The organism is Agromyces sp. CCNWLW203 (genome assembly GCF_036576125.1).
In the GTDB taxonomy this organism is placed as follows: Bacteria; Actinomycetota; Actinomycetes; order Actinomycetales; family Microbacteriaceae; genus Agromyces.
The window spans coordinates 716170-773840 of record NZ_JAZHYX010000001.1; the positions used below are offsets into that span (position 1 = coordinate 716170).

50 protein-coding genes (2 of these 50 only partly in view) are annotated in these 57671 nt (G+C 70.9%); 25 read left to right on the forward strand and 25 right to left on the reverse strand.

Annotated elements, in window-relative coordinates; translation table 11 throughout:
• Together VPH61_RS03305 and idi are read left to right on the forward strand one after the other, a co-directional pair.
• Nucleotides 1-706, forward strand: partial view of an alkaline phosphatase family protein gene (locus VPH61_RS03305; RefSeq protein ID WP_332062085.1) — the 3' portion only. The gene continues 719 nt to the left of window position 1, outside the view; the window shows 706 of its 1425 coding nt (coding positions 720-1425); the start codon falls outside the window, past its left edge; its stop codon occupies nt 704-706.
• Entirely contained in the window at nt 703-1275 is a 573-nt protein-coding gene (gene idi / locus VPH61_RS03310) for an isopentenyl-diphosphate Delta-isomerase (RefSeq protein ID WP_332062086.1), read from the forward strand. Before VPH61_RS03305 ends, idi begins: the two co-directional genes overlap by 4 nt.
• Nucleotides 1276-1289: 14 nt before the next feature.
• Here idi and VPH61_RS03315 read toward each other — a convergent pair whose 3' ends face one another.
• The 5 genes from VPH61_RS03315 to VPH61_RS03335 all read right to left on the reverse strand — a co-directional run bounded on the left by VPH61_RS03315 (nt 1290) and on the right by VPH61_RS03335 (nt 5091).
• Nucleotides 1290-2201, reverse strand: a complete 912-nt coding sequence (locus VPH61_RS03315; protein WP_332062087.1) for a DNA-methyltransferase — start codon at nt 2199-2201, stop codon at nt 1290-1292.
• A gap of 107 nt (nt 2202-2308) precedes the next feature.
• Complete coding sequence (locus VPH61_RS03320; RefSeq protein ID WP_332062088.1) at nt 2309-2644, reverse strand: hypothetical protein; 336 nt, start codon at nt 2642-2644, stop codon at nt 2309-2311.
• 56 nt (nt 2645-2700) lie between these two features.
• The gene (locus VPH61_RS03325) at nt 2701-3750 is read right to left on the reverse strand and encodes a lipoate--protein ligase family protein (protein ID WP_332062089.1); all 1050 of its coding nucleotides are present in this window, start codon (nt 3748-3750) and stop codon (nt 2701-2703) included.
• Between the two features lie 10 nt (nt 3751-3760).
• Nucleotides 3761-4414, reverse strand: a complete 654-nt coding sequence (locus tag VPH61_RS03330) for a hypothetical protein (protein WP_332062090.1) — start codon at nt 4412-4414, stop codon at nt 3761-3763.
• Nucleotides 4411-5091: a TetR/AcrR family transcriptional regulator gene (locus VPH61_RS03335; RefSeq protein WP_332062091.1), complete on the reverse strand. Its 681-nt coding sequence runs from the start codon at nt 5089-5091 to the stop codon at nt 4411-4413. Before VPH61_RS03335 ends, VPH61_RS03330 begins: the two co-directional genes overlap by 4 nt.
• Nucleotides 5092-5188: 97 nt before the next feature.
• Here VPH61_RS03335 and VPH61_RS03340 point away from each other — a divergent pair, with 97 nt between their 5' ends.
• On the forward strand, nt 5189-5833 hold the full coding sequence (locus VPH61_RS03340) for a histidine phosphatase family protein (protein ID WP_332062092.1): 645 nt from the start codon (nt 5189-5191) through the stop codon (nt 5831-5833).
• A 16-nt stretch (nt 5834-5849) separates the two neighbouring features.
• Here VPH61_RS03340 and VPH61_RS03345 read toward each other — a convergent pair whose 3' ends face one another.
• Together VPH61_RS03345 and VPH61_RS03350 are read right to left on the reverse strand one after the other, a co-directional pair.
• Nucleotides 5850-7106 carry a glycoside hydrolase family 6 protein gene (locus tag VPH61_RS03345; protein WP_332062093.1) on the reverse strand — a complete coding sequence of 419 codons (1257 nt, stop codon included), beginning with the start codon at nt 7104-7106 and terminating at the stop codon, nt 5850-5852.
• 218 nt (nt 7107-7324) lie between these two features.
• The gene (locus VPH61_RS03350) at nt 7325-8173 is read right to left on the reverse strand and encodes an alpha/beta fold hydrolase (RefSeq protein WP_332062094.1); all 849 of its coding nucleotides are present in this window, start codon (nt 8171-8173) and stop codon (nt 7325-7327) included.
• A 195-nt stretch (nt 8174-8368) separates the two neighbouring features.
• On the opposite strand from VPH61_RS03350, the gene VPH61_RS03355 reads away from it, so the two are divergent.
• From VPH61_RS03355 to VPH61_RS03365, 3 genes are all read left to right on the forward strand, one after another.
• On the forward strand, nt 8369-12478 hold the full coding sequence (locus VPH61_RS03355; RefSeq protein ID WP_332062095.1) for an NPCBM/NEW2 domain-containing protein: 4110 nt from the start codon (nt 8369-8371) through the stop codon (nt 12476-12478).
• 129 nt (nt 12479-12607) lie between these two features.
• Nucleotides 12608-13114 (forward strand): MarR family winged helix-turn-helix transcriptional regulator, encoded by a 507-nt coding sequence (locus VPH61_RS03360; protein ID WP_332062096.1) that lies wholly within the window; start codon nt 12608-12610, stop codon nt 13112-13114.
• A 5-nt stretch (nt 13115-13119) separates the two neighbouring features.
• Nucleotides 13120-14634, forward strand: a complete 1515-nt coding sequence (locus VPH61_RS03365; RefSeq protein ID WP_332062097.1) for an MFS transporter — start codon at nt 13120-13122, stop codon at nt 14632-14634.
• A gap of 11 nt (nt 14635-14645) precedes the next feature.
• Here VPH61_RS03365 and VPH61_RS03370 read toward each other — a convergent pair whose 3' ends face one another.
• Nucleotides 14646-15695, reverse strand: coding sequence for a LacI family DNA-binding transcriptional regulator (locus VPH61_RS03370; RefSeq protein WP_332062098.1), 1050 nt, complete (start codon nt 15693-15695; stop codon nt 14646-14648).
• Nucleotides 15696-15829: 134 nt separating this feature from the next.
• Between VPH61_RS03370 and VPH61_RS03375 the strand changes: the two genes are divergently transcribed.
• Genes VPH61_RS03375 through VPH61_RS03395 form a run of 5 tightly spaced genes read left to right on the forward strand, consistent with a single transcriptional unit; the run spans nt 15830 to nt 21691 of the window.
• Nucleotides 15830-17173, forward strand: a complete 1344-nt coding sequence (locus tag VPH61_RS03375) for a Gfo/Idh/MocA family protein (protein WP_332062099.1) — start codon at nt 15830-15832, stop codon at nt 17171-17173.
• A complete protein-coding gene (locus tag VPH61_RS03380) occupies nt 17170-18198 on the forward strand; it encodes an NAD-dependent epimerase/dehydratase family protein (RefSeq protein WP_332062100.1) in 1029 nt (342 codons plus the stop codon). The genes VPH61_RS03375 and VPH61_RS03380 overlap by 4 nt, the downstream gene beginning before the upstream one ends.
• Nucleotides 18199-18207: 9 nt before the next feature.
• Nucleotides 18208-19107 carry a 5-dehydro-4-deoxyglucarate dehydratase gene (locus tag VPH61_RS03385; RefSeq protein ID WP_332062101.1) on the forward strand — a complete coding sequence of 300 codons (900 nt, stop codon included), beginning with the start codon at nt 18208-18210 and terminating at the stop codon, nt 19105-19107.
• Entirely contained in the window at nt 19104-20174 is a 1071-nt protein-coding gene (locus tag VPH61_RS03390; RefSeq protein WP_332062102.1) for a mandelate racemase/muconate lactonizing enzyme family protein, read from the forward strand. The genes VPH61_RS03385 and VPH61_RS03390 overlap by 4 nt, the downstream gene beginning before the upstream one ends.
• The gene (locus VPH61_RS03395) at nt 20171-21691 is read left to right on the forward strand and encodes an aldehyde dehydrogenase (NADP(+)) (RefSeq protein WP_332062103.1); all 1521 of its coding nucleotides are present in this window, start codon (nt 20171-20173) and stop codon (nt 21689-21691) included. Before VPH61_RS03390 ends, VPH61_RS03395 begins: the two co-directional genes overlap by 4 nt.
• A gap of 13 nt (nt 21692-21704) precedes the next feature.
• Here VPH61_RS03395 and VPH61_RS03400 read toward each other — a convergent pair whose 3' ends face one another.
• The 7 genes from VPH61_RS03400 to VPH61_RS03430 all read right to left on the reverse strand — a co-directional run bounded on the left by VPH61_RS03400 (nt 21705) and on the right by VPH61_RS03430 (nt 30900).
• Nucleotides 21705-22814, reverse strand: coding sequence for a M24 family metallopeptidase (locus VPH61_RS03400; RefSeq protein ID WP_332062104.1), 1110 nt, complete (start codon nt 22812-22814; stop codon nt 21705-21707).
• Nucleotides 22811-24823 (reverse strand): DUF6807 family protein, encoded by a 2013-nt coding sequence (locus tag VPH61_RS03405; protein ID WP_332062105.1) that lies wholly within the window; start codon nt 24821-24823, stop codon nt 22811-22813. Before VPH61_RS03405 ends, VPH61_RS03400 begins: the two co-directional genes overlap by 4 nt.
• Nucleotides 24824-24904: 81 nt before the next feature.
• The gene (locus tag VPH61_RS03410; RefSeq protein ID WP_332062106.1) at nt 24905-26227 is read right to left on the reverse strand and encodes an ABC transporter substrate-binding protein; all 1323 of its coding nucleotides are present in this window, start codon (nt 26225-26227) and stop codon (nt 24905-24907) included.
• A gap of 68 nt (nt 26228-26295) precedes the next feature.
• Nucleotides 26296-27219 carry a carbohydrate ABC transporter permease gene (locus tag VPH61_RS03415; RefSeq protein ID WP_332062107.1) on the reverse strand — a complete coding sequence of 308 codons (924 nt, stop codon included), beginning with the start codon at nt 27217-27219 and terminating at the stop codon, nt 26296-26298.
• The gene (locus VPH61_RS03420; protein WP_332062108.1) at nt 27212-28159 is read right to left on the reverse strand and encodes a carbohydrate ABC transporter permease; all 948 of its coding nucleotides are present in this window, start codon (nt 28157-28159) and stop codon (nt 27212-27214) included. The genes VPH61_RS03415 and VPH61_RS03420 overlap by 8 nt, the downstream gene beginning before the upstream one ends.
• A 260-nt stretch (nt 28160-28419) precedes the next feature.
• Nucleotides 28420-29778, reverse strand: a complete 1359-nt coding sequence (gdhA, locus tag VPH61_RS03425; RefSeq protein ID WP_332062109.1) for an NADP-specific glutamate dehydrogenase — start codon at nt 29776-29778, stop codon at nt 28420-28422.
• Nucleotides 29779-29892: 114 nt separating this feature from the next.
• Nucleotides 29893-30900 carry a LacI family DNA-binding transcriptional regulator gene (locus tag VPH61_RS03430; protein ID WP_332062110.1) on the reverse strand — a complete coding sequence of 336 codons (1008 nt, stop codon included), beginning with the start codon at nt 30898-30900 and terminating at the stop codon, nt 29893-29895.
• A gap of 150 nt (nt 30901-31050) precedes the next feature.
• Here VPH61_RS03430 and rhaI point away from each other — a divergent pair, with 150 nt between their 5' ends.
• From rhaI to VPH61_RS03455, 5 genes are read left to right on the forward strand one after another with little or no spacing between them, the layout of a single operon-like run.
• Complete coding sequence (gene rhaI, locus VPH61_RS03435; RefSeq protein WP_332062111.1) at nt 31051-32217, forward strand: L-rhamnose isomerase; 1167 nt, start codon at nt 31051-31053, stop codon at nt 32215-32217.
• 42 nt (nt 32218-32259) lie between these two features.
• Entirely contained in the window at nt 32260-34296 is a 2037-nt protein-coding gene (locus VPH61_RS03440; RefSeq protein WP_332062112.1) for a bifunctional aldolase/short-chain dehydrogenase, read from the forward strand.
• Complete coding sequence (locus VPH61_RS03445; RefSeq protein WP_332062113.1) at nt 34293-35747, forward strand: rhamnulokinase; 1455 nt, start codon at nt 34293-34295, stop codon at nt 35745-35747. The genes VPH61_RS03440 and VPH61_RS03445 overlap by 4 nt, the downstream gene beginning before the upstream one ends.
• 7 nt (nt 35748-35754) lie before the next feature.
• Entirely contained in the window at nt 35755-36681 is a 927-nt protein-coding gene (locus VPH61_RS03450; protein ID WP_332062114.1) for a 2-hydroxyacid dehydrogenase, read from the forward strand.
• A gap of 40 nt (nt 36682-36721) precedes the next feature.
• Nucleotides 36722-37705, forward strand: coding sequence for a serine hydrolase domain-containing protein (locus VPH61_RS03455; RefSeq protein ID WP_332062115.1), 984 nt, complete (start codon nt 36722-36724; stop codon nt 37703-37705).
• Nucleotides 37706-37738: 33 nt separating this feature from the next.
• Here the strand turns inward: VPH61_RS03455 and VPH61_RS03460 are convergent, their stop codons facing one another.
• Nucleotides 37739-39331 (reverse strand): serine hydrolase, encoded by a 1593-nt coding sequence (locus VPH61_RS03460; protein ID WP_332062116.1) that lies wholly within the window; start codon nt 39329-39331, stop codon nt 37739-37741.
• A gap of 189 nt (nt 39332-39520) precedes the next feature.
• Between VPH61_RS03460 and VPH61_RS03465 the strand changes: the two genes are divergently transcribed.
• From VPH61_RS03465 to VPH61_RS03480, 4 genes are all read left to right on the forward strand, one after another.
• On the forward strand, nt 39521-40723 hold the full coding sequence (locus tag VPH61_RS03465) for an NYN domain-containing protein (protein ID WP_332062117.1): 1203 nt from the start codon (nt 39521-39523) through the stop codon (nt 40721-40723).
• A gap of 117 nt (nt 40724-40840) precedes the next feature.
• Nucleotides 40841-41875 carry an NAD(P)-dependent alcohol dehydrogenase gene (locus VPH61_RS03470; protein WP_332062526.1) on the forward strand — a complete coding sequence of 345 codons (1035 nt, stop codon included), beginning with the start codon at nt 40841-40843 and terminating at the stop codon, nt 41873-41875.
• Between the two features lie 92 nt (nt 41876-41967).
• The gene (locus VPH61_RS03475) at nt 41968-42705 is read left to right on the forward strand and encodes a FadR/GntR family transcriptional regulator (RefSeq protein WP_332062118.1); all 738 of its coding nucleotides are present in this window, start codon (nt 41968-41970) and stop codon (nt 42703-42705) included.
• A gap of 23 nt (nt 42706-42728) precedes the next feature.
• A complete protein-coding gene (locus VPH61_RS03480) occupies nt 42729-44111 on the forward strand; it encodes an alpha-hydroxy acid oxidase (RefSeq protein WP_332062119.1) in 1383 nt (460 codons plus the stop codon).
• Here VPH61_RS03480 and VPH61_RS03485 read toward each other — a convergent pair.
• The 5 genes from VPH61_RS03485 to VPH61_RS03505 form a co-directional block, all read right to left on the reverse strand.
• Entirely contained in the window at nt 44101-44628 is a 528-nt protein-coding gene (locus tag VPH61_RS03485) for a hypothetical protein (protein WP_332062120.1), read from the reverse strand. The two genes, VPH61_RS03480 and VPH61_RS03485, sit on opposite strands and share 11 nt — an antisense overlap.
• A 2-nt stretch (nt 44629-44630) precedes the next feature.
• A complete protein-coding gene (locus VPH61_RS03490; protein ID WP_332062121.1) occupies nt 44631-44978 on the reverse strand; it encodes a hypothetical protein in 348 nt (115 codons plus the stop codon).
• The gene (locus tag VPH61_RS03495; RefSeq protein ID WP_332062122.1) at nt 44959-45339 is read right to left on the reverse strand and encodes a hypothetical protein; all 381 of its coding nucleotides are present in this window, start codon (nt 45337-45339) and stop codon (nt 44959-44961) included. The genes VPH61_RS03490 and VPH61_RS03495 overlap by 20 nt, the downstream gene beginning before the upstream one ends.
• A gap of 155 nt (nt 45340-45494) precedes the next feature.
• Entirely contained in the window at nt 45495-46418 is a 924-nt protein-coding gene (locus tag VPH61_RS03500; protein WP_332062123.1) for a transglutaminase-like domain-containing protein, read from the reverse strand.
• Nucleotides 46419-46515: 97 nt separating this feature from the next.
• Entirely contained in the window at nt 46516-47106 is a 591-nt protein-coding gene (locus VPH61_RS03505; protein ID WP_332062124.1) for a dihydrofolate reductase family protein, read from the reverse strand.
• A 72-nt stretch (nt 47107-47178) separates the two neighbouring features.
• Here VPH61_RS03505 and VPH61_RS03510 point away from each other — a divergent pair, with 72 nt between their 5' ends.
• Complete coding sequence (locus VPH61_RS03510) at nt 47179-47751, forward strand: TetR/AcrR family transcriptional regulator (RefSeq protein ID WP_332062125.1); 573 nt, start codon at nt 47179-47181, stop codon at nt 47749-47751.
• A 37-nt stretch (nt 47752-47788) separates the two neighbouring features.
• The gene (locus tag VPH61_RS03515) at nt 47789-49519 is read left to right on the forward strand and encodes a SulP family inorganic anion transporter (protein ID WP_332062126.1); all 1731 of its coding nucleotides are present in this window, start codon (nt 47789-47791) and stop codon (nt 49517-49519) included.
• Nucleotides 49520-49600: 81 nt separating this feature from the next.
• Here VPH61_RS03515 and VPH61_RS03520 read toward each other — a convergent pair whose 3' ends face one another.
• The 3 genes from VPH61_RS03520 to VPH61_RS03530 are packed head-to-tail and all read right to left on the reverse strand — an operon-like array spanning nt 49601 to nt 54011.
• Nucleotides 49601-51916, reverse strand: coding sequence for a glycoside hydrolase family 3 C-terminal domain-containing protein (locus VPH61_RS03520; protein ID WP_332062127.1), 2316 nt, complete (start codon nt 51914-51916; stop codon nt 49601-49603).
• On the reverse strand, nt 51913-52695 hold the full coding sequence (locus VPH61_RS03525) for a phosphatase PAP2 family protein (RefSeq protein ID WP_332062128.1): 783 nt from the start codon (nt 52693-52695) through the stop codon (nt 51913-51915). The genes VPH61_RS03520 and VPH61_RS03525 overlap by 4 nt, the downstream gene beginning before the upstream one ends.
• Entirely contained in the window at nt 52695-54011 is a 1317-nt protein-coding gene (locus VPH61_RS03530) for an MFS transporter (RefSeq protein WP_332062129.1), read from the reverse strand. Before VPH61_RS03530 ends, VPH61_RS03525 begins: the two co-directional genes overlap by 1 nt.
• Nucleotides 54012-54099: 88 nt before the next feature.
• Here VPH61_RS03530 and VPH61_RS03535 point away from each other — a divergent pair, with 88 nt between their 5' ends.
• The 3 genes from VPH61_RS03535 (at nt 54100) to VPH61_RS03545 (ending at nt 57642) form a co-directional block, all read left to right on the forward strand.
• The gene (locus VPH61_RS03535; RefSeq protein WP_332062130.1) at nt 54100-54678 is read left to right on the forward strand and encodes a TetR/AcrR family transcriptional regulator; all 579 of its coding nucleotides are present in this window, start codon (nt 54100-54102) and stop codon (nt 54676-54678) included.
• Between the two features lie 141 nt (nt 54679-54819).
• Nucleotides 54820-56301 (forward strand): carboxylesterase/lipase family protein, encoded by a 1482-nt coding sequence (locus VPH61_RS03540; RefSeq protein ID WP_332062131.1) that lies wholly within the window; start codon nt 54820-54822, stop codon nt 56299-56301.
• Between the two features lie 84 nt (nt 56302-56385).
• Nucleotides 56386-57642 carry an ROK family protein gene (locus VPH61_RS03545; protein ID WP_332062132.1) on the forward strand — a complete coding sequence of 419 codons (1257 nt, stop codon included), beginning with the start codon at nt 56386-56388 and terminating at the stop codon, nt 57640-57642.
• On the opposite strand, the gene VPH61_RS03550 is transcribed toward VPH61_RS03545, so the two are convergent.
• A protein-coding gene (locus VPH61_RS03550) for a polyprenol monophosphomannose synthase (protein ID WP_332062133.1) crosses the window boundary here: on the reverse strand, nt 57594-57671 show its final stretch. It continues 702 nt past the right edge of the window; only the last 78 of its 780 coding nucleotides appear in the window; its start codon lies off the right edge, out of view; it ends in the stop codon at nt 57594-57596. The genes VPH61_RS03545 and VPH61_RS03550 overlap by 49 nt on opposite strands.

A 57671-nucleotide genomic window follows, 5' to 3' on the forward strand; every position in this document is an offset into this window, starting at 1 on the left:
CATCGCCGAGGCGAATCATCCGGTCGATATCAACCGCGCCCTCCGACGCGAGGGACTGCTCGAGGTCTACGTGCAAGACGGCCGCGAACAGCTCGACCCGTGGACGTCGCGCGCCTTCGCCGTCGCCGACCACCAGGTGGCGCACGTCTACGTCGCCGACGACGCCGACCTGCGCCGCGTGCGCGAGTTGCTCGAGGCGCTGCCCGGCGTCGACGAGGTGCTCGACCGCGAAGCGCAGGCACGCCACGGCCTCGACCACGAGCGCTCGGGCGAGCTCGTCGTGGTCGCCGAGCCCGGCGCGTGGTTCACGTACTACTACTGGCTCGACGACGATCGGGCGCCAGAGTTCGCGCGCGGCGTCGACATCCACCGCAAGCCCGGCTACGACCCCGCCGAGCTCTTCTTCGACCCGGCCGACCGGCTCGCGAAGGCGAAGGCCGGCCTCGGGCTCGTGCGCAAGAAGCTCGGCCTGCGGTACGCGATGAACGTCGTGCCGCTCGACCCTTCGTGGGTGCGCGGCACGCACGGGCGCTTCCCCGAGAGCGCCGCCGACACCCCACTGCTGCTCTGCTCCGACGCGAGCCTGCCGTTCTGGGGTGCACGGTCCGCCGACGACCTCGTGCCGGCCGCGCGCGTGCGCGACCTCGTGCTGCAGGCGTCGGGTGTGCCCGCGCCGGGCGTGCCGGCGTCGGCGGTGGCGCCATGAGCGTCGGCGGGGCCGCGGGGGTCGGCGTCGCGGGCGTCGCCGAGCAGGTCGTGCTGCTCGACCCCGACGGCACGCCGATCGGCACGATGGACAAGGCCGAGGTGCACACCGCCGACACCCCGCTGCACCTCGCCTTCTCGTGCTACGGCTTCGATGCGAGCGGGCGGATGCTGCTGACCCGCCGTTCGCTCGGCAAGCGCACGTGGCCCGGGGTCTGGACCAACACGGCCTGCGGCCACCCGGCTCCAGGCGAGCCGATCGAGCAGGCCGTGCGGCGCCGGCTCGCGACCGAACTCGGCATCGAGCCCACGTCGCTGCGGCTCGCCCTGCCGGGCTTTCGCTACCGGGCGATCGCGGCCGACGGCATCGTCGAGAACGAGGTCTGCCCCGTCTACGTGGCCGAACTGGCCGGCGACCCAGTGCCCGATCCCGACGAGGTGATGGACTGGCAGTGGGTGGACCCGGCCGCGTTCGCCCGCATGACGGTCGAGACGCCGTTCCTCGTCAGCCCGTGGAGCGTGCTGCAGGCACGCGAACTCGTCGCGGCGGGCATCCTGCCCGGGCACTGAACGATCGTGGCCATTCAGGCGGGCGAAGTGACGCCCGACTCGAACACGACGCCCGCGACATCCGTGAACCGGCCCCTCATGACGGCGATCGCCTCGGGGTTCTCGTCGACGAGCACGAAGCGCCGGCCGAGCGTCGCCGCGACCGCGCCGGTCGTGCCGGAGCCGGCGAAGAAGTCGAGCACCCAGTCGCCCTCGCGGGTCGACGCCTGCACGATGCGGCGGAGGATGCCCTCGGGTTTCTGCGTCGGGTAGCCCGTCTTCTCACGCCCGGTCGGCGAGACGATCGTGTGCCACCACACGTCGGTCGGCAGCTTGCCGAGCTCGGCCTTCTCGGGCGTCACGAGCCCGGGCGCCATGTACGGCTCACGGTCGACCGCGGTCGAGTCGAACCAGTACGCCGACGGGTTCTTCACGTAGACGAGGATCGTGTCGTGCTTCGTCGGCCACTTGCGCTTCGCCTTCGCGCCGTAGTCGTAGGCCCAGATGAGCTCGTTGAGGAACGACTCGCGGCCGAAGAGGGCGTCGAGCAGCACCTTCGCGTAGTGCGCCTCGCGGTAGTCGAGGTGCAGGTAGAGCGTGCCGTCGTCGGCGAGCAGCCTCCACGCCTCGATGAGCCGCGGCTCGAGAAAGCCCCAGTAGTCGTCGAAGCGGTCGTCATAGCGCAGCAGGTCGCCGCGGATGCGTTCATAGCGCTTGCCGGCGAAGCCCGTGATGGTTCCGACAGCGCCCACGGAACCTGGTTCGGGCGTCGCGTCATCCGTCGATGACTCCGTGATGCGCACGTGGCGGGTGGCCTGCCGCGACTGCGCCCGCCCGGTGTTGAACGGCGGGTCGAGGTAGATGAGCGTGAAGCGGCCATCGGGGAAGGTCGGCAGCACGGCGAGGTTGTCCGCATGGATGATGCGGTCGGGTTCGTCGGAGCTCACCCCCTCAGTCTGTCAGCTGAGAGCTTCGCGGGTTGAGGAGCGCCCGCTGCGCGCAGGGCAGGGTTCGAGACGGCGCTCGCGCGCCTCCTCGACCGGCGAGCGGAAACTCAGTCGCGGTCGACGTCGAGGCGGATCGTGCCGCGGAAGCGATCGGCGCCCGCGGGCTCGGGCCGCGAGGCATCCGTGCCGTCGTCGTCGAACGCGATGCCCTTGTCGCCGTCACCCGGAATCGGCGCCGGAACCGGCAGCCGGCTCTGCCGGTCGAGCTCGACCTGCGCCTCGTGCTTGCGCGGGGCGAAGACCTCGTCGCCGATCATCATGACGCCGCCGCCACCGCCGCCGCGCTTCGTCTTGTCGGAGAGGTCGATCCAGCCGCGCCGCACGGCGATCACCACGAAGGCGACGACGAGCGCGGCGATGCCGAGCCAGATCCACGGTTCCACCCGGCGATTCTAACGGTGATCGCTGAGTCTTCCTCGCGCGCGGTTCACAGCGCGCGTCAGGGCACGCGGTAGAGCCAGTCGCGCGTCGAGAACTTGGACTCCACGAGCGCCTCGGCCTCGGCGAGCTCGTCGGCCGACACCGTGCCGGGCGTGGCACCAGTGAGCGTCGCGAACGTCTGCTTCAGGCTCTCGATGATCGCCGCCCGCGACAGGCCGGTCTGCGAGCGCAGGGGGTCGACGCGCTTGGCCGCCGACGCGATGCCCTTGTCGCTGATCTTCTCGCGGCCGATGCGCAGCACCTCGAGCATCTTCTCGTTGTCGAGGTCGTACGCCATCGTGACGTGGTGCAGCACGCCGCCAGAGCCGAGCCGCTTCTGCGCCGCACCGCCGATCTTGCCGAGCGGGCTCGCGATGTCGTTGAGCGGCTGGTACGTGGCCTCGATGCCGATCGCGCGCAACCCCTGCAGCACCCAGTCGTCGAGGTACGCGTAGGAGTCGGCGAAGCTCATGCCCTGCACGAGCTCGCCCGGCACGTAGAGCGAGTAGGTCACGACGTTGCCGCGCTCCATCATCATCGCGCCGCCCCCCGAGATGCGGCGCACGACCTCGAAGCCGTGCTTCTCCGCACCTTCGGGGTCGACCTCGTTCTTCACCGACTGGAAGCTGCCGATGACGACCGCCGACTCGTCCCACTCCCAGAAGCGCAGGGTGGGCTTGCGATGGCCCTCCCCGACTCGGGTCGCGAGCACCTCGTCGAGCGCGAGATGCGTGCGCGGCGGCACGGCCGCGTCGTGCACGATCTCCCACTCGTAGTCGGCCCAACTCGTGGCGTCCGTCATCGCCCGGCGCACGGCCACCGCGATCGCCTCGGGCGAGAAGCCGAGCATCACCGCGTCGGCGCGGAGGCCGGCCGTGATCGCCGCGGCGATCTGCTTGGCATCGGATGCCGCGGAGAGGCCGGTGAGCGCGGCGTCGATGTCGCCCAGCGCCTCGTCGGGTTCGAGGAAGAAGTCGCCCGCGACGCGCGGGTTCACGATCACCCCGTCGCGCACCTCGAAATCGACGACCACGAGCTTGCCACCGGGCACCTTGTATTCACCGTGCATGCGGTACAGCCTACGGATGCCGCGCGACGAACGGCGTCCGGAATCCGACATCGTCGCGAAGCGCCCACGACGCGGTGCGCCACCAGCCGAACGCGACGGCGACTGTCGTGGCGGGCGCCGCGATGAGCGCGAAGATCGACCCCTGCGAGCCAGGGAATTGCATGGTCGCGATTGCGATCACGCTCGTTGCGAGGCCCACGACGAGCCCGAGCACGGCGAAGGCGACGAGATGCCACCGCATCGCGCGCACTCGGCGCAGCGAACGGCCGAGCAGCCATGCAGCTGGACCGCCGACGAGCACGAGCGCCCCGATCGACCACGGCATCGCGTAGCCGAACGAGAAGAGGAGCATGACAGGCACGTAGCCGACCGCCGACTCGAACGACGAGAACCGATCGGGCTGGGCGAGAGAGGCGAAGGCAATTGCCACGCCCGTCGACGCATAACCCAACGAGAAGAGGGCTTGGAAGCCGAGCCACGCGAGACCCGCGCCGCGGGCGAACTCGGTGAAGCTGAACGCCATCGGCAGTTCGGGCGTGCGCAGGAGCATGCCGTAACGCGAGGCGAGGCGGAGATCGCGCGGATCCGGGCCGTCGGCACCGTCGGGTGCACCGGTCGGCCCGGACGCACCGACGGCAGCGACCGGCTCGGATTCCTCACTCATGCCCGCACCTCGCCGATCAGTTCGACGAGCTCGCGCAATGGCTTGCGCAGCAGTGGCAGCCTGGCGAGCGGCAGAGCGATGCCGAGCAGCTTGAGCCCGCGGTCGAGGAGTCGCAGCGTGCGCTCGCGCCCGGGCGACGAGTCGTAGACCCAGAAGAGGGCCAACAGCAGGTAGCCGAGCCAGAACACCTCGGGCAGCGAGCGGGCGAGGTCGTCGGGCACAGAGTGGCGTGCCCCGCCCACTGCGTCACGGAAGAGCCCGACGGCGAGTTCGCGAGCCTCGGTCGAGTCGTCGCCGAGGGGGTTGATGGGCGAACGCGGCGACACCGCGGCCGACAGGAAGCCCGGGGCGAAGGCGTGGAACGGCTCGAGCGTCGCGAGGCCCGACCGGTAGACGATGCCCAGCCGTTCGATGAGCTCGTCGGATGTCTCGAGCAGCGGCGTCGCGACCGAACGGTGTTCGCGCTGCACCTCGACGTAGAGCTCTTGCACGAGGTGGTTCTTCGTCGGGAAGTAGTAGTACGCGTTTCCGAGCGAGATGTCGGCCTCCTGCGCGATGAGCCGCACGGTCGTCTCGTCGTAGCCGCGTTCGCGGAACGAGGCGAGGGCCGTGTCGCGGATGAGCGCCCGCGTGCGTTCGGACTTCGTGCGCGAGGCATCCGCCTCATTTTCGAACATGTTCAAAACTTAGCGCATCGCGCGCATTCCGCCACCCGATTCGAGATGTTCGCCCCATCTCCCCTCAACCCCGCGGCGTCGTGCGTACGCTGGCGACATGACGACGTTCTACCTGGCACGCCACGGCGAGACGACGTGGCACGCCGACCACCGATATGCGGGCAACTCGGATGTGCCGCTCACGCGCCACGGGCTCGGACAGGCCGCCGCACTCGGCGCCTGGGCGGTCGACGCACGGCTCGACGCGATCGTCGCCTCGCCGCTCAGCCGCGCGCGACGATCGGCAGCGCCATCCGTCGAGACGACGGGCCTCGCCCTGCGCATCGACGACCGCCTCGTCGAGATCGACTTCGGCCGGGGCGAGGGGCTCACCCCCGACGAGCTCGCCGAGCGCTTCCCCGACGAATGGGCCGCGTTCTGCCGCGCGCCCGCGTCGAACCCGCTGCCGGGAGGCGAGCGCGGCCATGACGGCATCGCCCGGGCGCTGCCGGTCTTCGACGAGCTCGTCGAGGAGTTCCCCGAGGGCCGCGTGCTGGTCGTCGGGCACGCGACGCTCATCAGGCTGCTGTTCTGCGAGCTCGCGGGCATGGACCCCGACGGGTATCGCGACCTGCTGCCCGTGCTCGGCAACTGCAACATCACGACGATCGTCTACCCCTGGGCGACGGAGTCGGAGCTCACGAGCCACCCGCGCATCCGGCTGCTCGGCTTCGACGTACCGCCGGGGCGCGCCGCGATCTGAGGCGCGCCCCGCGGAGTCAGTCGAACGACGGCACCGCGAACTGCACGAGTTCTCGTGCCTGCTCGGGGAACCACTGCCCCGCCGCCGGGTCCTCGATGCCGCGGATCGGATCGAGCGGGCCTGCGGTGCCGCGGAAGCACTTGCCGTCGGACTCGCCGGGCACCTTGATCCAGAGGTACGCGTCGACGAGGGCCTCGCCCGTCTCGGTCGTCGGGCGGGCGCCGGCGCCGCGCTCGGGCGGGTTGCACCACACCTCGGCATCGCCGGGCCAGCCGGCCGGCGCCGTCCACGGACCCTGGCCGTTGCGGCTCGTGTCGATCACGAAGTGCGACTGCGTGGCCGGGTCACGGGTGAGACCCGCGCCTGCGAGGTCGGCGTCGTACTTCTCGTCGGTCAGGTGCCACGTCGAGAAGTCGGCGGGGTTCGCGGGGTAGTACTGGCTCGCGCACCAGCCGGCATCCCACCAGTCGACCTCGGTCTCGAGCAGGATGCAGTCCGAGATCCAGCTGCCGTATTTCACGAGCCGCTCGGTCTCGACGTAGTTCGAGGCGTTCAGGAAGTAGCCGTCGGCGCGCTCGACGCCCGCCTTCAGGAGTCGGTCGGTGATGTCGCCGACGCCCAGCCAGCCGCTGTGCGTGCCGTCGAGGTAGACGGCGGTGCTCGGCAGGGCGGCGAGCGCGTCGACGGCGTGATTCAGCATCGCGAAGCGTTCGGATGCCGCGGTGGCCGCGTCGGCCTCGGCGGGCTGGCACCACTCGCTCACCCCCTGATTGGAGGTGTACCACGGGATGATGCCGAGCCCGTCGGGCTCGAGGATCACGACCGCACGCTTGTTGCCGATGCCCTTCGCGACGCCGTCGATCCAGGCCTCGTATTCGGCGAGACTCGTGGCGCCGCCCGCGGAGTACTGCGCGCAGTCGCGGAACGGCACGTTGTAGGCGACGAGCACGGGCACCTCGCCCGCCGCGTGCGCCGCGGTGACGATGCGGGAGACGTCTCGCTTGGCCTCGTTCGGCGTGCCGCCGTTGATCCAGTCGGCGCTCGCATAGGAGCCGAGCAGGAGCGCATCGGCGCGGGCCTGCCCGTCGAGCGACGCGGCCGCCTCGATGGTCGTGCTGTCGGCGTTGGTCCAGAGCGGAACGCCCGGTGCGAGCACCTGCTCGATCGCGTGGCCGGGCGGCGGCGCAGGGACGTGGCCCGGGTCGGCGATCGCGGCGGTGGCCGCACCGGCGCCGGTCAGCGCGGCGACCACGAGCGCGGTGCCCACGGCCATGCTGCGGCCGCGAGGTGAAGAGGGAAGCGACATCGGTTCCTCCAGATCTGCGTCGACCGGGTGACCGGATCGACGTGTCGACGAGTGGCGAGGCGCCGGATCCAGATCGGGAAACCTGGGCGTGAGAGCGCTCTCATCGGCAAGGATGCATGGCGGCCGGCCGTGTGTCAACCTTTCGCGGACGCGCGTTCAGCGCAGTTCAGTCGGTCGCGAACCGCTCAGTCGGTCGCGAACCGCTCGTCGAGCCACCCGATGAGATCGGCGCGCACCTCGGCGCGGTTCGTCTCGTTGAACACCTCGTGCCTGGCGCCCTCGTAGACGATGAGCTGCGCATCGACCAGGTGGGCACGTCGCACGTAGTCGCGCAGGAGCGCGATGGCGCTGCGCTCGCCGGCGACCGGATCGTCCGAACCGACCATGACGAGCAGTGGCAGCTCGCTCGGGATCTGCTTCGACGGCCGGGTGATGAGCGAGAACGACTGCGGCCAGCCGAACAACTGCTGCATCGTGCGATCGGTCGTGTACGGATCGGCCATGAAGTCGAGGGCGACCCGCGGGTCACGACTCAGCCACTCGACCGGCGTGCCGCCCGGCCGCGCGAATCGCTTGTTGAGATTGCCGATATTGGTGAAGCCCAGTTGCAGCCAGGCGCTGCCGGTGAGCACGACGGCGTCGTACCGGTGCGGATGCCGGTTCACGACGTGCTGGGTCATGAACGACCCCCACGAGTGCCCGACGATCACAAGCGGCACGCCGTCGCCCTCGGTCTCACGGATGACCTCGCCGAATCGTTCGACGCCGGCGATGGCCGCACGCATGCCGCCCGGTCCGGGACGGCCCATTCGCGTGAGGTCGCCGCCGTGCTGCTCGAAGCCGGTCTGACCGTGGCCCCGATGGTCGTCGGCCCAGACCGAGTAACCGGCCGCGTTCAAGGCCTCGACGAGCTCGGTGTACCGGCCGATGTGCTCGCCGATGCCGTGCGCGAACTGGATCACCGCGGTCGCATCGGGCACCCGCCACGACTCGTAGTGGATGCGGACCCCGTAGGCATCGCTGAACGTGGGCATGTCGTCATTGTGGCAGGCGCAGGGCCGCCGCGGGCCGCTCACCGCCGAGGCATCCGCTGCCCGCGCCGCAGAGCCATCGAGCAAATCACCGATTCGTGTCCCCAAACCCTTGACCCCGGTGACGTCGAAGTGATCTGATATGAGCGTTTGGCCCTTCTTCACGTCAATTGCAATCAATGGTGAAAGCGAGCACTGATGACCCCCGAACGCACGAGCCGCGCACGACGGGGCCATCACGCCTCGTCGATCGTCGCGGCAGCAGCCATCGCCGTGCTGGCGACGACGGGAGTCTCGCCCGCCTTCGCCGCACCTGAGCCCCCGGCAGCGCCGGCGGCGACCGCAGCCGGCGCCACCGCGGCGACCACCCCGATCACCCCGAAGCCCGTGACCCCCGAGGTGGCGGTCGACGCCGCGGGCACCCCGCTCGGCGCGATCAGCGCCGTGCAGCAGGACGGCGCGAGCGTCACGCTCACCGCCGCGGGCGGGGCGATGCGGGTCTCCTTCCTCGACGCAACGACCTTCCGCCTCGAGGCCGACCCGAGCGGCACCTTCACCGACCCCGCGAACACCCCCCAGAACGACCCGGCGCGCACGGCGAACATCGTCGTCGGCACCGAGAGCTTCGACGGTGCCGACGTCACCGTCACCGACGGCGACACGATCACCATCGCCACGAGCGCCGTCTCACTCGTCATCGACCGCGCCACCGGTGCATCGACCGCGACCCGCGCCGACGGCTCCGTCCTCTGGGCGGAGTCGGCGCCGATCACCTTCGGCGCCTCGAGCGCCACGCAGCACCTCGCCCCGATCGAGGGCGAGCAGTTCATCGGCGGTGGCATGCAGAACGGCCGCTCGGTGCACACCGGGGCCACCGTCAACATCGCGAAGAACTTCGACTGGGACGACGACGGTTACCCGAACGCGGTCCCGTACTACATGTCGTCCAACGGCTACGGCGTGCTCCGCAACACCTTCGCCCGCGGCAGCTACGACTTCGCGGCGCACACGACGACGCACGAGGAGAAGCGCTTCGACGCCTATTACTTCGTCGGCGACTACAAGCAGTCGCTCGACTCGTACACCCAGCTCACGGGCCGCCCGATGATGCCACCGGTCTACGGCCTCGAGTACGGCGACGCCGACTGCTACAACCGCGGCAACTCGACCTACACGGCGTTCAAGGACCCCACCAAGCTGCAGACCCCGCAGGCGCTGAACTTCGCCAAGGACTTCGTCACGAACGACATGCCGGGCGGCTGGATGCTCGTCAACGACGGCTACGGCTGCGAGTACACCGAGCTGCCCGCGACCGTCGACGCCATCGAGGCCGAGACGGGCCTGAAGGTCGGCCTCTGGACCCAGCGCTCGCTCACCAACCAGGAGTTCGAGGTCGGCGAGGCCGGCGTGCGCCTGCGCAAGCTCGACGTCGCCTGGGTCGGCCAGGGCTACCGCCAGGCACTCACCGGCTGCGAGGCGGCGCACGGCGGCATCGAGCAGTACTCCGACGCCCGCGGCACCTCCCTCATGGTCGAGGGCTGGGCCGGATCCCAGCGCTGCGGCATGCAGTGGACCGGCGACCACTCGGGCAACCTCGACGCCGTGCGCTGGCAGGTCTCGGCGCTCACCGGCGCCGGCAACTCGGGCCTCGCCTTCACGACGGGTGACGTCGACGGCATCTTCGGCGGCTCGGCGGAGAGCTACGTGCGCGACCTGCAGTGGAAGGCCTTCGCGCCCGCGCTCTACTCCATGAGCGGCTGGGCCCAGACCGACAAGCGGCCCTGGCTCTACGGCGACGAGGCCACCGACATCAACCGCGACTACCTGCAGCTCCGCCAGCGCCTGATGCCCTACATCTACACGCTCGCCGAGGAGTCGCACCGCACGGGCGTCTCGATGATGCGCTCGATCGCCCTCGAGTACCCGAACGACCCCGGCGCCTACAGCGTCGAGGCGAACAACGAGTTCCTGCTCGGCGAGGACTACCTCGTGGCACCCGTGTTCACCGACTCCGACGTGCGCAACGGTATCTACCTGCCGGCCGGCGACCGCTGGGTCGACTACTGGACCGGCACGGTGCACGAGGGCGGCAAGGTCGTCAACGGCTACTCGGCCCCGCTCGACACGCTGCCGATCTTCGTGCGTGCCGGTGCCGTGGTGCCGCAGGGCATCACCGCCCGCAACGCCTCGCTCGTGCCCGAGGACTCGGCAATCACCGTGACGGCGTACCCGCAGGGCGACTCCTCGTTCACGCTCTACGAGGACGACAAGGTCACCCGCTCGCACGCCACCGGCGAGGCGAGCCGCCAGCTCATCGAGGTGACCGCTCCGGCGGCCGCCGAGGAGGGCGACGTGACCCTCACCCTCGGCGAGCGCGAGGGTGCGTACGACGGCAAGGCCGCGAGCCGCGCCTACCGTCTCGAGGTGCACACCGGCTCCGAGCCGGGCGGCGTCGAGCTCGACGGAACGGCACTCGAGCAGGTCGACGACGTCGCCGCGCTCGAGGGCCGCACCGGCTGGGCCTACGACGGCGACCGCACCGGCGGCGTCGTGGTGGTCGCGACCGGCGAGCTGGCATCGGATGCCTCGGCGCAGGTCGTGCTCTCCGGCACGAGCGCCGTGGGCGGCCGCGATCAGGATGCCGCCGCGGCATCCGTCGATGTCGCTCTCGACGACCGCGTGTTCCAGGGTGAGCAGACGACGGCGACCGCGACGTTCACCAACACCGGCTCCGCCGCGAAGACCGGGGTGTCGCTCACGCCCGTGCTTCCTGAGGGCTGGAACCTCGTGTCGGCCACCGGCGACACGGCCGACCGCGTCGAACCCGGGGCGTCGATCACCGCCGAGTTCGTGCTCGAGGTGACCGCCGAATCGGGCGCCGACCTGCAGACGGTCGGCGTGACGGCGGCCTACACCTCGGCGTCGAACCAGCAGGTCGAGGTGTCGGGCGCCAACCAGCTCTACGTCGCCTACGGCTCGTTGCAGGGCGCGTTCAACGCGGTGTCGATCACCGACCTCGAGACGGCGACCGCCGGCAACTTCGACGGCGGCGGGGCGTCCTTCTCGAAGGCGGCGCTCGAGACCGCCGGGGTGACACCCGGCGGCACCGTCACCGTGGGCACCGGCGACTCGGCGATCGAGTACACGTGGCCGACCCCGGTCGGCACGCCGAACTCGGTGACGCCGGCGGGGCAGACCATCGCCCTCTCCGGCCAGGGCACGCACCTCGCGGTGCTCGCCTCGGCGGCGACGGGCGGCGGTGTGAACCCCGAGCTGACGATCACCTACACCGACGGCACGACCGCGAAGCAGAACATCTACTTCCCGAACTGGCTGCTGCAGGCCTCGGGCCTGCAGGGCTCGACGGTCGCGATCACGTCGCTCGGGCGCAACAGCGCCACGAACCCCGACGTGTACGAGTACCCCACGGGCAAGTACCAGGTGTACTCGAACCTCATCCGCCTGAACCCGGGCAAGGAGGTCGCCTCGATCGTGCTGCCGAACGAGAGCCGCATGAAGATCTTCGACTGGCAGGTCGTCGACCAGCCCCTGCCGGCGGTGCCGGCGGGCTCGGCCTGGGCCTCCGACCTCGAGTGGCTGAGCGCCACGAACGGGTGGGGCGTCATCGGCAAGGACGTCGCGAACAAGGACTCGGCGTCATCGCCCGACCTGCCCCTGAAGATCAACTACACCGACCCCGCGACGGGCACCTCGCCCGTGTACGAGAAGGGGCTCGGCGTGCACGCCCAGTCGAAGATCACCTACTTCGTCGGCGGTGCGTGCTCGGCCTTCACCTCCGAGGTGGGGCTCGAGGCGGGCTTCGGCGGCAACGTGATCTTCAAGGTCGACACCGACGGCGTCAACCGCTACCAGTCGCGCACGTTCACGCCGGGCTTCGCGCCCGAGTCGGTGAACATCGACCTGACCGGTGCGCAGTACGTCGACCTGATCGTCGAGGCACCGGGCAGCATCAACGGTGCGCACGGCATCTGGGGCGACGCACGGTTCACGTGCGACGCAGCGGGCCCCGAGGTGACGGCGACGGCCACCACCCGGTGCATCGGGTCGAAGGCGTACCTGAACGTCAAGGCGACGAACGAGGAGGACGGCCCCGTCGCGGTGACGATGCAGTCGGCCTACGGCGAGAAGTCGTTCGCCTCGGTCGCCGCCGGCAAGAACGCGGTGCACGCGTTCACGACGCGCACGACGGAGTTGCCGGCGGGTGAGGTCACCGTGACGGCGACCCGCGCCTCCGACGGTGCTGTCACCACCGTCGAGGCTCCCTACGACGCGCGCAGCTGCGGCTAGCGGGTCGAGCGACCACGACGACCGGATGCCCCGGGCCGCCCACCAGCGGCCCGGGGCATCCGTCGTGTGGGGCCCGCGGCATCCGTAGCTTGGAATCATTAGCAAGGCTAATTTGTTACACTAAGCAATATGACGGATGTCGCGCGCCCCGCCCCACTCGAACGAGCGACCCGAACGACCCCTGAAACACCCGGCCGCGCGACATCCGCCCGGCGTCGCAGCCTCGCCGAGCAGAGCACCGACCTGCGCGTCGCGATCATGCGACTCTCCCGCCGGCTCAGGCAGGAGCGCACCGAGACCGAGCTCAGCGGCTCGCAGTTCTCGACCCTCGGCTGGATCTCCACCGAGGGCCCGCTCACGATCGGCCGACTCGCCGAGCTCGAACGGGTGACCGCGCCGTCGATGAACCGCACGGTGAACGGCCTCGTCGACGCCGGCTACGCCACCCGCACAGCATCCCCCGACGACGGCCGAAAGGTCATCGTCTCCGCGACCGAAGCCGGCGAGAGTGTCGTGCTCGAGACCCGACGCCGCCGTGACGCCTGGCTCGCCAAGCGATTCGCCGCCCTCACCCCCGCCGACCGCGAGACGCTCGCCGAGGCCACGACCATCCTCAGGAGGCTCACCGACCAGTGAGTGCAATGTTTCGATCCCTCGCCCACCGCAACTACCGAATCTGGTTCATCGGCGCCCTCGTCTCCAACGTCGGTGCCTGGATGCAGGCCACCGCCCAGAACTGGGTGGTGCTCACCGAACTCACCGACAACGACGCCTTCGCCGTCGGCATCACCATGGCCCTGCAGTTCGCGCCGCAGCTGCTGCTCGTGCCGATCACCGGACTCATCGCCGACCGGTTCGATCGCCGCAAGATCCTCATGGTCACGCAGACCCTGCTCATGCTGCTCGGTCTCGCGCTCGGCATCCTGCTCGTCTTCGGCCACGCCGAACTCTGGCACCTCTACCTCTTCGCGCTCGCCCTCGGACTCGTCAACGCGATCGACAACCCCGCGCGGCAGACCTTCGTCTCCGACCTCGTCTCGAACTCCGACATGTCGAACGCGGTCGCCCTGAACTCGGCGTCGTTCAACACCGCTCGCATGATCGGACCGGCCGTCGCGGGCTTCCTGATCGTGCTGGTCGGCTCCGGCTGGGTGTTCATCATCAACGCCTTCACGTTCCTCGCGGTGCTCGGCGCGCTCGCGATGCTTCGCGGCAGGCAATTGAAGCGGATGCCGCGGGCCCCCCACGCCCGCGGGCAGTTCGTCGCCGGCTTCCGCTACGTGGCGGGGCGCCCCGACCTCGTCGTCGTCTTCGTCATGGTCTTCCTCATCGGCGCGTTCGGTATGAACTTCCCGATCTTCTCCTCGACGATGGCGGTCGAGTTCGGTCGCGGTGCCGGGGAGTACGGGCTGCTCTCGTCGATCCTCGCGATCGGCTCGCTGACAGGCGCGCTCCTCGCCGCGCGCCGCGACCGCGCGCGCATCCGCGTGGTCATCGTCGCCTGCGCGTTCCTCGGCTTCGCGACGCTCACCGCCGCGCTCATGCCCACCTACTGGGCCTTCGCGGCCTCGACGATCCTCATCGGCCTCGGCGCGGTGACGATCCTCACGACGGCGAACGGCTACGTGCAGACCACCACGGAGCCCGAGCTGCGCGGCCGGGTCATGGCGCTGTACATGGCGATCCTCGCCGGCGGCACGCCCATCGGCGCCCCGATCGTCGGCGCCGTCGCCGACGGCATGGGCCCGCGCTGGGCGCTCGGGCTCGCGGCCGTCGCCGCGATGCTCGCCGCGCTCATCGGCCTCGGCTGGCTCATCGTGTCACGGGGAATGCGGCTGGCGCGGCATCCTCGGTACGCCTGGCGACCGACCGTTCGATTCGCGGACGCCCCGACCGCGGCGATCGCCGCCGTGACCACGCAGGCCGTGCCGACGCTGCGGGTCGACCAGCTCGAGCGCGAGATCGAGCGGGAGTTCGGCCGGGATCGCGAGGGTGCGGCCGGGCGAGGTGGCGCGACCGAGCGCGACGCCGAGCGCGAGCGGAGGTCCGAGCGCGAGCTCGTGCCGACCGTGCCGAACGACCGCCTCGTGCCCGCCGACTTCTCGGAAGAGGTGGCACTCACCTCGCCGATCCGGCTGCCGAAGCCACGCTCCTGACTCCTCGACGACTATTCGGCGGGAGCCGGACCGGTGCTGCCGCGGAGCCGCAACTCGGGCACCAGCACCTCGTCGACGCCGGGCGGGGTGCCGCCGAGCACCGCGGCCATGCGCTGCCACGCGAGCGCGCCGAGCGCCTCGACGGGCACCTCGGCGGTCGTGAGCGCCGGGGTCGTGTACGCCGCGAACGGGATGTCGTCGAAGCCCGTGATCGAGATGTCGCGCGGCACGTCGACCCCGCGCTCGGTGAGCGCCCGCAGCAGCCCGACCGCGACGAGGTCGTTGAACGCGAGCACCGCGCTGACGTCGGCCGCGAGCACCTCGTCGGCGGCCTGCTCGCCGTCGGCGAGGCCGACGCCCGCTTCGATCGTGACGAGTGAGATCTCTGGGTGGGCGAGTGCGAAGCGGGCAAGTCCGTCGCGACGGACCGCGTCGGAGGCGCTCGCCCTCGTTCCGGCGAGGTAGGCGATGCGGCGATGCCCGAGCCCTGCGAGATGGGCGGCGAGCCGCTCGATGCCGTCGGCGTAGTCGATGGCCACACTCGGCACCCCCGAGCCCGGCAGCGTGCGGTTGACCAGCACGACGGGCTCGAGCGTCGGCGTCAGCTCGGCGAGCGTCTCGGTCGGCGTGCGGGGCGCGCAGAGGATGACCGCGTCGCACCGCATGCGCGTCTCGCGGGCGATGGACGCCTCGTCGTCGACGTCTTCGGCACTGTCGGCCACGAGCACCCGGTAACCGTCGTGGGCGGCCGCGCGCGTGATGCCGTGCAGCATGCCCTGGAAGGACGGGTTGGCGAGGTCGGGCACCACGACGGCGACGGTCTGCGTTCGTCCGAGCACGAGGCTGCGCGCGAGCGGGCTCGCGCGGTATCCGAGCTCTGCCGCGGCGTCGCGCACGCGCTCGGCGAGCACGGGGTCGACGCCCGTGCGGCCGTTGACGACCCGGGAGACCGTCGATGCCGAGACCCCGGCGAGCCTCGCAACCTCGAGGATGCCGCCCCGGCGTTCACCACGCGGTGAGCGCACTGCAGGGGCAGCGCCCCCGTCTGTCGACCCGGTCACGCACCGCCCCCTTCAGCGAGATTCGGATGCCGCGGTCGCTCTTCGACCCGCATCCGATGCCGAAACTCATCCTAGCGTGAGAAAACGTTTCCCAATAGAGTGAGAAAACGCTTTCTAACCCAAGGGATGTCGATTTGAAACTCCGCTACGCCGCGGTCGGCACGGGCCACCGCGTCGAGATGTACACCGACGCGATGCTCGGTCCGCACGCCGATTCGGCCGAACTGGTGGCGCTGCTCGATCCCAATCCGGCCCGCCTTGCCCACTACGCAGCGGCCGTCGCGGCATCCGGTGCCGACTCACCCGCGACCGCATCGCCCGACGCGCTCGAATCCGTCATAGCACGGCACCGCCTCGACCGGGTGATCATCGCGAGCCCCGACCACTCGCACGCCGAGCTGGTCGTGCGCGCCCTCGATGCCGGCGCCGACGTCGTCGTCGAGAAGCCGCTCACCATCGATGCGGCCGGGGTGCGCTCCATCGCCGAGGCCGTCGAACGCACCGGACGCAACGTGACCGTCACGTTCAACTACCGGTACTCCCCCCGCAACTCCGCGCTCAAGCGACTGATCGCCTCGGGCGCGATCGGCCGGGTCACCTCGATCGCGTTCGAATGGGTGCTCGACACCGCGCACGGCGCCGACTACTTCCGCCGCTGGCACCGCGAGAAGGTCAACTCGGGCGGTCTCGCCGTGCACAAGGCGAGCCACCACTTCGACCTCGTCGGCTGGTGGCTCGACGACGACCCTGTGCGCGTGTTCGCCTCGGGGGGCCTGCGCTTCTACGGCGACGAGAACGCCCGTGCCCGAGGCCTCGGGCCGAGGCCGTCGCGCGGCACCAACGACGGCCCCCGAGATCCGTTCTCGCTCGACCTGCGCGACGATCCACGCCACCGCGCCCTCTACCTCGACGCCGAGCAGCACGACGGGTATCTGCGCGACCGAGACGTGTTCGACCCCGGCATCACGATCGAGGACAACCTCGCCGTCATCGCCGACTTCGCGGGCGGGGCGACGCTCAGCTACTCGCTCAACGCCCACTCGCCATGGGAGGGCTACCGGGTCGCCGTCAACGGCACCGAGGGCCGTGCTGAACTCGAGGTCGTCGAGCGTGCCGCCGTGCTGGTCGACGCCGGCGGCCGGCTCGTACTCGACCCGAGCGCCGTTGCCGACGAGTTCGGCGACGGCGTGGGCAGCGCCAGGCGCCGAGGCGAACGGCTCGTGCTGCAGCGCCACTGGGAGCCGGCGCGCGACGTGCCGATCGAGGCCGGCAACGGCGCCCACGGCGGCGGCGACGCACTCATGCTCGCCGACGTGTTCCGCGGCTCCGCTGACGACCCGCTCGGTCGCCCCGCCGATTGGCGCGATGGCGTACGTGCCGTCTCGATCGGCATCGCCGTCAACGACTCGCTGGAGAGCGGTGCACCGGTCGCGGTCGCCTCCCTCGGGCTCGACGTTCCGACGGAGGCCGCCCGATGAGCACGGTGCTCGTCACCGGCGGCGCCGGCCGCCTCGGCCGCAGCGTGGTCGAGGCGCTCGGCGCATCCGGCCGTCGCGTGATCTCGGTCGATCGGATGCCGCCCGCCTCTGATCTCCTCGGCGCCACGACCCTCGGCGTCGCGACCGACGGGGCCGCAACCGACCGGGCCGGGGTCGTGCACCTCGCCGCCGATGTGTCGGATCCGGCCGAGACGTCGCGCATCGTCGAGCGGTTCCGCCCCGACGAGGTCGTGCACCTCGCCGCGATCGCGGTGCCGTTCAGCGCACCCGAGCAGACGATCCTCACGACGAACACGGCGCTCGCCCACTCCGTGATCGGGGCGGCGGTGGCGGGCGGGGTCGCGCGGGTGCTGGTGGCCTCGAGCCCCACCGTCGCCGGCTACGGCATCTCCGCCGAGTGGCGGCCCGAGCGGCTGCCGCTCGACGAGGAGAGCCCGATCGCCCCGTGGAACGCCTATGCGCTCTCGAAGAGCTTCGCCGAGGCGACGATGCAGATGTTCGCCCGTGCCGCCCCCGAGGTGCACTTCGCCGCCTTCCGTCCGTGCTACGTCATCGCACCCGAGGAATGGCTCGGGGCGCCGACCCAGCAGGGCCACACCGTGCACGAACGGCTCGCCGATCCGGCGCTCGCCGCGCCGAGCCTCTTCAACTACGTCGACGCTCGCGACGCCGGCGCCTTCGTCGTGCGAGCGCTCGACGCGGCCGGCGACGTGCCGAGCGGCGAGAGCTACCTCGTCGGTGCCGACGACGCGCTCGCGACCGCGCCGCTCAGCGACCTGCTGCCGCGATACCTGCCCGCGACCGCCGACGCCGCGCGCGCGCTCACCGGCACGAGTCCGGCCTTCTCAAACGCGAAGGCTCGCCGGCTCCTCGGCTGGCGCCCTGAACGCCACTGGCGCGACCGACTCGCGACGGCGGAGGCCTTCGCCCCGCCCGGCCGCGCCGTCGTCGAGGTCGCCGCCGCGGCCGCGGCATCCGTTGCCCCCCGACCGATCCGACCCTGAGGCGATCCCATGCACTTCTCCGGAATCCTGTTCTTCCCCGTCACTCCCTTCTCGGCGACCGGCGCGCTCGATGCCGGCCTCACGTCCGACCACGTCGCGAGCGGCGTCGAGGCCGGCGCGGGCGGCGTGTTCCCGGCCTGCGGCACCGGCGAGTACCACGCCCTCGCGCTCGACGAGATCGCGGCGATCGTCGCTGCAACGGTGGGCACGGTCGCGGGGCGGGTTCCGGTGATCGCCGGTGCCGGCGGGCCGCTCGGGCATGCGATCGCCGCAGCGCGGGCCGCCCGCGACGCCGGTGCCGACGGGCTGCTCGTACTTCCGCCCTACCTCGTGGGCGGAACCCAGTCCGGACTCGTCGCCTATGTCGAAGCGATCTGCCAGGCGTCCGGGCTGCCGGTCGTGATCTACCATCGCGGCACCGCCCAGTACACCGCTGAGACGGTGGCACGCCTCGCCCGCGACCCGCAGGTCATCGGCTTCAAGGACGGGGTCGGCGACGTGGGGCTGACCCAGCAGATCGTCCGCCGCGTGCAGCAGGCCGACCGCGACGACTTCCTCTTCTTCAACGGACTGCTCACCGCCGAACTCAGCCAGGGCGCCTACCGCGGCATCGGCGTTCCGATGTACTCCTCGGCTGCGTTCGCCATGGCTCCCGAGATCGCGAACGCGTACTACCGCGCCTACGACGCCGGCGACGAGGCGACGAGGCTCCGCCTCATCGACGGGTTCTACACGCCGCTCGTCGCGCTGCGCGACGAGACCCCCGGCTTCGGCGTCTCGCTCGTCAAGGCGGGACTGCGCCTGGCCGGCGTGCCGGTCGGCGGCGTGCGCGCTCCCCTCGTCGACCCGACCGCCGAACAGCAGCAGCGACTCGCCGACATCCTCGAAGCCGGACGGTCACTGCTGTGACGACGATCCGCTCGCTCGACGCCAGGTTGCTGAACGTGCCGCTCACTCGGCCGTGGGGCGAGCGCGTCACCTCGATGTCGGTCGTGGCGACCCGGGTCGAGCTCGACGACGGCGTCATCGGCCACGGCTTCACGTGGACCCCGACGATCGGGGGCACAGCCGTGCTCGCGCTGCTCGAGCACGAGATCCGCGACGCCGCCGTCGGCCGTGACGCTGACCCGCGCAGCTGCTGGCCCGAACTGTGGCGGCACCTGCACGAGGCGGGCGGCGGCGGAATCACCACGATCGCGCTCGCCGGCCTCGACCTCGCGCTGTGGGATGCCGCGGCCGAACGCGAGGGGCGGTCGATCACCGAGTACCTCGGCCGCACCCACGACGAGGTCGCCGTCTACGGCAGCGGGGTCAACCTGCACTACTCCACCGACGAGCTGCTCGCCCAGGTCGAACGCTGGATCGCCGCCGGCCACGACGCGGTGAAGATCAAGGTCGGCAGGCCCTCCCTCGTCGAAGACGTCGACCGCGTGCGCGAGGTGCGGCGGCTGCTCGGCGACGACCGGGCCCTGATGCTCGACGCGAACCAGCGCTGGGATCTCGAGCAGGCGACCGAGGCGATGCACGCCTTCGAACCCTTCGCCCCCGCGTGGATCGAGGAGCCCCTGCTCGCCGACGACCTCGCCGCCCACGCCGAACTCGCCCGCCGCATCGACACGCCGATCGCGGTCGGCGAGAACCTGCACACCCGCTACCGCTTCGACGAGGCCTCGAGGTCGGGCGTGCGCGTCGTACAGCCCAACATCGTGCGCGTCGGCGGCATCACGCCGTTCCTCGACATCGCCGCCGACGCCGCCGATCGCGGACTCGCACTGCATCCCCATCTGCTGCCCGAGCTCTCGGGGCAGCTCGCGCTCGCGCTGCCCGGCGGGCACCTGGTCGAAGACGTCGAGGACGCCGGGTTCGGCGCGCTCGGCGCGCTCGACGGACCATCCCCGGTCGAGATCACCCGGGGCCGACTGCGCTCGAGCGGCCGCACCGGCCTCGGGCTCCGATTCCGCGAAGGACCCCGATGACCAAGACCGCAGCACCGACCCGGCAGCCGTCGAACGCGCCCGTACCCGACGCGCCCGCGCCCGCCGCACTCGCGCTCGTCGAGACTCCACTCGATCAGGTCGACGCCCTCGGGCAACGTGCCGCACAGGCATCCGTGGCGCTCGAAGCCGTCTCCGACGCCGAGCGGGCCGACTGGCTCGACGCGATCGCCGACGCGATCGACGCGGCACGCGACGAACTCGTCGAGCTCGCCGAGCTCGAGACCCGGCTCGGCACCGCCCGCCTCACCGGCGAAGTCGCCCGCACCAGCGCACAGCTCCGGCTGTTCGCCCTGGTCGTGCGCGACGGCGCCTGGCGCGAGGTCGCGATCGACCGGGCCGACCCCGCCGCGAGGCCGCCCCGCCCCGAACTCCGCCGAATGCTGACCGCTGTCGGGCCGGTCGCCGTGTACTCCGCGTCGAACTTCCCCTTCGCGTTCTCGGTCGCCGGCGGCGACACGGCCTCGGCCCTCGCCGCCGGATGCCCCGTGATCGTGAAGGGCCACTCGGGGCATCCACGGCTCTCGGCCGCGACCGCCGCCGTGGTCGCGTGCGCCCTCGCACGGGCTGGAGCACCCGACGGCACCTTCGCGCACATCTCGGGGCGCGCCGCCGGCCAGGCGCTCGTCGTGCACCCGGCCATCAGGGCAGCCGGCTTCACGGGATCCCTCTCGGGCGGGCGGGCCCTGTTCGATCTCGCCAACGGCCGGCCCGATCCCATCCCGTTCCACGGCGAGCTCGGCAGCGTCAACCCGGTGGTGATCACGCGGGCCGCCGCAACATCGCGCGGGGCCGAACTCGCGGCGGGCCTCGCCGCCTCGTTCACCCTCGGCTCGGGCCAGTTCTGCACGAAGCCCGGCATCGTCTTCGTGCCGGAGGGCACGGGCTTCGAGGCCGGGCTCACCGCCGCCATCGGCCCATTGTCGGCAGGCCCGTTGCTCACGGAACGCATCGGCGCCGCGTTCCCGGCGGGCCTGGCGAGACTGACGGCGGATCCGTCGGTCTCCGTCATCGCCTACGGCACGGCGAGCGACGACGCTCCCACCCCCGTCGTGCTCGGCACGAGCGCACGGGCCGTCGCCGAACGCCCCGACATCCTCCTCGAGGAGTGCTTCGGCCCCGTGACGCTGCTCGCCCGCTATCGCGGCCCCGCCGAGCTCGACGCGGCCGTGCGCGCGATCGGCGGCAGCCTCACGGCGACCCTCCACGCCGAGCCCGGCGACGACGCCTCCTCGATCGTGCAACTGCTCGCCTCCATCGCCGGGCGGGTGCTGTTCGCAGGCTGGCCGACGGGGGTGGCGGTGACCTGGTCGCAGCACCACGGCGGGCCGTGGCCGGCCTCGACGTCCACGCACACCTCCGTGGGGGCGACGTCGATCCGCCGGTTCCTGCGCCCGATCGCGTATCAGGACGCCCCGGCCGAGCTGCTTCCAGCGCCGCTGCGCGACGAGGCCCTGCCGGGCAGCGCCCGCCGGGTCGACGGGATACTCCTCACCTGATTCAGCCCCGAGCTCAGCGCTCGAGCACGAGCGGGCGCGCGATGCCCGCGACGATCGCACTCGGCCACTCGGCGTCGACCGTGATCGGTTCGACTGTCTGGCCGAGGTCACCGGTCACGAGCACGGTGTCTTCAACCTTGACTCCGGGTGCCGACGGGTTCAGCGTGAACGCCTGGCCCGCCTCGACCGTTCCGGCGACGCCCGGGCCGAGTCTCGGGTCGCGACCCGCGTAGCCCGCGGGCCCGCCCTGATGGTGGCTTCCCCATTCGTCGCGGTCGAACCCGTGGGCGGCATACGCACGCCGCAATTCGTCGAAGACCTCGCTGTACGGCCGACCGGGCACGAGGGCTGCGAACGCCGCCGCCTCGACATCGAGGATGCGCCGCTCGGCGTCGCGTTCAGCGCGCGGGGCCTCGTCGAAGCGCACCCAGCGCGTGAGGTTCGCGATGAGGCCGCGACGCCGGGCGCAGACGACGACCATGGCCCGGCGTCCGAGCGGCCCGGTGCCGGGCAGCGGATGCCGGTGGGCGACGCGTCCGGCTCCGGCCACGAGCGTGACGAGCGGCTCGGCGCCGAGCTCGACGATGCCGGCCGCCACCCGGGCGGCGATCAGCGCCTCGGAGTCCTCGGGCCGTGCCGCGCGAAGGACGTCACCGACGACCTTCGCTGCGTCGGCTCCGAGCGCCCGATATCGATCGTGCTCGGCCGGGAGCAGGCGACGCCGGAGCGCGGCGAGCTCGTGTTCGACCGCTGATTCCCGCAACTGCCCGGAATCGGTCGGCCGCCGCTGCGCCACCTCGTGCCACGGCACCGCGACGACCTCGATCCCCGGCGGCAGTTCCTCCTCGACGAGGCGCGCCCGCTCGTTGGCCGTCGTGTGCACGGTGATGCCGTCGTGGTCGACCACGGCATGGGCGATCGGCGGGGCCGCGAGCGACACGTGCACCCGCGCTCCGGCGAGCAACCAGGCGAGCGAAGGCTGCCCGTCGAGCACGATCGACCGCGCGCCGCGCGCGTCGAGCAGCTCGCGGAGCCGCCCGTGCTTCTCCCGCAGCTCATCGGCTCTGGCCGCGAGGTGCCGCGCTGCGGCGTCACTCGCCGCAGCCGTCTCGACCGCGCTCACCCCAGCGCCCCGCCGGTCGGTCGGGACAGCAGCGCCCCGATCACCTCATCGCCGGGGTCGCCGTCGGCGACGAGCCCCCGCCATCTCCGAACGAACGGCTCCGGCCCGACGACCGCATCGCGGTCCCAGGCGAGCGACGACCCGATGCCGGGATAGCCGTCGACCCGCACGAACCACGGATCGGCTGCGGTGACGGGGTCGGCTCCGGCGAGCGCGACGGTCGCGGTGCCGCCGTCGAACGGCGCGGTCCACGCCAGCCACGGGGCGGTGCGGCCGTGGCACTCGTCCTCGCCCGAGGCATCCGCTGTTCGTACGCGAACCGAATCGGTGCGCGGGAGTCGCCACGACAGGCCGCCGTACCCGGCGCCCGTTCGGCCGTTGCTGCCGGGGCTGCCGAGCTCGACCGGTTCACCGGTCGCGAGCAGTTCGACCTCGAGATCGAAGACGCGGATGCCGCCCGCCGCCGTCTTCAGCACCGGTGCGAGCCGGAGTTCGGTGCGCTGCTCGAGCAATGCGCCTCCATCGGGGGCCCGCCACGCGCTCCGCGCCGAGTAGCCCTCGTCGCGGGCCTCGAAGGCGACCGTCTCGATGCGGCCGTGATCGGCCAGCCAGCGATACCCCTGGCCGGCCACCCAGGTGCGCCCACCCCAGAAGTTCGCACCGCCGGCATGCTGCACCGCGAACGAGAGCCCGAGGTGCCAGTCGTGGTCGACGGGATGCGCGTCGCTCACGACGATGCCCCCCGGCGTGCGGATCGGATGCAGGAACGGCCGCGGCGAGGAGGTGGCGGTGACGGCGGTGCCGTCGTCACGACGGGCGAAGGCGGCCGTCTCGCCTCGCGCATCCACGCCGATCTCGACACCGGATGCCTCGTGCGGCTGCCGCGCCCACGGCACGGCCAGTTCGCTGAAGAGCGCGGCCTGCTCGGCGGCGCGGCGCACCCACCAGGCGACGTCGTCGACCACGGGATGCGCGGCATCGCCCTCACCGCGCCAGGCGACGGCCGTCACTCGCACCGGCTCGGGATCGGGCGCGAGCCGCACACCCTCGAGCACCCGCATGAACGCCCCGGCGCCGGCCAGCGGCGAGCGCAGCCCGGAGCCGGTCGCGCGATGCGCGAGCAGGTCGTCGAGCAGGTCGAGCCGGTCGAAGCGGCGCACCTCGCCGACCTGCGCGGCGTCGGGACCCGCGACGGTGCGCAGTTCGTCGCGCGTGTACGAGAACTCGACGTCGCGCCCAGTCGTGCGTACGGCGATGACCGGCGGCTCCTGCTCGGCCGCGCAGAGGGTGAGCCCGATGCCGAGGCGGATGCCGGAGGCGAGCGTCACCCGCAGCGAACTCGTGTCGTCGGCCTCGATGTCGTTCGCGCGGTACAGCTCGAGCTCGACGCTCGCCACGTCTTCGGCTGTGTGGGCTCCGGCGATGCGCAGCGCGGTCGCGACCGCGTGGGCGAGCGGGTTGGTCACCACCCCGTCGACCACCGGCCTGCCGTCGAGCGTGCGCCGGCCGGCCCACGCCGAGCGTCGCCAGTACGCCCGAGTGCGCAGCCACGCTCCGGAGGCGGCGACCGAGCTCACCTCGCCCTCGGCGGCGATGGCGTCGAGCGCCGCGGAACCGAGGCTCTGGAAGCCCACCTGCACCGCACGTCCGCTGCGCCGCTCGGCCTCGAGCAGCCGTTCGAAGTCGGCCATCGAGGCGACCGGCGGCTTCTCGAGGTAGACGTCGGCCCCGGCGCCGAGGGCCGTCTCGGCGAGCGCCGCATGGCTGCCGGTCGGCGTCGCGACGATCACGAGGTCGGGGCGCACCCCGGCGGCGAGCGCGGCCTCGAGGGACTCGAAGGCCGGGGCTTCGGCACCGAAGCCCTCCGCGGGCGCGCCGGCCGGATCGGCGACGGCGACGAGCTCGGTCTCACCGGTGCGAGCGGCGAGGCGCTCGAGATGCACGGCGCCGAAACCGCGCGTGCCGACGAGCAGGGTCGCGACTCGCGTCGAGCGTGCGTGGCGGGGCATCCGTGGCTCCTGGGGGTTCGGGTCGAGGGCGGGCGGCGACGGGCCGGGGAGCCGCAGCCCCCCGGCCCGTCGCGCTGCGCGTCAGGCGGCGTCGATCGCAGCCTGGAGGTCGGCGATGAAGCCTTCCGCCGCCTGCTCGGGCGTCAATTGCGCGAACAGCACCTGCTCGGTGTACTGCTTCAGCAGCGCCTCGATCGCGGAGCCGCCGGGCGGGGTCATCCGCGGCGCGTCTCCGACCACGTCGGCCAACTCGTCGAGGTAGGCCACGACCGCGGCATCGGTCTCGGAGAGCTTCGGCTCGATGTAGGCGCGGATTTTTTCGTTCGCCGGAACGCCACGCTCGGTGAGCAGGATGTCGGCGGCGTCTTCGCTGTTGGCGAGGTAGTCGAGGAACAACGCAGCCTCTGCAGGGTGCTCGGTTCGCGCCGAGATCGACCAGAACATCGAGGGCTTGTAGTACGCGGACTCGCCGGCCTCGCCGTCGACCGTCGGCACCCGCATGATCTCGATGGGCGAGCCGCTCGCGTCGGTGAGCGCCGTGAGCTGGTTGCCCCACCATGGGCCGAAGGCCGCCGTGTTCGTGGCGGTGAACGACTCGGCGAGGCCGCCGCTCTGCTTCTCGACGATGTTGCCCGCGGGCGGCGTGGTGCCGGCGTCGACCATGGTCAGCAGCTGCTCGTACCAGCCGGCGAGCGTGTCGGGGTCGATGCCGACGTCGCCGTCGGCGTCGTAGAGGGCGTCGTCGTGCTGGCGGGCCCAGTTGTTCAGGCCACCGTCTTCGAAGCCCCAGGGCGCGACCCCCCAGATCGAACCGGCGCCGGCGGCCGAGACGGCTCCGCCGACCTCGGCGAGATCGTCCCACGTCCAGCTCTCGTCGTCGACCTCGTCGACACCCGCCTGCTCGAGGAGGGTGGGGTTGGCCATGATCGAGTAGCTCGTCAGCCCGACGGGGATGCCGTACATCGCCCCGTCGAGGGTGCCAGTGGCGAGCGCCGACTCGGGGAAGTCCGCGGTGTCGATCTGCTCGTCGAGCGGGGCGAGGTCGAGCAGCGCGCCGCGCGCTCCGTAGGTCGCGATGTACTTCTCGTCCATCTGGATGATGTCGGGGGTGTCGTTCGCCGCGGTCTCGGTGGCGAGCTTGTCCCAGTAGCCGCCCCAGTCGGTGAACTGCGGCTCGATCGTGATGTTCGGGTACTCCTTCTCGAATGCGGCGATCACCTCCTCGGTCGCGGCGGTGCGGGCGTCGTTGCCCCACCAGGTGAATCGGAGCGTCACGGGTTCGTCGGAGAGCTCAGGGCCCGCCTCGGCTGCGGGAGCGCCCGCGCAACCGGTGAAGGCGAGCGCGGCGACGGTGCCGATCGCGAGCATGCCGAATGTGCTGCGAAGGCGCGGAGTGCCTCTCATTGGTGTGTCCTTTCGATGGTGGCGGTTGTGCAGTGCGAGGTGCGGAATCTTGGTGCGGCTGGTGCGGGTCACTTCCCCCCGGTCGTGGCGATGCCCTTGATGAGGAACCGCTGACCGAAGAGGAAGACGAGGAAGATCGGGAGCAGGGAGACGACGCTCATGGCGAACATCGGCCCCCACGAGGTCGCTGACTGCGCATCCATGAAGGCGCGCAGGGCGAGCGGCACGGTGTACATCTCGGGCTTGGTCAGGTAGATGAGCTGGCTGAAGAAGTCGTTCCAGGTCCAGATGAAGGTGAAGATCGCGGTCGTCGCGAGCGCCGGCACCATGAGCGGCAGGATGATCTGCCCGAAGATGCGCGGATGTCCGCAGCCGTCGAGTCGCGCGGCTTCGTCGAGTTCGGTCGGGATGCCGCGGATGAACTGCACCATGAGGAAGATGAAGAACGCGTCGGTCGCGAGGATCTTCGGGAGGATCAGCGGCAGGAAGGTGTTCACCCAGCCGAGCTGGCTGAACAGGATGTACTGCGGAACGATGATCACGTGGATCGGCAGCATGATCGTCGTCAGCATGACGACGAACCACATGCGCTTGCCGCTGAACCGCAGGCGGGCGAACGCGTAGGCCGCCATCGAGCACGAGACGAGGTTGCCGACGATGCAGCCGAGCACCACGAGCCCCGAGTTCAGGAGGAAGACGCCGAACGGTTCGGACAGCGTGTTCCAGCCGACGGTGTAATTCGAGGTCTCGAGCCCCTCGAGCACGAGGCCGGGATTGCGGAAGATCTCGTCGCTCGGTCGAAGCGAGCTCACCACGAGCCAGATCACGGGGTAGAGCATGATCAGCCCGGTGAGGCAGAGCAGCACGTGCTTGATCGCGCTGCGAACCGGTGAGCGGCCGCCGGCGCGGCTCCTGCGCAGTCGGGCGATCTCGTCGGGCGTGCGTCGCAACCCGGAGACGGCCGGTACGGCGGTGGTCAGCGTTTCAGTCATCGTAGAACACCCAATACTTCGAAGCCCAGAAATTGATCGCGGTGAACGCGCCGATGATGATGAGCAGCACCCACGCGAGCGCCGAGGCGTAGCCCATGTCGAAGTTCGCGAAACCGCGGTTGTAGAGGTAGAGCGTGTAGAAGAGCGTCGAGTCGGCCGGCCCGCCGGTGCCGCTCGAGATGATGAACGCCTGCGTGAACGACTGGAAGGCGTGGATCAGCTGCAGCACGAAGTTGAAGAAGATGATCGGCGTGAGCAGCGGCAGGGTGATGCGGGCGAATCGCTGCCGGCGGGTGGCCCCGTCGACCTCGGCCGCCTCGTAGTACATCGTCGGGATCTGGCGGAGCCCCGCGAGGAAGATCACCATCGGCGCACCGAAGGTCCAGACGTTCAGGGTGATGAGCGTCGACAGTGCGGTCTCGGGGTTCGCGATCCAGCTCTGGCCCTCGACGCCGAACCAGCCGAGCATGACGTTCACGAGCCCTTCGGACCCGAACACCTGCTTCCACAGCACGGCGATCGCCACGCTCGAGCCGAGGAGCGACGGGAGGTAGAAGACCGAGCGGTAGAACGACAACCCTCGAAGGCCGCGGTCCAGCAGCACCGCGAGCCCGAGGGCGGCCGCGAGTTGCAGCGGCACCGAGACGAGCACGTAGACGAACGTCACGCCGAGCGCGTTGTGGAGTCGCTCGTCTTCGAACATGCGGGCGAAGTTGTCGACGCCGGTGAAGGTCGGCGGCTGCAGCAGGTTGTACTTCGTGAACGAGAGGAAGAGCGAGGCCACCATCGGCCCGATGGTGATGAGGCCGAGGCCGATGAACCAGGGCAGGAGAAAGAGGTAGGCGGCCTTGTTGTCGCGCCGCGCCGCGGCCTTGTCGACCGCCGACTGCTCGGAACGACGGATTCTGCCGATCTGCCGCAGCTCGCCGAGCGCGCTCACCGCGACCCGCCTCGGGCCGCGCAACGGCGCCACGACCCACGGGCGAAGGCCCGGTCGCGCCGAAGCTGTTTGGTGCTGTCCACGTTGACGCTCCTGTTCATCACCGGTGATGTGCGGCGGAGGAGCCGCAGCTGAGAAAACGTTTCCTCAGCGCCGTGGAACCCTTTCTAGCACGCCTCGCAACCGCCTGGCAAACCTTTTCTCAGGGTCGGGAAAAGGATTTCCGAGCACGCGCCGCTGCGCGCCCCGAGCACGACCGCTCAGATGACGCCGAGTGCCAGCATCGCGTCGGCGACCCGCGTGAATCCCGCGATGTTCGCACCGACCACGTAGTCGCCCGGCGCGCCGTACTCGTCGGCCGTCGCCGCGGTGCGCTCGTGGATGCCCGCCATGATCTCGGAGAGCCGCTCCTCGGTGTGCTCGAAGCCCCACGAGTCGCGCGACGCGTTCTGCTGCATCTCGAGGGCCGAGGTCGCGACGCCGCCGGCGTTCGCCGCCTTGCCTGGGCCGAAGAGCACGCCGGCCTCGCGCAGCACGCGGAGCGCGCCCGGCGTCGTCGGCATGTTCGCGCCTTCGGCGACGGCGACGACACCCGAGGCCACGAGCTTCGCGGCCTGCGCCTCGGCGAGCTCGTTCTGCGTCGCGCACGGCAGGGCGACGTCGATGCGCTCGGCGCTCTCGATGTCCCACACGGATGCCCCGGGCAGGAACTTCGCACGCCCCCCGCGCTCATCCGCGTAGACCGAGATGCGCTCGCGTCGTCGCTCCTTGAGGTCGCGCAGCAGTTCGAGGTCGACGCCGTCGGGGTCGTGGATCGCACCCGAGGAGTCGGAGGCGCCGACGACGATGCCGCCGAGCGCCTGCACCTTCTCGATCGCGTAGACGGCGACGTTGCCCGAGCCCGAGACGAGCACCCGGGCGCCGTCGAAGGAGCGGCCGCGGGTCGCGAGCATGTGCTCGGTGAAGTAGACGGCGCCGTACCCGGTCGCCTCGGTGCGCACGAGCGAGCCGCCCCAGGTCACGCCCTTGCCCGTGAGCACGCCCGACTCGTAGCGATTGGTGATGCGCTTGTACTGACCGAACAGGTAGCCGATCTCACGCCCACCGACGCCGATGTCACCGGCAGGGACATCCGTGTACTCGCCGATGTGCCGGTACGCCTCGGTCATGAACGACTGGCAGAACCGCATGATCTCGCCGTCGGAGCGGCCCTTGGGGTCGAAGTCGCTGCCGCCTTTGCCGCCGCCGATGGGCATGCCCGTGAGCGCGTTCTTGAAGATCTGCTCGAAGCCGAGGAACTTCACGGTGCCGAGCAGCACCGACGGGTGGAACCGCAGCCCGCCCTTGTACGGGCCGAGGGCCGAGTTGAACTGCACGCGGAATCCGCGGTTGATGCGCACCTGGCCGGCGTCGTCGACCCACGGCACGCGGAAGATGATCTGGCGTTCGGGCTCGCAGATGCGCTCGAGGATCGACGCCTGCACATACTGCGGGTTCTTGTCGAGCACGCGTCCGAGGGAGTCGAAGACCTCGCGCACGGCCTGGTGGAACTCGACCTCGCCGGGGTTGCGTCGCAACGTGTCGGCGTAGATGTCTTCGATGGTGCTGCGGTTCGGCAACGCGCGCCCTTCTCTCGAACGGATGCCACGTGGTGCATGTCGCGCGCGGCCTTTCCACACTACCCAGTGTCGAGGAAGCCTCCGGCCGTGTGACGCTGGCCGCTGCGCCGGGGCCTAGGCCCCGACGCCCGTCGATTCGCGCACCACGAGCTCTGGCTGGAACACCACGCGCTCCTGCACGGCCTCGCCGCCGGCCTCCTTCAGCATGAGGTCGACGGCCGTGTACCCGATGAGTGCGGCCGGCTGCCGGATCGACGAGAGCGGCACGACCGCCGCCGAGGCGAAGTCGATGTCGTCGTAGCCGATGAGGGCGATCTCGCCGGGCACGTCGATGCCCCCCTGCATCATGAGGGCCTGCAGCACGCCCATGGCGAGCAGGTCGTTCGCGGCGAAGATCGCGTCGGGCCGAGCGGATGCCGCGCGCTCGCGGATCCCCTCTGCCGCGGCCCTGCCCGCGAGCACGCTGAGGGACTCGGTCGGCACGATCTCGAGGGTCACGCCCGCCGACTCGGCGACGGCCCGGCGGGCGCCCTCGCAGCGGTCGGCGACCTGGCGGATGCTCGCGGGCCCCCCGACGAAGGCGATGCGCCGGCGACCGGTCTCGATGAGGTGACGCACGGCGAGGTAGCCGCCGACCACGTCGTCGACGGCGACGGAGGAGAAGCTCCGATCGGGCACCTCGCGGTCGACGAGCACCACGGTCGTGCCGCGGTCGCGCAGGCGCTGGAGGCGCGGGAGGTCGTCGGCGAGCGGTGAGATGAGCACGCCGGCGACCCGCTGCTCCTCGAAGAGGTCGAGGTAGGCGCGTTCGCGATCGGTGTTCTCGTCGCTGTTGCCGAGCAGGATCGTCATGCCCTCCTCGGCCGCGCGGTCTTCAGCGCCGCGGGCGACATCGGTGAAGAAGGGGTTGCGCACGTCGAGCACGACGAGCCCGATGGATCGGCTGCGCCCTGCTCGCAGCTGCCTGGCGGCGTCGTTGCGGACGAAGCCGAGTTCTTCGATGGCCGCCGTGACGCGGGCGACCGTTGCGGGCGCCACCTTGTCGGGGCGGTTCAGCACGTTCGAGACGGTTCCGACCGACACGGATGCCGCGGCCGCGACATCCCGCACACTGACCGTCATCGCCCTGCCCTTCGCCGCTCGTCGGTCGGCTCTGCAGTGAAACGTACCATCGCTGGATTCTGCGACTTGACATCGTTCCACCGTGATCGTAAGTTGCTCACGTTCACTGAATTAAAACGATTCAATCATGCACCCACGGAAAGAGCCATCGTGAGCATCCTCTCAACCGACGTCCTCGGCCAGCTCGAGCGGCAGTCCATCGAACTGCCGAGCTGGGCGTTCGGCAACTCGGGCACCCGCTTCAAGGTGTTCGCCACGCCGGGCACCCCCCGCGACCCCTTCGAGAAGATCGCGGATGCCGCGCAGGTGCAGAAGTTCACGGCGCTCGCCCCGAAGGTCGCGCTGCACATCCCGTGGGACAAGGTCGACGACTACTCGGCCCTCCGCGCGCACGCCGAAGGCCTCGGCGTCGAGCTCGGCACGGTGAACTCCAACACCTTCCAGGACGACGACTACAAGTTCGGCGCCCTCACCCACGAAGACGCCGGTGTGCGGCGCAAGGCGATCGACCACCACCTCGAGTGCATCGACATCATGCATGCGACCGGCTCGCGCGACCTGAAGATCTGGCTCGCCGAGGGTTCGAACTACCCGGGGCAGGCCGACCTGCGCGGCCGCCAGGACCGCCTGCAGGACTCGCTCCAGGAGATCTACGCCCGCCTCGGCGACGAGCACCGCCTCGTGCTCGAGTACAAGTTCTTCGAGCCGGCGTTCTACCACACCGACGTTCCCGACTGGGGCACGAGCTACGCGCAGGTGGCCGCGCTCGGCGACCAGGCCATGGTCTGCCTCGACACGGGCCACCACGCGCCGGGCACGAACATCGAGTTCATCGTCATGCAGCTGCTGCGGCTCGGCAAGCTCGGGTCCTTCGACTTCAACTCGCGCTTCTACGCCGACGACGACCTCATCGTGGGCGCCGCCGACCCGTACCAGCTGTTCCGGATCCTCTTCGAGGTCATTCGCGGCGGTGGCCTCAACAACCCCGACGTGGCGTTCATGCTCGACCAGTGCCACAACGTCGAAGACAAGGTGCCCGGCCAGATCCGCTCCGTGCTGAACGTGCAGGAGATGACGGCCCGCGCACTCATCGTCGACCGCGAGGCGCTTCGCGCGGCCCAGCTCTCGGGCGACGTGCTCGAGGCCAACCGCATCTTCATGGACGCCTTCTACACCGACGTGCGCCCAGCCCTCGCCGAGTGGCGCGAGTCGCGCGGCCGTCCCGCCGACCCCATGGCCGCCTTCGCGGCATCCGGCTACCTGCAGCAGATCGCGGCCGACCGCGTCGGCGGCGTGCAGGCCAGCTGGGGCGCCTGAGCCTCCCCCGATCACCCTCCGCATCACCGAAGGAATCCCCTCATGACGAACCAGGCAGCAGCAGACCTCATCGCGCGGTCGAACCGCCTCGGCGCCGATCCGAAGAACACGAACTACGCGGGCGGCAACACCTCTGCGAAGGGCACCGAGACCGACCCGGTCACCGGAGAGCCCGTCGAGCTGATGTGGGTCAAGGGCTCGGGCGGCGACCTCGGCGCGCTCACCGAGCAGGGCCTCGCGGTGCTGCGCCTCGACCGCCTGCGCGCTCTGGTCGACGTGTACCCCGGCGTCGACCGTGAAGACGAGATGGTCGCCGCCTTCGACTACACGCTGCACGGCAAGGGCGGCGCGGCGCCGTCGATCGACACGGCCATGCACGGCCTCGTCGATGCGGCGCACGTCGACCACCTGCACCCCGACTCCGGCATCGCGATCGCGACGGCGGCGGACGGCGAGGAGCTGACGGGCAAGATCTTCGGCGAGAAGGTCGTGTGGGTGCCGTGGCGCCGCCCCGGCTTCCAGCTCGGGCTCGACATCGCCGCCATCAAGGCGGCGAATCCCGCCGCGATCGGCTGCATCCTCGGCGGGCACGGCATCACCGCGTGGGGCGACACCTCGGAGGGGACCGAGGCGAACTCGCTCTGGATGATCGACACCGCTGCGGCCTACATCGCCGAGCACGGTGCGGCCGAGCCGTTCGGCCCGGAGCTCGAGGGGTACGCGCCGCTCGAGGCATCCGAACGACGCGCGAAGGCGTCCGCGCTCGCGGCGACGATCCGCGGCCTCGCGAGCCACGACAAGCCCATGGTCGGCCACTTCACGGATGCCCCCGAGGTGCTCGACTTCCTCGCCCGCGCCGAGCACCCGCGACTCGCCGCGCTCGGCACGAGCTGCCCAGACCACTTCCTGCGCACCAAGGTCAAGCCGATGGTGCTCGACCTGCCGGCCGACGCCGACGTCGAGACATCCGTCGCCCGCCTGCAGGAACTGCACGAGGCGTACCGTGCCGACTACCAGGCGTACTACGACGCGCACGCCACCTCCGAGAGCCCCGCGATCCGCGGCGCCGACCCGCTCATCGTGCTCATCCCGGGCGTCGGCATGTTCAGCTACGGCGCGAACAAGCAGACCGCTCGCGTGGCCGGCGAGTTCTACATCAACGCGATCAACGTGATGCGCGGCGCCGAGGCGCTCTCGACCTACTCCCCCATCAGCGACGCCGAGAAGTTCGCGATCGAGTACTGGGCGCTCGAGGAGGCCAAGCTCCAGCGCATGCCGAAGCCGAAGCCGCACGCGGGCCGCATCGCGCTCGTCACGGGCGCGGCATCCGGCATCGGCAAGGCCATCGCCACCCGCCTCGCGGCCGAGGGCGCGTGCGTCGTCATCGCCGACCTCGACCTCGACAAGGCGCAGGCGGCTGCAGCCGAGCTCGGCACCGCGGATGTCGCGATCGGCGTGCAGGCGAACGTCACGGATGCCGCGGCGGTGCAGCGCGCGATCGACGACGCCGTGCTCGCCTTCGGCGGCCTCGACCTCGTCGTGAACAACGCCGGCCTCTCTCTCTCCAAGCCGCTCCTCGAGACCACGGAGGCCGACTGGGACCTGCAGCACGACGTCATGGCCAAGGGCTCCTTCCTCGTCTCCAAGGCCGCCGCGCGCGTGCTCATCGACCAGGGCCTCGGCGGCGACATCATCTACATCTCGTCGAAGAACTCGGTGTTCGCCGGCCCGAACAACATCGCCTACTCCGCGACGAAGGCCGACCAGGCCCACCAGGTGCGCCTCCTCGCCGTCGAACTCGGCGAGTACGGCATCAAGGTCAACGGCATCAACCCCGACGGCGTCGTGCGCGGCTCGGGCATCTTCGCGTCGGGCTGGGGCGCGAACCGCGCGAAGACCTACGGCATCGAGGAGCAGGACCTCGGCAAGTTCTACGCCCAGCGCACCATCCTGAAGCGTGAAGTGCTCCCCGAGCACGTCGCCAACGCGGTCATCGTGCTCACCGGGCCCGAACTCTCGCACACGACCGGGCTGCACATCCCCGTCGACGCGGGCGTCGCCGCCGCCTTCCTGCGATGAGCGGTTCGCGCGCGGGCACCGTCGCAGCGGTCGACCTGGGGGCGACGAGCGGGCGTGTCATCGTCGGCCACGTCGACGGCCGCGCGGGCACGCTCGCGCTCGGTCACGTCGCACGATTCCCGAACGGCCCGGTTCGCCTCGCCTCAGGCCTGCACTGGGACCTGACCGGGCTCTACCGCGACCTCACTGGCGGTCTCGCCGAGGCGTTCCGGCGCCAGCCGGGCATCGCGTCGATCGGCGTCGACTCCTGGGCGGTCGACTACGGGCTCCTCCGCGGCGACCGCATGCTCGGCGAGCCGTTCCACTACCGCGACGAGCGGAACGAGCGCGGCGTCGAGGCCGTGCACGCTGCGGTGCCGTTCGACGAGCTCTACCGGCGCAACGGCCTGCAGTTCCTGCCGTTCAACACGCTCTACCAGCTCGCCGCCGAGCAGAACAGCGACGGCGCCTCCGGGAACTGGCTCGGCTTCGCCGACTCGCTCCTCCTCGTGCCCGACCTGATCGGGTTCCAGCTCACCGGCGCGCGCCTCGCCGAACGCACGAACGCCTCGACGACGGGTCTCGTCGGCGAGTCGGGCGAGTGGGACGACGAGCTCATCGAGCGGCTCGGGCTCCCGGCATCCGTCTTCGCACCGCTCGTGAGCCCCGGCGAATCGTTCGGCGCGCTGCGCGCGACGGTCGCCGCCGAACTCGGCGCGCACTCGGGCGTCGAGGTCGTCGCGGTCGGCTCGCACGACACCGCGTCAGCGGTCGTCGCCGTGCCGATGCGCGCCGAATCCGCCGCCTACATCTCGTGCGGCACGTGGGGGCTCGTCGGCGTCGAGCTCGAGCACCCGGTGACGACGGATGCCGCGCGCGAGGCGAACTTCACGAACGAGGGCGGCGTCGACGGCCGCGTGCGATTCCTGCACAACGTCATGGGCCTCTGGCTCCTGTCGGAGTCGGTGCGGTGGTGGGAGCGCGACGGCGAGCGCATCGACTTGCCAGAGCTGCTCGCGGCCGCGGCATCCGTCACCGCGCCCGTCGCGGTCTTCGACGTCGACGACCCCCGGTTCCTGGCGCCTGGCGACCTGCCCGGCCGCATCGCCGAGTGGTGCGCCGAACGCGGCATCCCCGGGCCGTCGAACCGCGCCGAGTTCGCCCGCGCGATCGTCGAGAGCCTCGCCGAGGCGTTCGCGGGTGCCGTGCGCGACGCATCGATCCTCTCGGGGGTCGACGTCGAGACGATCCACGTGGTCGGCGGCGGCGCCCTCAATGAGCTGCTCTGCCAGCGCACGGCCGACCGCGCCGGGCTCCCGGTGCTCGCCGGCCCGGTCGAGGCGACCGCCATCGGCAACGTGCTCGTGCAGGCGCGCGCCCAGGGCTTCGTGACCGGCGACCTCGAGGCGCTGCGCGCGCTCGTAGCGCAGGCGTTCGCGCCGCGACGGTACGAACCCGTGTCTCTGGAATGATTGCTGCATGACGGATGCCCGACTGCTCGTGACCGTGCCCGGCCAAGCCCTGCTGAACGCCCTCGGCACGCCGCCGGCCGGTGCCGAGGTACGCGTGTGGGACCTCACGGGCGCGCCGCCCGCCGATCGCATCGACCTCGTCGTGCCGCCGTACATGGGCGCCGCCGCGCGGCTCCGAGCACTCGACGGCGTGGCGACGCAGCTCGTGCAGTCGCAGTCCATCGGCTACGACGACGTGCCCGATGCGCTCCCGCAGGGCCACGTCTACGCGAACGCCGCGAGCGTGCACGAGACCTCGACCGCTGAGCTCGCCCTCGCGCTCATCCTCGCCTCGCAGCGCGGCATCCCCGACTTCGTGCGAGCCGCCGGCGAGGGCCGCTGGGCACCCGCCCGCTACGAGAGCCTCGCCGACCGCCGGGTGCTGCTCATCGGCTACGGCGGCGTCGGGCGGGCCATCGAGGCGCGGCTCGCACCCTTCGAGGTCGAGCTCACGCGCGTCGCCAGTCGCGCCCGTTCCGACGAGCAGGGCTTCATCCGCGGCATCGACGAGCTGCCGACCCTGCTGCCGAACTCCGACATCGTGATCGTCGGCGTGCCGCTCATGGACTCCACGACGGGGCTCGTCGACGCCGAGTTCCTCGCGGCACTGCCCGACGGCGCCCTCGTCGTGAACATCGCCCGCGGCCGGGTCGCCGACACCGACGCGATCATCGCCGAGGCCGAGTCCGGTCGGCTCCGGTTCGCGCTCGACGTCACCGACCCCGAACCGCTGCCGGCGGGGCATCCGCTCTTCGCCCTGCCGAACGTGCTCGTGAGCCCGCACGTGGGCGGCGCCTCGACCGCGATGATGCCCCGCATGGCGCGGCTGCTGCGTGAGCAGATCGAGCGGATGCTGCGCGGCGACGCTCCCCTGAACGTCGTGTATCGCAGCTGACCCGAACCGCGACTGCCCGCAACACCCCCGAGAGGACCCCATGCCCCGCTTCGACGACGCCTTCGACTGGGTGCGCCGCCACGACGCCCGCGACGCCCTGCCGACCGCCGTGCTCGGCATCGCCACGAGCGAGGGCGTGGTCGCACTCGAGGCGTTCGGCACCGAACGCGGGCGCGCGGCATCCGTCGACGACCTCTACCCGCTGTTCTCGGTGACCAAGCCGCTCGTCGGCCTGGCCGCCCTGCGACTCGTCGAACGCGGCCGGCTCACGCCCGATACCCCGCTCGCGAGCGCCGCGCCCGACTTCGGGGCCGGGCGCGACGACGTCGTGCGGCTCCGCCACCTCGTGAGCCACAGCTCGGGCATCGGGGAGCCACCGATGGACCAGGGCGATCTCCGCCGGTCACTGATCGCGCCCGGCCGCGACTTCGTGGCGGGCACCGCGACGCGTTACTCGACGCTCGGCTTCGAGGGCATCGCCGCGATGATCGAACACGCCGGCGGCGAGCCGTGGTTCGACGCCGTGACGGCCGTCACGGCGCGCGCCGGGGCGACGGGATTCACCCTCGATGCCGACGCGTCGCCCCACGAGGTCGTCGACGCGGCCGCGCAGGGTCTCGACTACCCCCGCTTCGCGGCACTCGGCCACCCCGGTGCCGGCGCCCTCGGGCGTGCGACCGACCTGCTCGCCGTCGGCACCGCCCTGCTGCGGAACGACGGCTCGCTCCTCGCCGCCGTCACGGTCGAGGCGATGCTGCGCCCACTCACCGCCGGCATGACGAAGCTCGAGCCCTACCCGGCCTCGCGCGGGCAGGACTGGGGCTTCACCTGGAACCTGCGCAACGACGCCCCCGGTCTGCTCGCCCGCGACGGCTTCGGCCACGGCGGCTGGGGCGGATGCGAGTTCTGGATCACGCCATCGAGCGACACGTGCTTCGTGCTGCTCACGAGCGTCGGCGGCGGCATCCGGCGCCTCGGCGTCGAGGCCGACGAGCTGCATAACGCCGTGGTCGCGGCAGCCTGAGCCTCACCCGGTCGACGGTCAGCGGGTCGACGGTCAGCGGGTCCAAGTGCCGAGGTCGTCGGTGCCGAAGAACTGCAGCTTCATCGTGTCTGCTCCCCCGCCGACCGCGAACGTCGCGGAAGACTTCGACCCCCACGGCGCGTTCTCCCCGGTCGGCACGAAGGCGAACACGTCGCCGTTCCACGGCTCGAACTCGAGCTCGTACCCGCCGTCGGGGCCGAGCCTGGCCACGAGGGCGTCGCCCTCGACCGTGACGACGGCATCGCCGTAGTACGGGTTCGTCCACGTGCCCGCATACGCTTCGAGCGGGCCTGGGGCCGCGGCATCCGTCGGCTGGTCCTCTCCTGCGAGGTCACCAGCGGGCTCGTAGTAGTGGGCGAGCGCCTGCCCGTAGTCGGCCAGCCAGTCTCGGTGCACCTCACCGAACTGCACCCGATCGAGGAACGTGCTGACGATCGCCTCCGGCACACCGATCGGACCGCCGTTCGTGAGCGCGACGACGCCGAGGCCGAGGCTCGGCACGATCTGGAAGTTCGTCGCGGCACCCAGGCAGAACGCGCCCGAGTGCGATGCGGTCGTGTGCCCCGACGGATCCGTTCCGGTGTTGAACCCGTAGCCGTAGAAGCCGGCGCGCAGGCCCGACGCGCCGGCGTGGCCCGAGACGATCTCGGGCGTGAGCGCCGGGACGAGCCGCGAGGCGGGCACGAGCTCCTCACCCGAGTACGTGCCCTCGCCGAGCAGCAGCGACATCCACTTCGCGAGGTCGAGCACGTTCGAGCTGACGCCGCCCGCTGGGGTCTGAGCGTCGGCGTCGCGCTCGTAGAGCGGCTGGAACTCGCCGTCCTCGAGCGCGTGCAGGGTCGCGCGGTTCTCCTGCGCGAGGAAGTCCTCATGGCGTGAGCTCGTCGACTCCATGCCGAGGGGGTCGTACAGCGCCTGCTCCGAGAGCTCCTCCCATTCGGTGCCGACGGCGTTCGCCACCGCCTCGGCGCCCGCGGTGAGCCCGAAGTTCGCATAGTTGTAGGTCGTGCGGAACGGGTCGAGCGCAACCTCGTCGAGGTGGCCGAGGATGTAGTCGCGGTCGTACCCGATGTCCTCGAGGGAATCGCCGGCGGCCAGGGGCAGCCCCGAGCGGTGCGAGAAGAGGTCGCCGACGGTCACGTGTTCCGTCACCCACGGGTCGGCGAGCGCGAACCCGGGCAGGTACTGCGCGGCGGGAGTGTTCCAGTTGAGCGCGTCGTCGAGCTGCGAGGCGACCACCGTCGCCGCGATCGGCTTCGACATCGACGCGATCTGGAACACCGTGGACTCGTCGACGGGCGCGTCGTCGCCGACCTCGCGCACGCCGAATCCCTCGGCGAACAGCAGCTCGTCACCGCGGATGACGGCGACGGCCGCGCCGGGAACCCCCGACTCGGCGAGGATCGACTCGACGTCTCCGGCCAGCGCCTCGAGTGCGTGATCGAGGCCGCCCTCGGCCACCTCGACCGCGTCGCCGGGCGGCGGACCGTCGGCGGAAACGCGAGGGGCATACGGCTCGGGTTCTGGCGCGCAGCCGGCGAGCGCGATGACCATCACGGTGATCGAGACGGCAGCGGCCAGCGAACGCGCGCGGCGATGAGACATGTGGATCCTCCCCCATGGAGTCACTTCCGCGAGCGTATCGGCATCGGAGGCAACGTGTCGCCCCCCTCTTTCGGGACGAGCCGCCTGACGTTTCGGAACGAGCCGCCTGACGCCGTCGCGGAGGTGCCTTCGGGCCACGCACAGCCCACGGGCGTAGCATCGAAGGCACACCCCCGATGGAAGGTATTCATGCCCATCTCGGCAGAACCCCGCGTGGCCCTGTACTTCGACTTCGACAACATCGTGATCTCGCGCTACGACCAGCTGCACGGCGACCAGGGCTCGCGCAGGGTCAGCGCGTACCGCAAGGACACGTCGACGAGCAAGGCGCCCGCCGCCGGCTCGGAGACGGCGAAGAAGCTCGCTGTGGCGACGGTCGACGTCGACGCCGTGCTCGACTTCGCGGCGACGTTCGGCACGATCGCGATCGCCCGCGCGTATGCCGACTGGTCGACGCCGGTCAACGCGAGCTACCGCGGCCAGCTCATCGACCGCGCCGTCGACCTCGTGCAGCTGTTCCCGCTCTCGGCGACGAAGAACGGCGCCGACATCCGCCTCGCGGTCGATGCGGTCGAAGACATGTTCCGCATCGACGACCTCACCCACATCGTGATCGTCGCGGGCGACTCCGACTACGTCGCGCTCGCGCAGAAGGCGAAGCGACTCGGCCGCTACGTCGTCGGCATCGGCGTCGCGGGTGGCACGAGCCGCGCCCTGACCGCGGCCTGCGACGAGTACGCCGACTACGACACCCTGCTCGCGACCGATGCGGCGGTCGCCGATGACGAGGCAGCGGATGCCGCGGCGCAGGCCGTGCCCGAGGCGGCCGCGGCGCCACCGGCGACCAGCCGCAGGTCGCGGGCGAAGTCGGCCGCACCCGAGGCGACCGACGCTGCCACGGCCGACGCTGCCTCGACCGACGCTGCCGCGCAAACGGCCCCGGAGTCGGCGCCCGCGCCGACCCGGCGTCGTCGTGCAACCTCGAAGTCCGTCGCGGAAGCAGCCGGCACCTCGACGCCCGAGAAGGCAGAGAAGACAGAGAAGGCCGAGAAGCCCGAGACCCCCGAGCCGCCGGCGAAGCGGGCGTCGGCCCGGGCGCTGCAGTTCGTCGCACCGACCGACCATGCGCCAGTCGAGGAGACGACGGGCGGCAGTCCTCGGAACCCCAGCCGCCTGCTGCTCAAGGCACTCGAGCTGCTCCACTCGAAGAACGACGAGGAATGGCAGTCGTCGAGCACCGTGAAGAACCAGATGATGCGCATGGACCCGAGCTTCCAGGAGCGCCGCCTCGGCTTCGCGTCGTTCACCGAGTTCCTGAAGTCGCGCGGCGGCGTGGTCGAACTCGACGAGACCGGCCGCGGCCGGGTGCGGATCCGGCCGACGAAGGACTGAGCCCGCGGCATCCGTTCGCCGCGGTTCTCCGCCGCCGTTCACCGACTCCGCTCAGCCCCGGGGAGAAGACTGGGGGTGTCCGGCGTGCTGGACGCCGGAGTCGAACGGGAGGGTGCCATGAAGGCGGTGCAGTATCGGACCATCGGCGGATCACCGGAGGTCGTCGAGATCGAGGTTCCGGAGCCCGGACCGGGCGAGGTGCGGTTGAAGGTGACCGCCGCGGGCGCCTGCCACTCCGACAGCTTCGTGATGAGCCTGACCGAGGAGCAGTACACCTACGGCCTGCCGCTCACGCTCGGCCATGAGGGCGCCGGCGTGGTCGACAAGCTCGGCGACGGCGTCACGGGCGTCGCGATCGGCGACTCGGTCGCGGTCTACGGGCCACAGGGCTGCGGCCGCTGCTACCAGTGTGCGCAGGGCAAGGAGAACTACTGCGAGCGCGCTGCCGAGCTCGGCATCGCGCCTCCAGGACTCGGGGCACCGGGAGCGATGGCCGAGTACATGATCGTGCGCAGCGATCGGCACCTGCTGCCGCTCGGCGACCTCGATCCGGTGCAGAACGTCGCGCTCACCGACGCCGGCCTCACGCCGTACCACGCGATCAAGATGTCGCTGCCGAAGCTCGTGCCGGGCACGACCGCCGTCGTCATCGGAGCGGGTGGGCTCGGGCACGTCGCGATCCAGATCCTGCGGGCGATCACGCCGTCGACGGTCATCGCCCTCGACCTGAGCGAGGAGAAGCTCGCGCTCGCCCGCGAGGTCGGAGCGCACCACGCCTTCGCCTCGGATGCCGAGGCCGCTGAGAAGATCCGCGAGGCCACGGGCGGGCGTCCGGTGACGGCGGTATTCGACTTCGTCGCGATCCAGCCCACGATCGATCTCGGCCGCAGCATCGCCGGGGTCGAGAGCGACCAGGTGATCGTCGGGGTCGGTGTCGGCGTGCTGCCGGTCGGCATGCTCGGGGCCCCGTACGACTCGACCGTGCGCTCGCCGTACTGGGGGTCCCGGGCCGAGCTGTTCGAGGTGTTCGATCTCGCCCGCGCAGGGCTCGTGAAAGTGGAGACCGAGGTGTTCCCGATCGACGAGGCGCCCGAGGCCTACCGCCGTCTGCACGACGGCACGCTGCGCGGCCGGGCGATCATCGTCCCGTAGTCGCCGCGGAGTCCGCCACTCCGTCATCCTGTGGTCTGACCACACGTGCTACTCTGTGGTCAGACCACAGGCGCGCGGAGAGGACGATCGGCATGGACGCTGAGACATCCGACACCCCTCGCGCCTGGCGCATCGTGCTCGAGCACGTCGAGGCGCAGCTGCTCGAGGGCGCCCTGCGCCCCGGAGATCGCCTGCCCGGCGAGCGCGCCCTCTCCGCCGAGCTCGGCGTCGGCCGCTCGAGCGTGCGCGAGGCCCTGCGCGTGCTCGAGGTGCTCGGACTCATCCGCACCGCTGCGGGCTCGGGCCCGAACTCGGGCGCCATCATCATCGCGACGCCCGGCGGCGGCATGTCGGCCCTCATGCGCCTGCAGGTCGCGGCGAGCGGGTTCCCGGTCGCCGACATCGTGCGCACGCGACTCATCCTCGAGAGCTCGGTCGCCGGCGACCTCGCCGAGGCCACCTCGCCGACGGGCGACGCGCCCGACCTCGCCCCCGCCGAGCTCCTGCTGGATGCGATGGACTCCCCCGACCTCTCGCCGACCGAGTTCCTCGCGCTCGACGCGGCCTTCCACCTCGCCCTCGCCGAGGCCTCGGGCAACCAGGTGATCACCGCGACGATGGCCGGCCTCCGCAGCGGCATCGAGGGGTACGCCCGCGAGGGCCTCGCCGCGATCATCGACTGGCACGCGACATCCGCTCGCCTGCGACGTGAGCACCGCGGCATCGTCGAGGCCATCCATCGAGCGGATGCCGCGACCGCCCGCACCCGAACCCACGACCACATCTCGGGCTACTACGCCGAGACGTTCGTCGACACCCCGACCCCCTGAAGCACCGAGAGAGAGCACAGCCGATGGTCCAGCGCCAGTTCCCGAACCCCAAGGAGCTCGCAGAGCTCATGCGCTTCAAGGCGCCGACCCTGAACGCGAAGCAGCGCCGCCTCGACAAGGCGCTGACGATCTACGACCTCCGCGACATCGCGAAGCGCCGCACGCCGAAGGCGCCGTTCGACTACACCGAGGGTGCGGCCGAGGGCGAGATCTCGCTCGCTCGCGCCCGCCAGGCGTTCGAGGACATCGAGTTCCACCCGGCGATCCTGCGCAACGTCCCCGTGGTCGACATGAGCCGTGAGGTGCTCGGCGGCCCGACCGCGCTGCCGTTCGGCATCGCCCCCACCGGCTTCACGCGCATGATGCAGACCGAGGGCGAGACCGCGGGTGCCGGGGCCGCGGGTGCCGCCGGCATCCCGTTCACCCTGTCGACCATGGGCACGACCTCGATCGAAGACGTGAAGGCCGCCAACCCGAACGGCCGCAACTGGTTCCAGCTCTACGTGATGCGCGACCGCGAGAAGTCGTACGAGCTCGTGCGCCGCGCGGCGGCCGCCGGCTTCGACACCCTCTTCTTCACGGTCGACACTCCCGTCGCCGGCGCCCGCCTCCGCGACACCCGCAACGGCTTCTCGATCCCGCCGCAGCTGACCCCCGCGACCGTCGTCAACGCGATCCCACGCCCCGAGTGGTGGATCAACTTCCTCACGACTCCGAAGCTCGAGTTCGCCTCGCTCTCCTCGACGGGCGGCACCGTCGGCGAGCTCATCGACGGCATGTTCGACCCCACCATCTCGTTCGAGGACCTCGAGACGATCCGCGCCATGTGGCCCGGCAAGATCGTCGTCAAGGGCGTGCAGACCGTGCAGGACGCGCAGATCCTCGCCGGCAAGGGCGTCGACGGCATCGTGCTCTCCAACCACGGCGGCCGCCAGCTCGACCGCGCGCCGATCCCCTTCCACCTGCTGCCGCACGTCGTGCGCGAGGTCGGCTCCGACATGGAGGTGCACCTCGACACCGGCATCATGTCGGGCGCCGACATCGTGGCATCCGTGGCCCTCGGTGCTCGCTTCACCCTCATCGGCCGCGCCTATCTCTACGGACTCATGGCGGGCGGCCGCGAGGGCGTCGACAAGACGATCTCGATCCTCTCGACGCAGATCGCCCGCACGATGAAGCTGCTCGAGGTGTCGACCCTCGACGAGCTCGGCCCGCAGCACGTCACGCAGCTCTCGCGCTTCACAGCGTTGCCGAAGCCGATGACGGATGCCGCGGAGCAGGCCGCCGCCGCGAAGCCGAAGACCGTGCGCGCCCCGCGTGCGGCCGGTACGGCGGCGAAGTCGACCACGAAGTCGGCGGCCACCAAGTCACCGGCCGCCGCGAAGCCCGCGACCGTCAAGAAGTAGCGCCGCCGACCGCCGGCGAGCCATGCGCTCGTCGGCGGTTCGAGGCCCGCTGCCGATCCTGTCGTCGGTCCTTCCGTCGCTCGTCGTCGCTCGGCGTCGTGACGGCGGCGACGATCGTCGCCCGCGCCACGGTCTTGGCCATCTTCTGCGCCTGCTTTGCCTGCGCGCGACGCCGCTTGATGAGTGTCGCCCGTGCCTTGGCGCGCTCGTCGGCGTCCAGCAGCGTCGACAACGGCGGCCCTTCCTTGCCGTGGCGAGCCCCGCTCATGCGCGTGGCGCGCTCGAGCCCGGCCACCGCGGCCTCGGCACGACGAGCTGCGCGGCGCGCGGTGGTGCGGCGTTCGGCCGCGGCCGCCTTGCGCTCGGCCTTCGCGTCAGCCGCCGTGCGTTCGAGGAACGTCCGCGACGGACCCTTCGGGAGCTCCTTCGCGAGGTGCCGCACCTCGGTCTCCGCCCGCTTCGACCGTGCGATCGCGCGCTTGGCCTCGGCGCGTTCGGTTCGCGTTGCCGCAGCCATCGTCACCCCTCGTCGATCAGGTCGAGGAGCTTCTTGGCGGCGTCACGGATGTCGTCGTGATCGAACTGCCCGGCGCGGCTCTCGAGCGAGATCACACTGCAACGGTGCACCTTGCGGAAGTCGCCGTACGGGAACGAGTACGCCTCCTTCGTCTCCTCGTCGGCGTCGTCGTCGACGCCGAGGTGCCAATGCCGGAACTCGGTCCATCCCTCGCGTTCGATGAACGCGTTCTCCTCGTCGGCCGTCGGGGCGTCCTCGCTCCACGCGTCGCGTTCGTCGCGCACCACGTCGCCGTCGCGCACGAGCGATCGCGCGTGCCGCAGCGCCGTCTCATTCAGTCGGATCGCCATCGTCGCGTTCCTCCTCCCTGCCCGCACGGATGGCGCGGACACGTTCCGGTCTACGCGAGCGGGAGGCCCTGCGACAGGGGGTTGCGGATCGCCGCCCGGCGAGTGCAGCGCGCGAGCGCAGGAACCACACGAGCATGAGCAGGGAGGCGACGACGTAGAAGGAATGCAGGAACCAGATCGGCCCGAACGGGAGGCTGAACACGTAGGCCGAGTACACGGCGTTGCCCGCATTCGTGATCGCGAGGTTGCCGAGGCTGTACGACGCGAGGTCCTTCGTGCGCACAGCCTTCACCAGCATGGGCACGTAGCTCATGGCGAAGAGGCCGGTCGAGACGACGCCGGCGATCACGGCGAGATCCATGAGAGCGACGGTACGGATCGCATCCGCCCGCGGCATCAGGAGTGGCACCCTCTTCAGGCCGACCGGCGCGCGCGCCCGGGCTCAGTGCGTGCTCGGAGACGTACGGCGGTCGTCGAAGGCCGGCAGGTCGATCCACGCGAAGACCTCGCCCCGCGTCAGCGGGTGCGAAGTGCCACCCGCCGGGTCGAGCCGTCGAGGGGCGAGTGGTTCGTGACGACCTCGGGCACCGCGAAGCGCGGGTCCGCGGCGAGCGCGCGCACCTCGTCGAGCGTGACCGCCGGGTCGGCGAGCCGGGCGGCGATGTGATCGAGATCGGCGGTCAGCGCGGCATCCGGAACCCCTGCCAGGAACTCGTCGAGCACACCCCAGGTCTCCCAGAGCAGCGCCTCGTGGCCCGCCCTCGCAACCAGGTCGAGCACGAGGTTGTGTGCGAGGTACTGCCACGACCGGAGCGCCGGCGACTCGAACTCCGGCGCCACGACGCAGCGTTCGGGATCGATGCGTCCGGCACGAGCGCCCGACCACGCCTGGTCGCCGGTGAGGAATCGGTCGCGCGGCACGTCGACGAGGTCGAGCGGCGCACCCGTCGCCGAATCGACGATGCCCTCCCTGAGCTGCGGCTCCACGAGGCGCCAGCGCGCGGCATCCGCGTCCCAGACCTCGGCGACGACGTGGTCGATCCACCAGCCGTCGTCGAAGTAGCCGGCGAAGCCGACCCTCGAGCGGGCGGGGATGCCGGCAGTGCGCGCGAGCGAGACGAAGAGCAGCGTGAAGTCGCGGCAGCAGCCGAGGATGCGCTCGGTCGGCGCACGTCGCCCGTCGAGCCGATCGGCCTTCAGCTCGGCGAGGCGCGCGAACTGCTCCTCCGCGTAGCGCAGGTCGATCTCCGCGAGGCGGTCGCCGCCGAATCCGTGGCGCGACGGATCGCCGTTCGCACGGTAGTGGAAGACGAGCCCCGAGACACGGCGACGCAGCTCGGCGAGGTCGCCGGGCTGCTCGCCGATCCATTCCGTCATGCGTCCGGGGTCGCTGCAGACGGTATGGGCGCTGTAGGTGGCGAGTTCGTCGTCGAAGGGCACTCGACAGGTCTACCACCCGTCCCGCGCGCATTCCAGAGGGCCGGTGTCGTCGGAACACCGGAGGGTATTGCGACAACACGGGTCATCTCGACGCACGTCAGCTCTGCGGGCGGCGCTCGTACTCGGAGACGACGACCCCCGACTCGAACGCCGTGGTGCCGACCTCCTGGAAGGAGCGCGGGTGATACGCGCCGGGGGCGAACAGCGGGATGCCGTCGCCGAAAATGAGCGGATTGCGCTTCAACACGAGCCGGTCGATCTCGTCGGCGAGCACGGTCGCGAGCGCTCCGCCGCCGCAGAGCCAGATCGACGCTCCCGGCTCCGCCTTGAGGCGTCGCACGACCTCGACCGGATCGTCCGCGGTGAGCGTGAGGTTCGGATGCTCGCCCGGGATGTCGACCTCGGTGCGCGATCGCGAGAACACGAACTGCCGCAGGTGGCGGTAGGGACTCGGCGCGAACGGCAGCCCCACCGCATAGGTGTTCCACCCCATGACGACGGTGTCGAAGGTCGCGCCGTCGCGCTCGATGCCGAGAGCGTCCGCGATGTGCGTCGGCACGGCGTCGGCGAACCGGGTGTTGAGGTGCTGCATGTGGTCGCCCTCGATCGGGAAGGCGTCGAACTCGCCGGCCGGGCCGGCGATGAAGCCGTCGATGGTGACGGCGACGTAGTACACGAGTTCTCGCAAGAACACTCCAATCACAACTTCTGTAGTGATTGAGAGACTACAGCATCTGTAGTGGTTGCGCTAGCATGAAGCATGGCGAAGAACGAGGAGCGACGACGATCGCTGGCGGATGCCGGCTTGGGCGTGCTCGCTCGCGAGGGGTCCCGCGGCCTCACGCACCGGGCGATCGACGAAGCCGCCGGGGCGCCGACCGGCACGACCTCCAACTACTTCCGCAGCCGTGAGGCGCTCATCACGGGGCTGGTCGAACGCATCGGCGAGCGCCTCGCCCCGACTGAGGCAGACCTGGAGCGGCGAGCCGTCGAGACTCCGAGCCGCGCACTCTTCGCCGATTACCTGCGCGACATCGTGCGCCGGCTCACGACGGAACGCGAGGTGACGCTCGCCCTCTTCGAACTCCGCCTCGAGAGCACGCGCCGCCCCGAGGTCGCGGCCGTGCTCGGCGCATGGCAGCGGGCGGGCTTCGACGGCGACGTCGCGTTCAACACGGCGGCCGGCCTCCCCGGCGCCCGACGCGAGATCGCCCTGTTCCACTACGCGGTCGACGGCCTGCTGCTCGACCGGCTGACGACGCCGCTCGATCCCGGCACCTCGACCGATGAGATCGTCGACGCCCTCGTCGAAGGGTTGCTGCCGGCCGAGTGAGAGCGCCCACCCTATGATGAGCGCGGGGAGGGGTGGCATGGCGGATGCGGCGGAGGAGACCGAGCCCGGTGCGGGAGCTGGCAGCGCGGGCACGCCGCTGCGCCGCTACCTGAGACGCTTCGGCACCCGCCGCACCGTGCTCGCCGATGCCCGCGCGGGTCTCGTGCTCGGCATCGAGAGCATCCCCGATGGTCTCGCGTCCGGCGTCCTCGCCGGAGTGAACCCGGTCTACGGGCTCTACGGCTACCTCTTCGGCACCCTCGGCGGCGCCCTCGCGACCGGATCCGTCTTCATGTCGGTGCAGGCGACCGGCGCGATGTCGGTCATGATCGCCGACGTGCCGGCGGTCGTCGACTCCGACCGGCAGGGCGTCGCGATCGCGACGCTGGCCCTGCTCACCGGCATGGTCATGCTCGGCCTCGGGCTCGCACGCCTCGGCTCGCTCGTGCGCTTCATCCCGACGGCCGTGCTCGTCGGCTTCGTCAACGCCGTGGCCGTGAACATCGTGCTCGGCCAGCTCTCGAACCTCACCGGCTACGAGGGCGAGGGCCCGAACCGGGTCATGCGCAGCCTCGACATCCTGCTGAACCTGCCCTCGATCCACTGGCAGAGCCTGCTGCTCGGGGTGGTCACGGTCGCCCTCATCCTCGCCCTCGAACGCACCTTCCTCGGCCCGCTCTCGCTCGTCGTGGCGGTCGCCGCGGCATCCGCCCTGACCCTCATCCCCTGGTTCGGTGGGGTCGCGATCGTCGGCGACATCACCGACATCCCGAACGCCGTGCCGATGCCGGCCATGCCCGACTTCGCGCTGACCGCCGAACTGCTCATCCCGGCGTTCTCCCTCGCGCTCGTCGGACTCGTGCAGGGTGCCGCGATCTCGGGGGCCACCCCGAATCCCGACGGACGCTACCCCGATCCGTCCGCCGACTTCCGCGGCCAGGGCGTCGCCAACCTGACGAGCGGCCTCTTCCAGGGCCTGCCGGTCGGGGGCTCCATGTCGGCGACCGCGATCGTGCGCGCGGCCGGAGCGAAGAGCGCGCTGGCGAACGTGATCACCGCCGTCGTGATGGTGGTCGGCATCCTCGCGCTCGGCGGCGTGATCTCCCACGTCGCGATGCCCGCACTCGCGGGCCTCCTGATCCTCGTCGGCGTGCGCACCTTCAAACCCCACGACCTCGTGATGGTGTGGCGCACGGGGCGAATCCAGGCGAGCGTGCTCGCGGTCACCTTCGTCCTGACCCTCATCGTGCCCCTGCAGTACGCGGTGCTCGTGGGGGTCGGTCTCGCCGTCGTGCTGCACGTCGCCCGCCAGTCGAACCGCGTCATCGTGCGCCGCTGGGTCTACGACGCGTCGAGCCCGCATCCCCTCGAGACCGAGCCCCCGAGCCGGCTCGCGCCGGGCGAGATCGTCGTGCTCGTGCCGTACGGCAGCCTGTTCTTCGCTGCGGCGCCGGTCTTTGCGGCGCAACTGCCCGAGGTTCCCGATCGGTGCGAGCAGGCCGCCGTGGTGCTGCGCCTGCGCGGCACCGACGAGCTCGGCGCGACGTTCATCAACGTCGTCACGCGCTACGCCGCGCAGTTGCGGGCCGCCGGCGGGGCGCTCATCCTCGTCGGGCTGAGCCCACGCGTCATGAACCAGCTCGAGACCACGCTCGCGATCGACGTGGTCGGGCGCGAGCGGGTGTTCCCGGCGACGCCGCGCATCGGCGATTCGCTCGATGCCGGGCTCGCCGCGGCACGCGCCTTCGCCGAGCCGCCGCACTCCTGAAACGCGGCCGCCCGCAGCTCGAGACGACGCCGGTTGTCGCTTCCCCAGATCGAGGAGCGACAACAGGCGTCGTCTCGACGACTACGAGCGCTGCGAGTTCGACAGGTCGATCAGCTGCTGGATCTGCTCGGGCGTCACAGGCACGCCCGGGAAGCCCGCGAGCTTGCCGATCGGGAACGACGCCATCATCTTCTCGAGGCCGCCCTCGTCGAAGATGTCGGTGTCGGCCATGCCCGACGCGAACGAGCCCATCGCCTGCATGACGATCGGGCCGGCGACCGGGTCGGCCGCGAGCTCGGCGATCGACGACTCGAGCGAGAGCGGCAGGCGCACCTGCTCGCCCTCGACCTCGACGACGGCGCTGAGACGGATGTCGCGGCTCGACGCACCCACCTCGACCCTGTAGGCACCAGGCTCGACGACCCAGCGGTCGACGCGGATGTCCCAGTACGCGAGGTCCTCGGAGCGAATGGGAATCTCGACGACACGCGACTCGCCCGCCTCGAGGGCGACGTTCGCGAACGCCTTGAGCTCGCGCGGAGCGCGCTGCACACCCGAGGCTGCGAGGCCGGTGTAGACCTGCACGACCTCGCGCCCGGCGCGATCCCCGGTGTTCGTCACCGTGACGCGCACCGTGAGCCCCGAGGCATCCGCTGCTGATTCGGCAGCCGTCACCGACAGATCTGAGTATCCGAACGTCGTGTACGACAGGCCGTGACCGAACGGGTAGGCCACCTCGGCGTCGCGCGCGTCGTACCAGCGGTAGCCCACGAAGAGGCCCTCGCCGTAGCGCACGTGACCGAAGTCGCCGCCGAAGTTCAGGTACGCCGGGGTGTCCTGCAAGCGCAGCGGGATGGTCTCCGCGAGGCGACCCGAGGGGTTCACGGTGCCGTAGAGCACGTCGGCGATGGCGGAGCCGCCGGCCTGGCCGCCGAGCCAGCCCTCGAGGATCGCGGGCACGTCGCCCGCGAACGGCAGTTCGACGACGCCGCCGTTGGCAAGTACGACGACCGTGCGCGGGTTCGCCGCGACGACGGCCTCGAGCAGAGCGAGCTGCTCGGCCGGCAGGTGCAGGTCTTCGCGGTCGAAGCCCTCGGACTCGTAGGAGCCCGGCAGGCCGAGGAACAGCACGACGACGTCATTCGACGCGGCGAGCTCGACGGCGGGGGCGACGAGGGCAGCACCGTCGGAGCCGTCGGTCGTGAAGCCGGCCGCGAACGCCACGTTCGCCTCGCCGGCATACGACACGATCGCGTCGAGCGCGTTGTCGAGCCTCGTCGGGTTGATGAGCGACGAGCCGGCGCCCTGGTAGCGCGGCTTCTCGGCGAACGCGCCGATGACGGCGACCGAGGTCGCGGCGTCGAGCGGCAGGATCGCGTCGTCGTTCTTCAGCAGCACGGCGCCGCGGCCGGCGGCTTCACGGGCGAGGGCGTGGTGCGCGTCGACGTCGTAGGCGGCATCGGATGCACCGGCGACGGCCTTCTGCACCAGCTCGACGACCCGGCGGGCACCGACATCGAGCGCCGACTCGTCGAGCGAGCCGTCGGCGACGGCGGCGACGAGCTTGGCCGCCGAGCGACCGTCTGACGACGGCATCTCGAGGTCGAGACCGGCGGGCAGGCCGACGACCCGGTCGTTGACAGCTCCCCAGTCGCTGACCACGAGGCCCTCGAAGCCCCAGTCGTCACGGAGCACCGTGTTCAAGAGCCACGGATCCTCGCTCGTGTAGACGCCGTTCAGGCGGTTGTACGAGCACATGACGGTCCACGGCTGCGCGTCTTCGACGACGCGCTGGAAGCCGCGCAGGTAGATCTCTCGCAGCGGCCGCGGGTCGACGTCGCTCGACGACGACATGCGGTCGTGCTCCTGGTTGTTCGCCGCGAAGTGCTTCAGCGAACCGCCGACGCCCTGCGACTGCAGGCCGTTCACGAGGGCCGCGCCGAGCACGCCCGAGACGATCGGGTCCTCGGAGAGGTACTCGAAGTTGCGGCCGCAGAGCGGCGAGCGCTTGATGTTGACGCCCGGGCCGAGCAGCACGCCGACGCCTTCGGCACGCGCCTCCTCGCCGAGTGCCGTGCCGACGCGCGCGAGCAGCTCGGGGTCGAAGGTCGAGCCGAGCGCCACGGCGGGCGGGAAGCAGGTGGCCGGCACGCTGTCGCCGATGCCGAGGTGGTCGGCGCTGCCCTTCTGCAGCCGCACGCCATGCGGGCCGTCGGTGAGCACGATCGCGGGGATGCCCGCCCGCTCGATGCCCTGCGTGGTCCAGAAGCTCGCGCCGCTCGTGAGCGACGCCTTCTCCTCGAGGGTGAGGTCGGCGACGATGTCGGCGGCGGGGGTCGCAGCGAACTCGCCCCCTGATCCCGTCGAAGGGGAGGTGGTGTTCAAGGTGTCCGTCATGTTGCTCCTTCGATTGCCGGTGCTTCGATACTCCGCCGGAAGAGTGGTTTTCCGTAGTCCTTCTGCAACAGGGCTGCGAAGGCCCACCAGAGGATGAGGGTCGCGGACGCCCCGCCGATGACGCCGAACAGCGCATCCGAGAGCCAGTGCGCGTTGATGAGGGTGCGCTGCCAGATCATGCCGACGACGAGCAGCGCGCCGATGATCCACCAGGCGAGTCGCTTCGCCGGCGGGAACAGCGCGGCGACCGCGACGAGCAGGATGCCGGTGCTCACCGCGTGCCCCGACGGGAACGATCCGTGGTCGACCCCGAACAGCGGCCCGGCGAGTCCGTTCGCGAGGTCGGCGGCGGGCCTCGGCCGGTCGACGAGGTTCTTCACGAGTTGCGAGACGACGAGCGTGCCGCCGAACTCGGCCGCGAGGAAGAACAACGCCGAACGCCAGCGGCGGATCACGAACAGCCAGATCGGGATGACGAGGAGCGTGAGCACCGCGCCCGGGATCTCCCCGAGGTACTGGAAGAGCATCGGCAGCGCCCAGGTCTCGCCGCCCGTACCGGGCTGGAGCCCGACGAGGGCGCGCCATGCGCCGTCGATGCCCTGCGTGAACGGGCTGCCGGGGTTCGCCGCGACGGTGAGCCCGAAGGCGACGAACAGCGCCAGGCCGATGAGGCCGGTCACGAGCAGCCGGCGGGGCCTGAGAGCAGCGGATGCCGCGGGCTCGACCGCCACGGGAGTGGTCGCGTCGACCGGGGGCGAAGTGGCAGCGGCATCCGACATCACTTCACCGCCTTGATCGGCCAGACGGCGAACGCGCCGAGGATCGAGAGCACGATGGCGACGGGGAACAGGCCCTCGAAGCCGAATGCGAGCACGATCGCACCGGCGACGCCGGGCGCGAGGGTCTGCGGCAGGGTCGCTGCGATGTTCACGACGCCAAGGTCCTTCGCGAACGACTTCGCCGACGGCAGCACCTCGCTCATGAGCGCCGTGTCGACGGCCTGGAACATGCCGAAGCCGAGGCCTGCGATGAAGGTCATGATCATCCAGGCGGTGATGTCCGGCCAGATCCACGGGAGGAGGAAGGCCAGGCCGGTCACGGCCGACGAGACGAAGACGAAGATCTTGCGGCGGCCGAGCCGGTCTGAGAGCGGTCCGGAGACGATCGTCGCGATGAGGATGCCGGCGAGGCTGATGAGCCCGAGCATCGGGATGACGTCTTGCGGCCGTTCGACCCCGAAGTAGTCGGTGAGGAGGTAGAGCTGGTACCCGGTGACGGCGAAGTAGCCGGTGTAGAGCAGCAGTCGGCCGGTGAACGCCCAGAAGAAGTCGGGGTGCTTGACCGGGCTGACCCAGAACGTGCGCAGGAAGTCTCCGAGCCTGAAGGGCTCGGGCTCGAGGTCCTTCGACGAGTGGTCGGGGTTGAAGACGATGAACAGCGTGAGCATGAGGAGCGAGAACACCGCGAACGTCACGTAGCCCGCAGCGATGCTGCCGTAGAACATGGACCCGATGATCTGGCCGCCGAGCGCGCCGACCATGAGGCCGATGCCCGAGAGCGTGGCGAACGTGCCGCGGCGCTTGACCGGCACGCGATCGGGCATGACGGCGCTGAGCGGACCCTGCGCGAAGTTGTAGGTGATCTGCACGAGGGTCCACGCGATGACGACGCCGACGAGGCTGTTCGCGAAGGCGAGGCCGACGAGTGCGAGGCCGCCCGCGAGCGAGCCCATGAAGATCCAGGGCGCACGACGGCCGAACCTCGAGCGAGTGCGGTCGGAGATCTGGCCGGCGATCGGCTGGGCGAGCATCGAGAAGAACGCGCCGATCGTCATCACGACGGCGAGGTTCGCAATCTTGTCGGCCTCACCGAACTGCGCGGCAACCTGTGCCGGCAACAGGATGCCGGGCACGGCTCCCCAGATGAGGAAGATGCCGAGGTTCGCGGGGATGATCCAGCCCATCAGGCGGCGAACGCCCGTGATCGGGGTGGGCGGATCCTCGTTGCCCGCGGCCTCCTCGATGAAGGCGGCGGTCTCGTCGGGTTCGTCGAGGCGTGGGTCGGCTGACGGTCGGGGGGTCGACGCCGTTGTCATGTGCGGTCCTTTCAGAGCCTCGACGGTGAGGCGGGTGGCAAAACCATACATCGCTCGGTTTTCAATCGCAACCGACTAATATTCACGTATGGCACGCAGAGGTTCATACGCGAAGGGCGTCGCGAAGCGCGAGGAGATCCTCACCACGGCACTCGACGTCATCGCACGCAACGGCTACCGGCGCACGAGCGTGCGCGAGCTGGCCGACGCCGTGGGCCTCAGCCAGGCCGGCCTCCTCCACTACTTCTCGTCGAAGGAGGAGCTCTTCCAAGAGATCCTCCGCAAGCGCGACGAGGTCGACACCGAGACCTTCGACATCCACACGGGGCGACCGATCGAGGCGTTCTTCCAGGTGATCCGCCACAACAGCGAGGTTCCCGGCCTCGTGCAGCTCTACGCCCAGTTGTCGACCGCGGCAGGCGATGCCGATCACCCCGCCCACGCGTTCTTCGTCGAGCGGTACGTGCAGTTCCGCACCCTGTTCGTCGGCATGCTCCGCGACGAGCAGGCGGCCGGGCGCCTCGACCCCGACCTCGACATCGACCGCATCGGCAACCTGTTCCTCGCGGCCGCCGACGGCCTGCAGACCCAGTGGATGCTCGATCCCTCCATCGACATGGCCGAGCACGTCGCTTACCTCTGGCATCTCATCACCCGCAAGGGCTGAGCGGATGCCCCGGCCGCGAGCGCGGATCAACGCTCGATCCGGTCGCGGCGACGTTGTGTTCCGGTTCGAATCGTCGCATACTCATTGCCGAGCGTCATTCGGTTTTCGCAAGGATGCGAGCGCTCGAGAGGAGCACCGCCCATGACCCGGACCAGCACCGGCACCTTCGTCGAGGTCGACACCGCCTCCGGCCGCGTTCGCGGCGCCTGGCGCGGCGAACCCGGCGAGGCATCCGCTTCGGCCGCCTTCCTCGGCATCCCCTTCGCCGAGGCGCCCGTCGGCGGACTGCGCTTCGCGGCCCCGGTGCCGAAGGCGCCGTGGCAGGGAGTGCGCGATGCCCTCGAGTTCGGCGCGACCGCGCAGCGCGGCGACCCGGGCGTGACGCTCATTCCCGAGCCCAGCGTGCCCGGCGACTCGACGCTGAACGTGAACGTCTTCACTCCCGCGCCCTCGACCGACGTCGCACTGCCGGTGCTGGTCTGGATCCACGGCGGCGGCTTCTTCGCCGGCTCGCCCGCGAGCCTCTGGTACGACGGCGGGCGCTTCAACCGCGACGGCGTCGTGACCGTGACGATCTCATACCGCCTCGGGTTCGACGGGTTCGGCTGGATCGCGGATGCTCCGTCGAACCGCGGCGTGCGCGACTGGCTCCTCGCCCTCGAGTGGGTGCAGGAGAACATCGCGTCGTTCGGCGGCGACCCGTCGCGCGTGACCATCTCCGGCCAGTCCGCCGGCGGCGGTGCCGTGCTCACGCTGCTCGGCATGGAGTCGGCACAGCACCTCTTCCAGGGCGTCTACGCGATCTCCGGCGCCCTCGGCGACGTCACGCCTGAGCGGGCCGAGAAGTTCGGTCGCGAGCTCGCTGCCGCGGCGGGGGTCGAGCCGACGGTCGCCGGGTTCTCGAGCCTCTCCGAGGAACGCGTGCTCGAGCTCCAGAAGAAGGCCACCGAGCTCGGCCCCGACTCCCTCGGGAGCATGATCGAAGACGGCCTCGGCCTCGGCCCGGCGATCGACGGCGAGCTGCTCCCCCGCTCGACGACGGCGTCGCTCGCCGCCGGGGTCGGCGCCGACAAGCCGCTCGTGATCGGTGCCACCGACGACGAGTTCTCGATGGTCTTCGCCGAGGCCGAGAAGAAGCTCCGTTGGGTCCCGAAGTCGCTCCTGCTGAAGAAGTTCGGCATTCCGAAGCAGCAGCTGAAGCCCTACCTCGCGGCCAACGCCGCGGTCGCCCGCAAGGGCACGGCGCGCATCGCGGGCCGCTACCTCACCGATCAGATGTTCCGCACCGCGCTCGTGCGGATCGTCGCCCTGCGCGGCGATGCGCCCACCTGGGTGTACCGGTTCTCGTGGCCGTCGGGCGTCTTCGGCTTCGCCGAGCACTGCCTCGACGTGCCGTTCTTCTTCGACTGCCTGGACTCCATCGCGATCGAGCCCCTCGCAGGCCCGAACCCGCCGCAGCGCCTCGCCGACGAGGTACACGGCGGTGCTGTGGCCTTCATCACGGCCGGCGAGCCCGGGTGGCCGCGGTACGCGGAGCCCGAACGTGCGACGCGGGTCTACGACACCCCGTCGACCATGATGGCCGATGGTTACGAGAGTGTGCGGCCGCTGCTCGCGGGCTGAGACGACGCCGGCGGCGAACCGGGCCATTTTGTCCCCCGAATGGGGTACGTGACCAAGAGGCCCCGTTGCACGCATGCTTCTCACATGACTTCGGCCGGCGAGACCTCAGTTCCCACCACCACCGGCCCGCTCGACGAGGTGCACCGCGAGCAGTCCGCGCGGCTCGTCGACCACCTGGTCGACCACGGTCCGGCGACGCGCAGCGAGCTCGCCGCTGCGACGGGCCTCGGCCGAGGCGCGATCGCGGGACTCACCTCACGACTGCTCGACGCCGGCGTGCTGCGACCCGAGGCAGCGGATGCCGCGGGCGATCACCGCACCGCACCGCTCACGCTCGCCGCGGCCGACCACGTGCTCGTGACCGCCCATCTCGGCCACGACGACGCCGTCGCCACGATCGCGACGCTCGGCGGCGACGAACTCGCACGCTTCACAGCTCCGCTGCATGCCGAGCCCTCCCCGGCCGACGAGGCGGCCGACGGGCCGAGCCCCCTCGAACTGCTCGCGGTCGTGCTCGGCCGTGCCATCGCCCGTGCCGAACGAGCGGGCCGCTCGATCGCCGACGTCACACTGCTCGTCGACGGAGCCGTCGCCGGAACTCCGTCGATCGTGCTCACCGACGAGCGGCTCGGCGTGGAGCCGGTCGACGTGCTCGGCGAACTCCGCGCCCGCACGCCCGGCCTGGCCGACGTCGAGGCCGCGCTCCCGATGCCGATCGCCCTCGTACCGGCGGCGACGGCTGCGGCATCCGTCGAACTGGCGGGCCCGGGCGCCCGCGACCTGCTCTACGTCGCCGGCGACACCGGCATCGTCGCAGCCGCAGTCGTCGACGGCCGGCCGATGCGGGGCGCCCACGGCCTCGCGGCGACCTTCGCGCACCTGCCGATCGTGCCCGGCGGCGTGCGGTGCAGTTGCGGGCAGCGCGGATGCCTCGCGACCGTCGCCTCCCCCGAGATCGTGCTCGAGCGGGCGGGCCTGGCCGGGTTCGCGGCGGCGAACGGCCGCCTCGCCGCGCTCGACGAACTCGTCGTACGGGTCGACGCGGCCGATGACCGTGCCCGCTGGTCGTGGCTCGACGCCGCGCTCTGGATCGGTCGGTCGCTGCAGCTCGTGGCCCCGACACTCGACCCCGCGACCATCGTCGTGGGCGGTTACTGGGCGGCGTTGGTCGGCGACATCGAGACCTCGTTCCGCGACAACCGTCCGACGATCGGCGGCGGCGCCCTCGAGTCGATCCCCGCGATCGTGGCCTCGCAGCAGGGTGGTGAAGCCGCCGTGGCCGGCGCCCGCCGTCAGGCTCGCGAACGCTTGGTCTCCGACCCGTTGCTGCTCGCCGGCTGAGGCAGGCCTCGCCCGAGCCTGCTGCGGAT

Coding starts and splice junctions, on each gene's coding strand:
- idi (WP_332062086.1), top strand. CDS start 703: ATGAGCGTCGGCGGGGCCGCGGGGGTCGGCGTCGCGGGCGTCGCCGAG.
- VPH61_RS03325 (WP_332062089.1), bottom strand. CDS start 3,750: ATGCACGGTGAATACAAGGTGCCCGGTGGCAAGCTCGTGGTCGTCGAT.
- VPH61_RS03330 (WP_332062090.1), bottom strand. CDS start 4,414: ATGAGTGAGGAATCCGAGCCGGTCGCTGCCGTCGGTGCGTCCGGGCCG.
- VPH61_RS03335 (WP_332062091.1), bottom strand. CDS start 5,091: ATGTTCGAAAATGAGGCGGATGCCTCGCGCACGAAGTCCGAACGCACG.
- VPH61_RS03340 (WP_332062092.1), top strand. CDS start 5,189: ATGACGACGTTCTACCTGGCACGCCACGGCGAGACGACGTGGCACGCC.
- VPH61_RS03345 (WP_332062093.1), bottom strand. CDS start 7,106: ATGGCCGTGGGCACCGCGCTCGTGGTCGCCGCGCTGACCGGCGCCGGT.
- VPH61_RS03350 (WP_332062094.1), bottom strand. CDS start 8,173: ATGCCCACGTTCAGCGATGCCTACGGGGTCCGCATCCACTACGAGTCG.
- VPH61_RS03355 (WP_332062095.1), top strand. CDS start 8,369: ATGACCCCCGAACGCACGAGCCGCGCACGACGGGGCCATCACGCCTCG.
- VPH61_RS03360 (WP_332062096.1), top strand. CDS start 12,608: ATGACGGATGTCGCGCGCCCCGCCCCACTCGAACGAGCGACCCGAACG.
- VPH61_RS03365 (WP_332062097.1), top strand. CDS start 13,120: ATGTTTCGATCCCTCGCCCACCGCAACTACCGAATCTGGTTCATCGGC.
- VPH61_RS03380 (WP_332062100.1), top strand. CDS start 17,170: ATGAGCACGGTGCTCGTCACCGGCGGCGCCGGCCGCCTCGGCCGCAGC.
- VPH61_RS03385 (WP_332062101.1), top strand. CDS start 18,208: ATGCACTTCTCCGGAATCCTGTTCTTCCCCGTCACTCCCTTCTCGGCG.
- VPH61_RS03395 (WP_332062103.1), top strand. CDS start 20,171: ATGACCAAGACCGCAGCACCGACCCGGCAGCCGTCGAACGCGCCCGTA.
- VPH61_RS03405 (WP_332062105.1), bottom strand. CDS start 24,823: ATGCCCCGCCACGCACGCTCGACGCGAGTCGCGACCCTGCTCGTCGGC.
- VPH61_RS03410 (WP_332062106.1), bottom strand. CDS start 26,227: ATGAGAGGCACTCCGCGCCTTCGCAGCACATTCGGCATGCTCGCGATC.
- VPH61_RS03415 (WP_332062107.1), bottom strand. CDS start 27,219: ATGACTGAAACGCTGACCACCGCCGTACCGGCCGTCTCCGGGTTGCGA.
- VPH61_RS03430 (WP_332062110.1), bottom strand. CDS start 30,900: ATGACGGTCAGTGTGCGGGATGTCGCGGCCGCGGCATCCGTGTCGGTC.
- VPH61_RS03440 (WP_332062112.1), top strand. CDS start 32,260: ATGACGAACCAGGCAGCAGCAGACCTCATCGCGCGGTCGAACCGCCTC.
- VPH61_RS03445 (WP_332062113.1), top strand. CDS start 34,293: ATGAGCGGTTCGCGCGCGGGCACCGTCGCAGCGGTCGACCTGGGGGCG.
- VPH61_RS03450 (WP_332062114.1), top strand. CDS start 35,755: ATGACGGATGCCCGACTGCTCGTGACCGTGCCCGGCCAAGCCCTGCTG.
- VPH61_RS03455 (WP_332062115.1), top strand. CDS start 36,722: ATGCCCCGCTTCGACGACGCCTTCGACTGGGTGCGCCGCCACGACGCC.
- VPH61_RS03460 (WP_332062116.1), bottom strand. CDS start 39,331: ATGTCTCATCGCCGCGCGCGTTCGCTGGCCGCTGCCGTCTCGATCACC.
- VPH61_RS03465 (WP_332062117.1), top strand. CDS start 39,521: ATGCCCATCTCGGCAGAACCCCGCGTGGCCCTGTACTTCGACTTCGAC.
- VPH61_RS03470 (WP_332062526.1), top strand. CDS start 40,841: ATGAAGGCGGTGCAGTATCGGACCATCGGCGGATCACCGGAGGTCGTC.
- VPH61_RS03475 (WP_332062118.1), top strand. CDS start 41,968: ATGGACGCTGAGACATCCGACACCCCTCGCGCCTGGCGCATCGTGCTC.
- VPH61_RS03480 (WP_332062119.1), top strand. CDS start 42,729: ATGGTCCAGCGCCAGTTCCCGAACCCCAAGGAGCTCGCAGAGCTCATG.
- VPH61_RS03485 (WP_332062120.1), bottom strand. CDS start 44,628: ATGGCTGCGGCAACGCGAACCGAACGCGCCGAGGCCAAGCGCGCGATC.
- VPH61_RS03490 (WP_332062121.1), bottom strand. CDS start 44,978: ATGGCGATCCGACTGAATGAGACGGCGCTGCGGCACGCGCGATCGCTC.
- VPH61_RS03495 (WP_332062122.1), bottom strand. CDS start 45,339: ATGGATCTCGCCGTGATCGCCGGCGTCGTCTCGACCGGCCTCTTCGCC.
- VPH61_RS03510 (WP_332062125.1), top strand. CDS start 47,179: ATGGCGAAGAACGAGGAGCGACGACGATCGCTGGCGGATGCCGGCTTG.
- VPH61_RS03515 (WP_332062126.1), top strand. CDS start 47,789: ATGGCGGATGCGGCGGAGGAGACCGAGCCCGGTGCGGGAGCTGGCAGC.
- VPH61_RS03520 (WP_332062127.1), bottom strand. CDS start 51,916: ATGACGGACACCTTGAACACCACCTCCCCTTCGACGGGATCAGGGGGC.
- VPH61_RS03525 (WP_332062128.1), bottom strand. CDS start 52,695: ATGTCGGATGCCGCTGCCACTTCGCCCCCGGTCGACGCGACCACTCCC.
- VPH61_RS03530 (WP_332062129.1), bottom strand. CDS start 54,011: ATGACAACGGCGTCGACCCCCCGACCGTCAGCCGACCCACGCCTCGAC.
- VPH61_RS03535 (WP_332062130.1), top strand. CDS start 54,100: ATGGCACGCAGAGGTTCATACGCGAAGGGCGTCGCGAAGCGCGAGGAG.
- VPH61_RS03540 (WP_332062131.1), top strand. CDS start 54,820: ATGACCCGGACCAGCACCGGCACCTTCGTCGAGGTCGACACCGCCTCC.
- VPH61_RS03545 (WP_332062132.1), top strand. CDS start 56,386: ATGACTTCGGCCGGCGAGACCTCAGTTCCCACCACCACCGGCCCGCTC.